This is a genomic window from Pararhizobium capsulatum DSM 1112 (assembly GCF_030814475.1).
In the GTDB taxonomy this organism is placed as follows: Bacteria; Pseudomonadota; Alphaproteobacteria; order Rhizobiales; family Rhizobiaceae; genus Pararhizobium; species Pararhizobium capsulatum.
Genome location: NZ_JAUSVF010000003.1, coordinates 576,716 through 632,624 on the forward strand (window position 1 = coordinate 576,716; position 55,909 = coordinate 632,624).

The window sequence follows — 55,909 nt, forward strand, 5'->3', positions numbered from 1 at the left end:
TGAACGGCGTCAAAAGGGCAATCGCCATCACTCCGATTGAGAGCAGTCCGGGAAACGCAATACCCTCGAACCACGAGCGTCTCGCGGCAGTCGGATCGATGCCAAAAGAGAACATTGTCTGGAAAAGATAGGCGACCAACGTAACGCCCGAAGCAACGTAGAAGGCTCCCAACGCCCAGGGTGTCCAGAGATGATAGAGACCGATGGCACCGATCGAACCGGCCAACATGAAAAGCGGCATCAGAGTGATGCTGAACCAAAGGATGCCGAACGCCCAATTGCCAAGTAGAGCGCTGCGGCCGGGCTTGAACCAGATATCGCTGAAGGCCCGCATGATCTGCAGGTTGCCGCGCCCCCAACGGAGACGCTGTCTCCAAAAGGCCGCGAGGCTGTCGGGTTCCTCAGCCCAAACAATCGCATTGGGGTCTATCAGCACGCGATGGCCTACGAGTTGCGTCTGGAATGTTGTGTAGGTGTCTTCAGCCAGCGTACTGGTATCTATCGCACCACCGATTGCGATTAAATTGGCGCGACTGTGGAGTTGCGCTCCACCAGCCATACAGGCTAGCCCGCCCATAACGTTCTGCGTACGTCGCGCGGCCGCCTGGGCCGCGATGTATTCAAATCCGATGAACCGCGACAGCAGCCGACCGGGATGACTGCCCTCCTTGACATAGGCCGTGACACCGCCGACTTCCGGGTCGGCCAGATGGCGGACCATGCGCCGCAAGGTCATTGCCTCGAAGAGGACATCGGCGTCCATGATCATGACGGCCTCGGCCCAATCCTCGGCAAGGATCACCTGAAGCCCGTGATTCAGTGTGTGTGCCTTTCCCTCGCCACCTCTTTCGCGTCGCAGATAAAAGACAGAACCGGGATACTGCGCCACCTTGGCATTCATGACTTCGGGCGTATAGTCGGTGCTGGCATCGTCCACAATGTAAAGGCGCCAGGAGCCGGGCGGATAGTCGATGCTCATCAAAGCATCAATGCTGGGGCCAAGCACATCCGCTTCATTCCATGCCGGCAGCACGAATGCCACGCGCGGCGTGTCTGGCCCAATCCGGGAATAGTGATTCCACATGCCGTGGAGGCCGACGATCAAAAACTGGGCGAATGATGCGCATGTCGGCACCATTCCCATCAACACCAAGAGCAAAAAAATGACCGCCAGCGTATTCGTCATACGGCGCCCACTATCAGACCGAATAGGCTGTTCGGCAAGTCTTCATTTCGAGATCGACCTGCGGCACACAAAGCTGGGGAAATGCTAAACTCGCGATGGCGTATAAGGTCTGACGAACACTCGTGATACCCTTGCCCAGTCTTTTGACATAACCACTTCGCCGTTCAGCAATGGCCTCTCCCACCATATGTATTTTAAATTGCGACCGGCTTGTCGTTCTCAGCCATCGCCGCACAAACTCGTAAGCAACGAATCCATCCATAATGGCTAAAACTCACCTCCATCGCCGACGATCTTGGCGCTGTTGACTAAGGAAAACAAGACGATAGGCTGGACATGATGATTCGTGACCCTGGATAAGATGGTGCCGTTGAAGCGTGTATTGGAAAAAGTCGGCGACGACTGGATAGCGATTGTGGACCTCGCTGCCATCGTCGCAGGAGTCCCCGGAGAAAAGGTGACCAAGTCAGTCGCGAACGGGACCCGCCTACGCTGCCGACAGCTCGTTGAAGCAGGCTTGGTCGAGTTTGGATACCAGGAGCTAACGTCGGGCGTGGTCTGGAAGCACCGCGGTGAACAACGGGTTCGCCTGGTCGTTAGACGCATCTGTTCGCACGGCTAGCTTCTCACCACCATCGACGAACGGTCCAGGAAAAACTTCCGGTCAGTGGTGATCCATAACATTCAGACGTGCTCGAATTTTGCAGCAGCTACGCTGTAATATAGGCGATGAAGCTATTTTCGGTGGCCGGTTTCGCCTTTCGCTATCCGGAGGCGCGGGCCTCCGCCCTACTTTACACCGACCCTGCTCGGATATGACGGTTTTAACTATTCTCTAAAATGAACCGAAACGTTCCCCTGCTATCGACGCGGGAAAAGGGGAAGGTGACGGGCGGTCGCATACAGTTCCATTTGCTCAATGACACAACGTGCTAGCGGCTGGTTTCCCGGTTGTCATCGGGGATGGCCCAAACGGTGAGGAAAAAAAGCTCCCAATCATCCGCTGTTTACGCATGTTCGTGCGGAAAGTGCCGGGGGAGATTATGGCCGCGAAAGAGAACGAAGTCTTGGCAGGTAGCCTCGCTGTCAACATCGGAATTGCTAAGGCATGTACGCTTCGAAGCGGCCCTCACGATATTTTCTTCGTTCTTGGGCTGATTGGATGCGTCGTATACCGTCGCCTCCCGGCCGTGACAAAAACGACACGTGCACGCGAAAAATGATTCTGGCGTATGGAAGCATTGCGGCCGCTGTGTTTAATCTCGGATATTAGAGTGTTTTAATAAAAGGCCCGGGCATGCACGATTATCGCCTTGACCAAAAAATTACGTTTCTGACAGCAGAAATTCTTCTGTCTCAGAACATAGACTTCAAGCACCCAAGTTTCTTCTCCCGTTTTTTCGACCTCGAAGCCGAGATGAACAAACTCTCCGAGCCAGAGATCAGCAGGCGGTTTGCTATGGTGCAATCGCAATTAGAAGATGCCGACATTGATCGGCTGCTCCGAAATTTCGCGACCAACTTGGAACACCACCAGATCGCCAAGAGGCTGTCGTCGTTGAAAGCTGCATTGGCGGCGCTTCAACCACCCTCCCCTGAACGAACGTTCCTTCGTCGTATTTTCGGTTTTAGGGCATAGACGGGTTTCGCACTGACGCAGAGCCGGGCGCATGCCGTCTTGTCTCAGTACAAAAACTGTCGACGCAGGTGACCCGACACCCATACCCTGAATCAATCGCAGTGATCCTGTGGCTACCAAAACGCCGCTGTCAGCGGTCGCGGCACGCCCCATTCGGAGCCTTGAGGACGCGAGGAAGCAGACCACGGTATAGGGGGGCGCGTCACCCAGCGGATATGCAAGGGGCAACCAGTGGTCGACAAGAGCGACGAGAAAAAATAGGGCCCTCGCCTTAGCGAAGGCCTTGCGATTATATTCTCTCGAAAATTGATGCACCCCAATAAGGGAAGCATATTAGGACTAGCCCAGGTTGGCTAGTACTCCCATTGACGACGGGATGCTGCCGGGATCCCTTCGATGGTGGGTGAGGGCCTGTTCAAAGCTCGTTCACGGACGAGAAAATCTCGTGTTCATGCGCCATTCGTGCACCCTTACAGCGAAAAGGAAGTGAAAGTACGCGACATTTACTTTAGAGTTGCATAATAATGCAACGAAGGGGGTTGCAATGGGTCGGGTACGGGTCGTCGTCGCGAAGTTCCAAGACGTATGGGTAGCGTCGTTTTTTTACGATGGCTGCTCCGAACACCGGGGATTCCTGACGCAAGGAGAGGCTGAGGAATACGCGAGAAAACGCGTACGACGGTCGAAGGCAGTTTCAGGAGGCACCGTTTGATAAGATGGGTGCCCGTTTACGCCATAGCCTCCACCTACGTGTGGCCTTGATCCCACTTGAACTGAGAGCCTGCGCTTCACGATGGTCTTTGTCGGGCATCTATCGCTGCTGCAAACGTCACGCAGAAGTCATGTGCCGCCGCCGCCGCCTCGTTCTCGTCTTTAAACGGACCCAGAACAGTGACGAAGCCTGCAACATCAACAGAAATCGTTTTGGAGTCTGGATCGAAGCTAAAGGCCCCACTCAACGGACCTGTCACGCTCGTTGTCATCGAAAACCTCCGGTTCGATTAGATGGATGGGCGGTGATCGCGCCAACCGAAACAACCAATCCCGCGCTCTTCAGCGGCAAGCGGGATCATCATCTTCACGCTGAGGTGCGATCTGAGAGTGTTGCGGCAGGCAGCAACAGCGCGCTCGTAGCGCTCGTCCCGCTTTAGCGGCCACTCGTATTCTGGAAAATCGAGTGCTTGGTAGACGCCGCTAAACGTCCGCACCAAACCATTTGGTAGCTTTCCTCTGAAAGGAACACTCCATTCGATATCGCGCATAGCCGTTTTCCTCCCGACTGACTGCGTTTCTTGCGAGATGCGGGATACTTTGGAGAGTTGCTAGAAATTTCAAGAGAGGTGGTGGCGCGAAGCAGTTTTCAGCCGGGGATTGTGCAAATTGTGCGGGTCTCCGTCCTAGGCCGGGACGGCAGGGTGAATCAACAAGCCCTCGGTGCCTCCGCCATCCAAGCCTAAACATCGAGGGCTTGCCCGTTTGTAGCTACCAGAAAAGGATAACGCAGGTTGTACGAATTTACCAGTACCCCTCATTTGCACCGGTGGTTAGACGATACGTCTATTGGATGAGTTAACCACCCGATCGCACTGACAGACTTTCCACTATCACCTTGATGGCGATCGATCACAGTCGCGACTGTCAAAGCCAATAGGAATAGATCACGATGCTCATTGCGCTGGTCGTGTATTTCGTCATGGCGTTCATCTTCGTGGTGTTCTCCTCTTTGGAGGGGGTTGAACCGCAGCCCTCTTGGAGGCCGACCAGGGTTCTGGGATTATTCATCGCGATCGTTTGGCCCGGAATTCTTTTACCCTTCTGATAACGCACTTTGCAATGACGCCCGAACACCCGCAGAACGCGGCCCTGAACTCTGCAAAGGCAATGACTGCACGCAACGAATTGCATAGAACCGACCCTGTCGTCGCGAGCGCCAGCCTGCGTCAGAAATCGCCCGGTCGCTTGGGACTTCCGGAACGTTCTCAATATAGGTCGATCCGCGGGGAAGGCAGGTCACGCCTACCCCAGCTCCGTTTTTTTGCGATAGCGTCGGAGCCCTAAGCCTTGAATCGATCGAACGCCGAGAGGCTTTGCATGGGCGGGTTTGCGTCATACCTGTAGATGTCAGTTTGCAGCCAAGCGAGCTCGTCATCGGCAAGATGCTCATCCACCTCGATCCACCAGGATTTCGGGCGACCATCGCTGCCATCCGACCAGCGGTATCCCCTGCCCTTCAGATGTTCCTTGAGATCGAAGGGACTGTGCTCGGCATAGATGCGAACGCGGGATTTCTGGCTTGCACGATAGAGTTCGCTGAACGGCGTGATGGACGAACCTTCAACCTTCTGGTCGAGCACCTCCAGAAGCGCGTGACAATCATCGACGGCACGATGCCCTTCATGAAAATATCCCGCCTGGCCGATGAGATAGCCAAGTTTCGTGCCCTCGAAGCCGCGACCGGCCCAATCGACCTCGGAAACCGAACAGGCCCAGGCTTTGTCGGCAAAGATCGGCGAAAAGGCTTCGCAGAACGGCCTGTCAAACCCGGCATTGTGGGCAATGATCAGGTCCGCAGGTCCGACGAGTGCCTTCACCTGAGCCATATTGATCATCTGGCCCGCGACGTCAGCATCGGTAATTCCGGTCAACCGTGTAATCTCGGCTGGTATCGGACCTGACGGCTCCTGTAGCCCGCCATAAACGGCGTGAACCTCGCCGACCTGGCCAACCGCGTTGAAGCTGAATGCCACAAGCCCGATCTCGATGATTTCGTCCTTTCGGGCATTGAGACCTGTCGTCTCGGTATCGAGAACAATTCCACGCAGCGGAAACGCATCATCGACGTCGGTGACGATACGGCGAGACTCAAGCTTGCTGAGAATGCGATAGCGACCGGTTGCCTGGAGATAGCGAACCATATCGTCTTCCGACATGCCGACCGGCCGGCGCGGTCCGGGACGATTTCCTGTCGGCGCCGGGCGCTGCTCGATCTCAAACATGTCGTACTGGGTGCTCATGCCATTCGTCCCAAACCAGTAGTGTTGAACTCTGCGTCCGCCGTCCTTAGCCGGTTTTCTGCTGCACCGATCCGTTGAGCCGCAGCAACGCCATCAGCATCGGTCCAATGGAAAACTCCCCTCGCCGCGCGCGCGCCGTGAGATCCCGCAGATAGCCGCCGGCCGAGTTGATGTGCCCGGCCCGCTCGAGAATGCAAGCAATCGCGACCGCGGCATTCTCGGCCCCGAGCGCTTCGCAGGCCTCCTCGTAGGCCGACGGGCTGACGCCGAGCATCGATCGAACCACCACGGCAGCGGTGCGCATGTCGCGCCAGTTCTCGATCTTGCCCCCCTGCCCGTAAGCGGACATCTCCGGGCAGGCTCGCAACACCAGTCCCAACGGAAACACCTGCGGCGTCTCCCGCTTCGGCTCGTTGTGTGGCACGGCCGGTTCGCCCTGCTCGTTTTCAGAGCGAGGTTCAAGTTCATAGCTGGATTTGGTTTTTGAATTCTGTATGTGCTGACGGTGTTCGCCATCAATGGTGACGGTTTTTTCTGAAATCAGCTGAAGTTCCAGCAGGTTGATCACTTCTTCATGCAGAAGGTCGAGTTCCTCGGCGCATCCGGACAGTTCCTCACCGGATTTTACCTTCGAAAGACGTCCGGCAGCGGCGATGTAGTGACCTTCAACCATGCCCCAGTCACCGGAAGCCCCCTCCTCCATGGCGGCAGAGATCAGCTTGCGGATATCTCTACGGCGCAATGAAATCCGTTCTTTCAGGATTTTGAGGCGCCGTCGCTCTTCGGCGACATCCTGCGCCATCAGCGCAAGCTCTTCGGCGCGGGCAAGAAGCGGTGCCAGGCTGAAGCCATAGGCGGTTTCGATCGCCCCGTCCCTGCCCTTGCGGGCATAACGCTTGCCGTTCGGGCTGTCGTTTCTATGGATCAGGCCGGCATCGACCAGCAGTGCCAGGTTCTCGCGAAGTGTCGTGCCGGCAATACCGTTGGCGCGTGCTGTCAGCTGCGCATTCGACGGGAACACCACGAGGTTTTCGTCGTCGCTCAGTTCGGTCTCCGGATAAAACGTCAGCAAGGCGTTGAGAACCGCCAGGGCACGGTCCCGCAGGCCCAGAATGGTGCGGGCATCGCAGGCGTCACGGTAGATCTTCCATTTGTCGACCGACCTGCCCTGCTTGGCGCCCGCTGTCTCCAGCTGCCCCCTGATCAAGGCAAGCGTCATCGGCCGCCGCCCGAAGGGCGTCGTCACACTTCCACTCTGCATTTCCTTCACCTCTCAAAAGGCAAAAGAAATCCGCTCACCAAAACGATGCCAAAGACTCTTGACTGTGATTCGGGGAAATGCGATTCTCTAGTTGCTAGACACGAGAAGGGCTTCCACGACGGTAACGTTTGGGGGCCTTTTTCTTTTGCGGTTTAGTCTCCTGTTTTCTCTTGAACGCCGAGGCCGGCGATATATTCGTCGTGCAAAGCTTCGATTCTAGAAGCCATGAAGTCGACGAATCCGGCAGTGACTGCCTTTTCAAATCTCAGCGTTGAGCCGCTCTTTGCATGGCTCAATACCGCCAAGGTAATGCCTTTTGAAACAACGTTTGTTGCGCCCAGTGCCGATCGGGACGATCCTGCGTTATGATCCAGCGCCGCAAGAACCTTTGCAAATCTATGCTCGCTCGGGGCAGCATTCAGGCTGGGAACCAGAGTTGCCTGCGCGCGCCGCACAGCATCGGGGTTTGCCGACCACTTCTCGGCGAACTCGACCCATCGGCGGCGGCCTATGTCCTTTGCCGGCCCGATCCTGACAAGAATATCACCGGGAACCGTGCCCGCGACGCGCAGCATTTCCGAGATATGAGACTTGCCCGTCGATAGGGACGCGGAGATAACGTCCCTGCTGAAGCCAGCATTCTCCTGCGCCAACGCGAACGCGCATTTCTCGATGAACGATAGATCATTGCGGTTTGTATTTTCTTCGCCCTGAAAGACGACCGCCTGCTCGTCAGAGAGATCCCTGATCGTGGCTTTGAACTTTATGGCAAGCGTCCGCGCAGCCGCCAGACGCCTGCGGCCGTAGACGATCTGAAAACACCCGGGACGTTCAGGATGCGGACGAACCAAGCCGGGCACGATCTGTCCGCGCACGCGGATCGATTCGACGATTTCCGCGACGGACGTGGAATGCGCCATGTCTTCAAAACGGTCACTGATCGCGGAGTTGAGGATTAGATCGGGATCCAGTTCAACAACATGCTCGCCGTCCTTCAGAAGCTTGTCGGCAAGTTGTCCGCGTTCCTGAATTTCCCGTATCCCTGCAGCTACCTTTTGCAAATGGGGCGATGCGGTCTTGACTTCGAGACGAGCAGGATCCGGCATCTCGGTCCGGTTTCCCAGCACATTTGCAAACAGACCTTTCGAATCCTTCAAGCTCATTCCCGCCCCCACGATCTCCAGAGCAAATTCTCAATTTCCGAATTTGCCGCATTGATGGATTCCATCGCCCGATCATAGGTTTTCGGCGCGGAAAATCTGGCACGCTGAACCTCGTATAGGCTTTGTTTCCACGTCAGCGCGTCGGCCACTGCGGCAGATTTTATGACCATGTTCAAGAGCAGGTCCTCGCCAAAAACTTGCCGCATGAGGGCCGTCATATTGGCTTGAGGATGATCGTTGGGTTCGAATTTTGTCACAAGAAACTTTGCAAAGTCCCATTGCGCGGATGTCCCCATGTCGCTCAGGATCTGCATGTAGGACGCAGCGAGTTCCAGAAACTTGCCGGTTGAATCCACATCGAGCATGTGTGCCGGAACCGGAATAAGCACACCTGTCGCAGCCGTAAGAGAGGAAAGCGTGAGAAAGTTCAGCGAGGGCGCTGAATCCATCAGGATCACATCGTAGTCGTCTGCCACCTGTTCCAGCGCCTGCGAAACGCGCAGGAGGAAACTGGTGCCGCCGCTCTTTCTCATCTCGAGTGCCACCGATGTTTCGAACTCGGTGAGATCCAAGCCAGCGCAGATCACATCTAGGCCGACAAGGTGGGTTTTGTGAATCAACTGCTTTGTGGGGACTGGATCGTCAAAACGAATGGCCGAGAACAGCGTATCGCCCTCGCGGGCATCGAAGCCCGGCAGGGATCCGTGCAAGCTCGTCAGTGACGCCTGCGGATCGAGATCCAAGGCCAGAACACGGTAGCCTTTCAACGCCAGGAAATGCGCCAGATGGATCGTCGTCGAGGTTTTGCTCGAACCGCCCTTAAAATTCGTCACGGCAATAATCTGGCACTCCTCGCCCTCAATCCGGCGAGGATTTATCCACTTCTTTCTGCCATGTTCAGACAGGTACGTTCTCAGTTCGAGCACTTGCTCAAGCGTATACAAGCGCCGACCATTAGCCGTTACCTCCGGCGTCGGCCCTTTTTCCTTGAGAGAAATCTGCCTGATATAGGCTTCGGTAACGTCAAGAAGTTCGGCAACTTCAGACGATGCAAACTTCCGCATCGTTCGACTGGCATCAGGCGGGAATTGAGCCATACTCAAATTTTTCAGCGCCAATTCCAGCTTTCCGGAAAAGGTCTGCATAAAATCCAGGCTACTCAGTTGGCGACGCATCAAAAAACCTCATTCATCGATCGTTCCGAGTTAGCATGCAGTTTGGTTAACAAACAATCAGCGCTGCCAAGTCTACGGTAAAAATCGATAATTCGGCAAAATGCCGTAGCTTCACAGTAGCTCGATTCGCGTGACGAGTCCAAGGTGCAAGTAGTTCCCCGCGGGGAATGCGGAGGAAACAGTTCCCCGCGGGGAACGGGTTGCTGGTTGCGTGGTTTTGCAAGGCAATAGGGCGGCCCCCTCGGCCGCCATTCCCGTCACCCTGGAGCAGAATAGAATGCGCGAGCATCTTCCGAAAATGCCTTTCGCGCTGCCGTCGACGTATAGAACATATGTCCGCCTCGATAGAGTTTAATCTCCACCCGCCCCGCAACAAGCGCTGGCGGCAGATGATCGAGCACATATTTGCTAAAGCCATAAGGCGTGAGCGCATCACTATATCCGTGCGCCACCATCACTCGAAACTGGGGAATGACCGATAGAAGATCGCGGATGTCCGTCGCCGCGCTGGCGGTAACGCGACTTTCGTCACCCCGCCCACCGCTCCATTTCCATTCATGGTTTACATCCTCATTGAGCAGGATGTAGGTCATATCAGTTCTAAAGCCGAGCTCGTCGCGGGCGTAGGAAGCAAAGGCGGCGCCGTAACCCCGGGTGAAGCCATCAAGGATCGGATCATCATTCTGACTAGTGGCCGTTTCAGGATAGGCATCGACAGCCGAATGCCCCGCATCATAGGGACTAACTACCCTGCCCGCGCCTGCAGACTGCTTTTGATAAATGTCTCCAACAAAGCCGCGTGCTCCCGACACGTACTGTTGCGGAATACCCGTCAGCGCAGAAACACGGGCATAAAGTTCGTCCGACGACGTCCCCTTCAAGGGTGGACCTGCGAGCGAGACGAGATAGTCGGTCATCGCAAAACGCTCGGCGTCATTGACCAGTTTCGGATCAAACGCATTCCTGCGTTCGAGGTAAGCTGCCGCAAGCGACGGAAGCTGCAGCGCTGCAGCTAGAGGATCGTCGTCGGCGCCCCACAAAAACCGGCCCTCGATCATCGGTGAAATCATCACGACACCCGAGACGAGAATCCCCTGCGTATCTTTCAAAGCGGACGCGACTTTGGCCGCTCGAAATCCACCATAGCTCTCACCCGCGAGATATTTCGGAGACGATACGCGCCCGTTCTTCTGCGTATACAAGGCAATGACCTTGGCAAGGCTTTCGGCGTCCTGACGGACCCCATAGAAGGTTTTGCCATCTTCATTGCTGGCCGCGCGGCTCCAGCCGGTTCCGACGGGATCGATGAGGACCAGGTCGGTGAACGCAAGCCAGCTATCCGGATTGTCGCTGAGGAATGGCCGGGTACCATCATCCTGATGCCGTCCAAATTCGAGGATGCGTGGACCAAACAGACCAAGGTGAAGATAGGCTGAAGCCGCACCCGGCCCACCGTTGAACACGAAGGTAAGTGGACGGTTGATCGCGGCGGACCTGGCAACATGGGCGGTATAGAAGACTTTGGCAGCGCGCGCGCCGGACTGACCAAACAGCTCAAGTGTGCCGGCCGTGGTCGTGTAGGGCAGGGCCTCATGATCCGTCTTCAGACTGTGCTCGGTGACCGAATCTGGTGGGATCAGGCTGAAGATTCCACCGGACACGGTTGGTTTCGGCTGCCGGTCACCTGCCTCCTGCGCCCAGAGGGGCGCGACGAGAAGCGCGAAGAACACCGCAGCGATGTTGTTAATATGGGTCGCTCGCACGTTATCACCCCTCTTGGCAAGCTTCGCTCCAAGGAGTGTAATGCAGTCGACCTCGCTTAGCGAACTCAACTCAACTTGATCGCGCCATGGCAAATGAGGGTCGGGATTGACAGTGAACGCTGTCTCCTTCCTTTTGCTCCGACCATAAAGCAGCGCTTGCCGCCAAGTAGACCGGACAAAAATTCCATGAATGTTGCACGCTACGCCGACACCATCGCAGACCTGAGGGTACTGTTAGCCGAACTGGACCGGACGCCGGAACAGTTCCAGACATTCGATGTACGCCTGGAGCTGGCCGCAGCCGGAAGCCTCGTTGTCTACGAAACAAAGCGGCGAAAAGGCCAGACGGACAGTCTCTATTATGGCCGTTCCGCCACCGGCCAGAACCAGCAGATTTCACAGGCAACGGCGTTCTCCGCCATCGACCGGTTTTTCGCGCTCGGGCAATTTGCTGCTTTGACTGGCCAGATGACAACCGGCAGTGCCTCAAAGCCGCAATCGGTGGACGCGCAATATCCGCACTGCGCCGTCAACTTTTCCTATCGCAAGAAAGGCCAACCCGTTGCGCGCTCCATGCTGATGGTTTTCGTCGGATTCAATGATGAAGCCGATGCGTTGCAATTTGTCACAACGTTGGATGACTTATCAATGTTCGTAACGCAGCGACCGCACAATACCGCGAAGGCCCATGAGTGGAAATGAGCGAGGAGACGCTAAAGGTTCAGAGCGTACCGTGTATGCCGGCGTTCTCCCTGTCGCAAAAGCGCACCCCTCGCCACTAGGTCCACAAGATCGCGCGTCGCCGTTGCCCGTGAGGTCCTTGTGATCGCGATGTAATTTTCAGCGCTCAGTCCAACTATGAACCCGGATGGTCCTTCCCGGAACATGCGGGCGATGGCTTTCTCCTGACGGACATTGAACTGGCCGCGGAACCGGTCATAGAAACGTGCCTTGGAAATATGGAATGCGACGCGCTTGAGGGTAGTTTGCTGTGCCTTTAGCACCGTCTCCGCGAAGTACACGAGCCATTCTGTGACATCGAGGATACGTTGATTTTGCTCTAGCTGGTCGTAGTAGGCCCTTCGACTATTCTCGATGGTGTGCGCAAGTGCAATGAGGCTTGGCCGCTCAATATTCTGAGCCAGCGACTTCTCCGCCAGCGCCCGGCCAATTCGGCCGTTGCCATCTTCAAACGGGTGGATGCTCTCAAAATAGAGATGGCCGAGACCAGCGCGTGTCACAGCGGGCAGGGGAGTGGCACAATTCGGCCCCGATCTGTTGAACCATTCGACATAAGCCGTCATTTCACGAGGCACCTGCCTGGATGGTGGAGCTTCGTAGTGAATGATCGGCTTGTCGTGCCGACCGGAAACGAGATGCATGGCATCGTCATGAACCCGGTACCCGCCGATGGTGCCGATGTGGCGGTTTCCACTCATCAACATGTTGTGCCAACGAAACATGGTCGTACGCCTCCGAGGAGGGCCGCCTTGCTAAGAAGTGAGGCGAACTGGATGCTCTGTCTATATGGACGTCAATATAGACAGTGTGAGAACCGTGGATTTAACGATAGAGAAGCGGCCGCAAGTTAGCCGCATGGAGATTGTCGATAGCATTGCGGCCGCCGCGTAAACAGCTCCCGGAACAACGCTTCCGAACGCTCCAAGCCTTCAACGGTCAGGATCAATGACTTCGACTTGTTGACTGGGTCGCCGATCAAGCCCTTCTTGTGAAGCCGATCCGTCGTTGCCCAGTCGAAGCCCTTCCAGGCACAACGCTCGTTATGCAGCGTCAGCCATAACAGCGCCAAAACGGCATCGTCGATCTTGTCCTCATCGATCTCCATCAACCGACGTTAGCACGCGCGGCGCCCAAAATCCTGCGGCCCTGCTCGGATGGATACACATGGTCTCGTGGTCGAGCGGAAGGCTCCAGGAACTATATACATCGATCATTATCTCAGCGATGCCGCGCTCCTGCGGCCTGACAGGGCGAGCGTCGACATCGAGACCGAACTGGCGACGCAGGGAGGACTGCACGCTCAGACGATCGAGCATTTCACCCTCGATCTCCGACGTTTTCACCGCCTCGTCGCTGAGGAGTTCAATGCGCAGAAGGTCACGTTCTTCAGCGCTGAGATGACGGATCGCGCCGATTATCTCGCTGGAGGAAGAAAGGAACCGATTCTCGAACGGTGTGATCTGCACAGGGTCATAGGCGAAGTGCGGCCAGCCTTTTTGTGTCCAATTCCAACTCATGAGTTATAGGAAACCCCCTCTATACCTCACAATACCGCATATAAGTGATTTACAGACATCCAATCTATCCATCAGTCCGTTTCATAAGGCAAGCCCACGGCAGACATTGTAGCGGCCGGAAGCACGGCATCCCATGAAGCGCGCTAATCGCAGATATGGAAAAATAGTGCACGCTGCCGCTGTCCGTAGCGGCAAGGGGTGGGCTGTCCCTAACGGCAGCGTACCCTCGTAGTTTACCGCCGCGATGCGGCGGCGAAATTTGGGCAATTACGCCCGAGACGTTCTTCAACTGGCCAATATCAAAGCTTCTAGCCGGCCCGACCTTGGCGAGACGCCGTACCTTTCCAATTCCTCGCCATTCCCTCAATTGCGAGCTTGGCGTCGGTTGGGAAACTGGCCGATCGAGTTATTTTCTTAACGCGGCTAGCGACGGCAGAGGCGACGGCTCTGGGGAGCACAGTTTGTCGTCCAAGGATTACAAAATCCCCGATTTCTGACTCAAGTTCAATCACCTCCGATAGGCGGTACTTATCGATAGTCATGCGCAGGTTCGGTGCCACACGCCCAAGGCTGCCCGGCCTTAACATCCTAGTATCACATCATATGGGCGTTCAGCGAATTTGCGACGGTTACAAGCCATCCAATGTCATGTGGCAGAAACCAAGGCAATCGCAGCAGGGGAGGGCGAGGCCTGTCTTTGCGTCCCATTTACTGCTATACCTTACGAGCCATTCGAGAACTGGGCATTTAACCGGCATTATCAGTCGTTACGAGGTCAAGACGGGCGGTGCGGTTTCAAGCAGGTATACCAACTTAACCGCTCTCAATCAGGCACCTCTGGCCGCTAGTCCATCGAAGGCGATGGGGATGTCCCTCGAAATCCGACTGGCGAGTTGGCCAAGTTTGGCGATGTGCCCCTTCCGCTCCGGCTGCACAAACATGCGGGCGCACGTTTCTCGCAGGTTAGCGCGCTTGCTCGCTTTTTGCCGTACTCTTCGGCTTCTTCCTGGAAAGCCTGTGCTCATCTGCCGCCGTTGAAAATCGACGCAACCCAGACGCCCCGGAGATTTTTTCACACTCAGCTTATTTCAGTCAGATGATTTATTCCTAAATTTGACATCGATAATGCAACCATAGGGCATGCCGGTAACGCCGACATCCTCCTTTTGGAGTAGAATCCAAAACCTTTCACGAACAGGTGATCATTCGACGGGGAACGCGTCGAGAGCCGCGGGGATCGTGTAGGCGTTTTGAACTCGGACTGCTCTTCATACAGAACGCCCCAGCTGCCGCCTTCACGGCGGGGCTTTTTGCTGTTGAAAATCGGCATGGCTCCGCCCATATCGAAAGTTGCCCAACCAGGCACGAAAGGAGGTTCGCGCGCAAAATGGATGCAGAATTTTTCGCTGGGCACGACCAACCTTTGAGCCCGGCCGATCTGGAAATCTGTCAGTCGGCATTTGATGCTTTGTGCGAGGCGCAAGGGATCGAGAAAACGTCAGCAATGGCGCACGATGCTGCCGCTGCTTCGATTATTCGGCTCTATCGCGGAGGGGTTCGAAACGTAGCGGCCCTGCAAACTCTCGCGACCGGACAGTCATAGCGCTCGTTGCGCCCCCATGGGTTCGCAGTGAGAACCACCCCGCGTCAAGGACGGCAGGGTGGTCGAGGTCCGCTGCATCAACGGCCAACTCAATACTATATGGAACTGAGTTCCGCTTTCTCCATTTCTTCGGTTTTTGGACGGAGAACCCTAAATGATACCCTATGCATGGACGATCGAAGCTAATGGCCGGCAGCCCCTTCAGAGGGTCACGACGATAGAAGAAATGCATGACGTCTTGCGCGTCCTCGACCTCCCCGGCGTCGTACCGCCTGATTGTGTCACATGGGACGCATGGAATGGCGCCCGCGGGCGCTATACGCACGATTGTGGTGGTGATGACGAGTGGTCTGTTAGTTGGACCAGGGTCGGGGGACCAGGGACGTGAAAGACCCTCGTTCGTGAGGCTATTCGCAGTTGGCTCGAGTTAGCACATTGGATGAATTGACCGATAGGGCAGACCGGCACACCTTTTCGTGGGGGAAGACGAGGAGGGATTTCGCTATGCTGATTGCCGTGGCTGCGTATTTCGTCATGGCATTAATCTTTGTGGCATTTCTCTACATGGACCGGCAGGCCCTGCCCCGACCCGGTTGGACGCCGAGCAGAGTACTGGCAATGCTGCTCGCAGTCGTATGGCCCGGAATCCTGTTGGTCCTACTCACCACGCACTTTGTGATGAAGGCCAACAAGGTCCAAGACAATGCGACGATCCCCGAATGGGCAAAAGGAGTGCAAGGCGACTAGCCCAGGTATGCCCCAACGACCCCGGTAATCACCCTGTTTTTAACGGGGCTCCGCAGTTGAATTCACGCGGCCATTTTCAGTTTCTGTGCGGGTGTTATGTCGCCTATGCCTATATTGGGCCGTTCGTGTTGTCGGTCCCCACGTGGACGGCTCCCACTTGCAAGCATTTTTAAAGATATTTTGATCGGATCGCTTGCCTGGGTACCCAATCCGGGCAACTCCGCCAGGTTTTTGCAATTGATCACGGCAAGCCGCTTGAGCCTCGCACCACCCAGGTCCAACTGCTCTAGTTGTGTCTGGTCTTCAACGCGCAGCGCTGATAGCGCGGGCAACCGAGACAGATCACCACCGTTGTTAGGCCCTGCATGCGGATAATTTGCAAAATTTCAAGAGACTTGCTCGACAGGTCGGCACGGGCTCCCAAGATCAACTTTAGCTACTTCAGCGTCGATATGCCGTTCACAAAATTCAGCGCATATTTCTTGGCATAACCGCTTAACCTTAGCGTCCGCAAGCGACGCACGCCTTCCAACCCGTCGATACCCTTTGAGTGGCCGTGGATAAAAAGTCTGTCCAGCAACTCGCAGTCAGCCAAAGGTTAAAGATCAAAGTTCCGCTTGCGGTTTTCAGCGAGCGAAAGCTGCGCCAAGTGGCGAAGTTCTATCGTTCTCAAAAAGTCGGGGCGGTCCAGCTCGAAGATCCCGAAGTCGAGTAACGTAAGATTTGGAGCCGCCAGATCTCCTCCTCATTGTCGATTGCTGGCCGCGCTCAACCGCGACGTCGTTTGCGTCAAGCAACGCTTTTGCTCTCCTCGATTGTCTGGGGGCCCCGCGCCAATCGAGACGACATCGCCCTCGATGCGAATAAGATAGTAGCGCGTGCTTTTGGTGCTCATCCGGCTTATCCATCAGGGCTAGTATCCGATGCGCCTCAACGCGCCGATTGCCCGCATGTTCCGGGACTCCGTTCATGATCAAATTTCATCGAGGTCTCGGAACTTTCATTTAATGCGAGTTATGTCGCCGCGCACAAAACGTGTTGTTATCGAGCGTACGATCATGCCCCAAATTCATTGGCAGAAGCCCGTCAAGGTCGCCTCCCACGAAGGTGAGGAACACATCATACCGGGACCAGCCGAAGCTTTGAGAAGCCTGGATCGCTGGATACGCCGCGAGGGCTGCTTCTACGAACGGGCCAAAGACCGGTGTCATGCCGCTCTTGAACTAGGGCAACCACCCGAAGACGCCCGACGTGCCTTCATCGTAGCAGCTTTGGATATGGATGTTCCATGCGCTCGAAGACGATTGTAAGCCAGGGACAGTCCCCGGCCCGGCCGTGCACACTCGCACCGAAGCAGGCCGTGTCGCAGAAGAATAGAGGCGACGAAGCCCTACATTCCTGTGGCATCCCGTCGCCTTTTTCATTTCGTAAGCGGAGTGGCGGGAACGTGCCCGCTATGATGAACAGGGTTGTCATCTCCTTCGGCTTCGACAGGCTTTTCTTCGTCTGCCGATTGTCCTGTACGAGCCGGAGGAACGCCAGCGTATTCGCTGGCTATGTCAGCCTGCTCCGGCAGAGGCTGAGGTTCAACATCCCCGCTTGACGGCTGAGGTTTTAAACCGGGCCTTGTCAGAAAGGTCTTCATTCGGCGGCTTGTTCATATCCCTTTTCTTCCTACGATACATGGCGGCGGTGCGTGTCCGACCGCTATCCGCGAAATTCCTCATCCCTGATGTCGCGGTCATCATGGTTCAGATCCCAGTCCTTTTCCGGAGGCTTTTGACCCGGAGGCGCTCTGTTCAAAGTGGCATCGTCCGATCCCGTGATGACGCATGGCTCGGCGCTGGCAACGCCGTTGTTGGCGCTATGCTTCAGACCACGCGCGTATTGACCCTTCCCGTCTCCCTCGACGGTTTCGGGCGGTGTGTCCCTTTTGCTTTTGCTCATCACCTATCTCCCTTGGTTTTTCCGAAGTCGGTTGCCTTGTTACGATTAGGGTAGTTGAGGTTTTCTCCTAGGGCGTCGCGATCGGTCTCCGGATTATCGATAGCTGGAAGATATCCGCGTGGGCGCGTCTGCTCGGGCCCTTCCCACCTCGGGGACTGGTCGGTCGTACCTGCGGGGCCGGGTTTGGGTGTTTCCTGTTCCATGGGACATCTCCTTTATGATGGCGGAAAACTATCGGCCGCTGCGGAAGTTCCGCACCGTCGATGATCTCGTATGTCCTCAGTGACAACATTGAACAATCGTGTTGCCGCCGCGTTCATCGTCACCGAGCGGCGAGGAGCGTGCATGTCAGAACAACTCGACCCAAAAACCGATCTTCACGGCGACGATCCGTCCGCGGCATCCCGGCAAGGATTTGCCGACCGCAAGGAGCTCGCCTCTTTCGCCTTCGAGCGCACCCGTATGCCCATGGTCGTGGCAGACGCCAGAGCGCCTGATCAGCCGATCGTGCTGGCAAATTCCTCGTTCCTGGAACTGACGGGCTACACCGCGGACGAGGTCATCGGCCGGAACCGCTTTCTGGAACCAGTTGCACACCAGCCCTCTCCGCGCCGATGACGGGACGGTCGACTACATTTTTGCATCCCAGGTTGATGTCACAGAACGTCGACGGATCGAGGCACTCGAGGCTACAGAACGCCGCCTCCTCAAAGAAGTCGATCATCGCGCCAAAAACGTGATGGCAATCGTCGAAAGCATCGTCCGGCTGAGCAATGCGCAAGATCCGGAGCGATATGCCGCCGCGATACAGATGCGCGTCCAAGCGTTGGCGCGGGTGCACACGATGCTCGCTGAAAGTGGATGGACTGCAGTGAATATTGAGGACGTCGTGCGACAGCAGGTCATACCGTTCGCGGAAGAACGGCTGTCGCTGGAAGGTCCGTCCATCATGCTGCCGCCGCCGCTGGTCCAGCCGCTCGCCTTGGTGCTGCACGAGCTCGTCGTCAACGCCACGCGTCATGGTAGCCTGCTTTTTTCGGAGGGTCAGATAGCAGTGAAATGGATGGCGTTACCGGAAAACCACGGCTTTGAGCTCAGATGGGACGAGGCAGGTCCTCGTCGAGAGTTGGGTGAATGGAAGCCAGGATTCGGCTCGATGCTTATCGCTGCGATGGTGGAAACACAGCTCAAAGGGACGGTTCATAAGACGTGGGCGGAGAGCGGCCTGAAATTGCGGATAGCGGTCCCACTTCACTGACGATCATTGCCGTACCCTCAGCTATTCAGACGGAAAGGTCTGAGCGTCAGGTCCTGTAGAGCAAAGGCCGGCGATGCATCCTTTGCCTCGCCCGCGCGTTATGGCGATCATCATCGAAGATGTTCGAGGTTGCGATGTCCGACGACAAGCTGTCCAAATACAAGGCGAAACGCGACTTCAAGCTGACGAAGGAGCCCAGCGGTGCAGGTAAGCTCAATGCCTCCAATCGCATGCGGTTCGTCATTCAGAAACACGACGCCACACGACTCCATTACGATCTCCGACTTGAGCTCGATGGAGTCTTCAAATCCTGGGCGGTGACGAAAGGACCGTCGCTCGATCCCCACGACAAGCGCTTGGCCGTGGAAGTCGAAGATCATCCCCTCGACTATGGTGACTTCGAGGGCACAATTCCTAAGGGCCAATACGGCGGAGGCACCGTCATGCTCTGGGATCGCGGCCATTGGGAGCCGGAAGGAAAGAAGACCCCGCAACAGGCGCTTGAGGACGGTGATTTCAAATTCACCCTGGAGGGTCAGCGTCTGCATGGCAGCTTCGTCCTTGTTCGGATGAAGCACGACCGCAATGGCGAAAAGCGCACCAACTGGCTGCTGATCAAGCACCAGGATGGTGATGCCGTCGACAGCCATGGTGATGCGATCCTGGAGGATGCCACCTCTGTCGCCTCCGGACGGACCATGGATATCATCGCCTCTGGCAAGGGCCGCAAACCCAGGCCCTTCATGGTTGCCGGCGACGCCGTTGCGGCAGACGCGGTTTGGGACAGCAATCATGGACTCGCCGCTGAAGAACGGAAAGCGAAGGCACCGAAGCGCATTTCGAAAACGTCAGTGAAAGAGCCGACCTCGACAATGCCCGACTTCGTCCATCCGCAGCTCTGCGAAAGTCTCAAACGCCCTCCATCCGCAAACAACTGGATCCATGAGATCAAGTTTGACGGTTACAGGATACAGGCGCGGGTTGTTGATGGCGAGGTCACGCTGAAGACACGCAAGGGACTGGACTGGACGGCTAAGTATCCTGCGATCGCAAAGTCCTTCGCGGCGTTGCCGGACACTGTAATTGACGGCGAGATCTGTGCACTCGACGAACATGGCGCTCCTGATTTTGCAGCACTCCAGGCGGCGCTGTCGGAAGAAAAAACAGACGATCTGGTTTATTTTGCATTCGACCTGCTATTCGAGGGGGACAAGGACTGGCGCGACAGTAAGCTGGTCGACCGAAAGGCGCGTCTACAGTCGATCCTGAGCGATAGTGGCGGCGACGATCCGCGCCTACGGTATGTCGATCATTTCGAAACCGGTGGCGACGCTGTCCTCAAATCAGCCTGCAAGCTGTCGCTCGAGGGCATCATCTCCAAGCAGGCCGACGTGCCGTACCGATCCGGTCGAACGAAGACCTGGGTCAAGTCCAAATGTCGCGCGGGCCATGAGGTCGTCATTGGAGGCTGGTCAACAACAGGCGGCAACTTCCGTTCTTTGCTCGTAGGGGTCAACCGTGGCGACAGCTTCATCTACGTCGGGCGGGTGGGAACGGGCTACAGCGCCGCAAAGGTCGCGACCTTGTTGCCGAAGCTGAAAGAGATTGAGTCAAAGACCTCTCCATTTACCGGAGTTGGCGCGCCGAAGCGCGAGCCCGGCGTTGTCTGGGTCAAGCCGGAGCTTGTCGCTGAGATCGAGTTCGAAGGCTGGACTGCCGATGGCAAGGTGAGACAGGCGGCGTTCAAGGGATTGCGGGAGGACAAACCTGCCTCCGAGGTGGAAGCGGAAAAACCTGCCGAGCCGGAAACGACGGAGCTCCCCGAACCTCAAAAAGACCGCAAGACTTCCAGCCGCCGCTCGTCTGCGAAAATAAATGTCATGGGCGTTATGATCTCAAACCCTGACAAGCCGCTCTGGCCGGATGCAAACGATGGAAAGCCTGCCACCAAGCGGGACCTCGCCGAATATCTGGAAGCTGTCGGTCTCTGGATAATAGATCACATCAAGGGTCGACCATGCTCGATCATCCGTGCACCGGATGGAATCGGCGGCGAGCAGTTCTTTCAACGGCATGCGATGATGGGGACGTCGAACCTCCTTGAGCTTGTCACGGTCTTTGGCGATCGAAAGCCTTACCTTCAGATCGACCGCATCGAAGGGCTTGCCGCGGTCGCTCAGGTCGCTGCCGTCGAGCTTCATCCGTGGAACTGCGAACCCGGCCAACCGGAAGTGGCTGGGAGGCTTGTATTCGACCTCGACCCCGGACCTGATGTTCCGTTTTCCACCGTCGTTGAAGCCGCCAAAGAAATGCGCGACCGCCTTGATGCCCTCGGTCTCGTCAGTTTCTGCAAGACCACAGGCGGGAAGGGTTTGCATGTCGTCACGCCGCTTGAGGTGGCAAAGCGAAGCAAGCTGACGTGGCCGGAAGCCAAGGCCTTCGCGCACGATGTCTGCCTGCAGATGGCCCGTGACGCGCCCGATCGGTATCTCGTGAAGATGGCCAAGAAGCTTCGCAACGGCCGCATCTTCCTCGACTACCTGCGCAATGACCGAATGGCCACGGCGGTTGCGCCCTTATCACCGCGCGCCCGCCCAGGTGCGACTGTGTCGATGCCTCTGACATGGTCTCAGGTCAAATTGGATCTTGATCCGATGCGTTTCACCATCCGCACTGTTCCAGCGCTCCTGAAAAAGACGAAGGCCTGGGAAGATTATTGCGAGGGGCAGCGGTCACTGGAACGGGCGATAAAGCTCCTGGCGAAGTCCAATAAGGCTGCCGCATGATGACGAAAGGATCCGAGCAGAAGAAGATCGGTTACGTCACGTTCGGTATTTCACTCGACACGAGGCCGATGGAAGCCAAGTCAGCAACAGCGCTTCCCTCAGACGAGGGTTGGCAGTACGAGCCCAAATGGGATGGGTTCAGATGTCTTGCTTTTAAAGAAGGGGACAGCGTCGACCTGCGGGCCAAATCCGGCAAGCCGCTAGGACGATACTTCCCAGAGCTGGTTGCTTACCTCGCTGCACTTCCCATCGAGCGGTTCGTGGTCGACGGCGAACTGGTTATCGAGATCGTAGGAAAGCTATCGTTTGAGGCGCTGCAAATGCGCTTGCATCCGGCAGATAGCCGCATTCGAAAGCTATCAGCAGCAACGCCAGCGAAGTTCATACTTTTCGACCTGCTAATGAACCCGCAAGGCGATGACGTTCGAACTGAACCGCTCCTTCAACGACGCGCCGAGCTCGAAGCGCTGGTGGGAAACAAGGTCGACAAGAGTCGGCTCGCGCTATCGCCTTATTCCCACGAGATCGCGCAGGCCAAGCTTTGGCTTTCGGATGCGGGAAGCGGTTCAACGGACGGCGTCGTATGCAAAGGGCTCGACGGACCGTACCTCGCCGGGGAGCGTGCGATGCTGAAGGTGAAGCGTTGCGGACGGCGGACTGTGTCGTCGGAGGGTTTCGGTATGAAACTGACAGCAAACAAGTCGGATCGCTTCTGCTTGGATTGTACAACGATGATGGAAAGCTCGACCACGTGGGGTTCACGTCCGCTATCAGCGATGACCAGCGGGCAGACCTCACGAAAAAACTGGAAGAATTGCGAGAGCCGCCGGGGTTCACGGGGAAGGCTCCGGGAGGCCCAAGTCGGTGGAGCACCGAACGAAGCGCGGAATGGGTGCCGCTGAAGTCGGCGCTCGTGGTTGAAGTCAGGTTTGATCATGTCACAGGCGGCCGTTTTCGGCACGGCACAAAGCTCATGAGATGGAGGCCTGACAAAGCTCCCTCGCAGTGCACCTTCGAACAGATAGATTCGGCTCAGCCCGACGATCTCACATTGTGACCATCGGCTTCGTCTCGCTAGTTTTTAACGCTGTTATTTAGTGGAACAGGATTGCCCTGGACTGGTTGAGCTTGCCGAGAAAACAGGTGGACAGCTGATGGGTGCACGGACCTCCAGTGCACATAGGCAGGGATGGATCAAGTGGTATGGTTGACCGCTCGCCTGAAGCAGTAGCCGAGCGGCGGGCACGTCGCGCCGAACGGAGACGGAAGCAGCGGGACGCGAATGTCGGGCGCGCCGAGAAAATGCATGAAGCTAGGATTGCCGCTCGCGACGGCGAAAAGGATGCCAGCCTCCTGCCATCGTTATCCGGCCGAACTCTTATAGGCTGTTCGGGCTGGTACTATTGGCACTGGAAGGGACATTTCTATCCGGCTGATACCCCGTCAAATGAAATTTTCAATATATACCAGTCGACCTTCGAGACGGTCGAACTTAATGCGCCGTTCTATTCCTGGCCGACCATTGCTGCGGTCAAGACATGGCTTCGGCAGGCCAAGCCGAGCTTTGTCTACACCGTCAAGGTTTGTGAACTCATCACGCACGTCAAGCGCTTCGAAGATACGAAAACCTTGGTCGAAGACTTCGCCTATATTGCCGACCTGCTTTGTCAACAAATGGGGTGCTTCCTGTTTCAGCTGCCACCGAGCGTCCAATACAGTGACGAGACGTTGCACTTAATCCTGTCGCAATTGGATCGCTCACGTCGAAACGTCGTCGAATTCCGGCACCAGAGTTGGTGGAATGAGAATGTCTTCAATGCATTCACCGAGGCGGGAGTAATTTTCTGCTCCTGCAGCGGCCCTCGGTTGCCGGACGAGTTGGTACGGACTGCCGACGATATCTACGTCCGTTTCCATGGAACCAAAGCTTGGTATCGTCATGACTACAGCGACGAGGAACTACTGATTTGGGCAGATCGGATCCGTGCGAGCGGAGCTGAGACGACGTGGGTCTATTTCAACAACGATCGCAACGGCTACTCCATAAAAAATGCAAAGCGACTGGCGGAACTCCTGAGGACGCGTGACCCGTCGACTATTCCATAAAGCGGGCCATCGTGGCCGTCGATGTCTTGCGAAAGCATCTTGATCACTGCAGCCTTTATCGGTCATCAGAGGGGGAACATCTGCTGGCTCATTCAGTTGTGCGACATAATCAACGGAGGTTTCGATATGCGCGCACTTTGCTGGCACGGAAAAGGTGACGTTCGCGTCGATACTGTTCCCGATCCCAAAATCCAACATTCTCGAGATGCCATCATCAAGATAACCTGCTGCGCTATCTGCGGTTCTGACCTGCATCTTCTGGACGGCTATCAGCCAACGATGGAAAGCGGAGACATCCTTGGCCATGAAAACATGGGCGAAGTTATTGAACTGGGTTCAGACGTCACCAACCTGAAAATCGGCGACCGCGTTGTTGTCCCATTTACAATAAGCTGCGGCAATTGCTGGTTTTGCAAACAGGGAATGTATTCCTGCTGTGACACGACAAACCCCAATGCCCAGATCGCACGCAAGGCGATGGGCCATTCACCAGCAGGGCTGTTTGGGTTCAGCCATATGCTCGGTGGATACAGTGGGGGGCAGGCGGAATATTTGCGCGTGCCTATGGCGGATGTCGGCCCGATCAAGGTGCCAGACAGTGTCTCAGACGAGCAGGCACTTTTCCTATCCGACATTTTTCCCACAGGTTACATGGCTGCCGAAAATGCGCAGATTAAAACCGGAGATACGGTAGCAATTTGGGGATGTGGCCCCGTGGGACAGTTTGCAATCCGCTCGGCTCTCATGATGGGTGCAGGACGGGTGATTGCAATCGATGAAGTATCTGAACGCCTGGCGATGGCGGAAGCGGGCGGGGCGGAAACGATTAACTTCTCCGAAACTGATGTCTATGGCGAACTCATGTCGCGTACCGCAGACCGGGGGCCTGATAGTTGCATTGACGCAGTTGGATGTGAGGCATCAGGTCACGGCTCCGCCGATGCTCTTCTGGATAAGGCTAAGGCAGCGCTGTATCTCGCCACCGATCGGGTTCATGTGATCCGCGAGGCGATAATGAGTTGTCGGAAAGGCGGGACGATATCCATTCCGGGCGTCTATGTTGGAATGGGCGATAAAATTCCGATCGGCGCGGCGATGAACAAAGGGCTTACCCTGAAGATGGGACAAACCCATGTGCAAAAATATACAAAACCGCTTCTCGAGAAAATCGAAGCGGGCGAGATCGATCCCAGCTTCGTAGTCACGCACCCAGCGGCGCTGGAAGATGCTCCCCAAATGTACAAGAAATTTCGCGACAAGGAGGATGGTGTGATCAAGGTCGTACTCAGGCCATAGCCGGCATACTGGACGTCGCCAGTAATGATCGTCGCGTCGTCCTAACCCTGGCATAAGGGACTTCATTGACTTCGCCGCGGCAGCGTCACGGGTGTCGAGCTTATTTGCCGCCCTGCAGGATCCCTTCGTCCGCCCGGACGATGATTTCAAGTTCTGCGGTGAACACGGTTCCATCGCGAACTTCCTGAATATATTCGCCATGCAACTGGCTGACCACGCCGCCGATGAATCTTGTACCCATCCCGGCATGGCCTGCGACTTGTCGAAGCCGTCTCCGTCATCGGCGATGACCAGGCAGGCGCGGGACTGCGAAAGCGCCCTGAGCGAGATGGTGATGTTGCCCTTGCGATCGTGCGGGAATGCATATTTCAGGCTGTTGGTCACCACCTCGTTCACAAGCAATGCCAGCGGCGTTGCGTTGTCAGCGGAGACGCTGATATCCTCGATCTTATAATCCACAGTGACGCGGTCTCCGTTCGCACTCCCAACGTGTCGACGATGGCCGGGATGAGATAACGGGTCGACACTCCGGCGAACTGGTAGCGGCTGTAAATCTGTTCATGCACGGCGATCATCGCGGCAATTCTGTCGAACAGCGACTTCTGCGTCTCAGCGGGAAGCTGTTGCATCCGGATGACCGACTGAACCGACTGGAAATTGTTTTTCACCCGGTGGTGGATTTCTCGCAGCAGGAGCTAATTCTGTTCGAGGGCGGCCGAAAGTCGAGACATGAATGGTTGATTTGAAGGGGTTCATGATGACGAATGTCACGATGAGCGCGGCATTGGCAGCAGGAGCGGATGCGAAATTGCTGCTTCAGCATCTCCCGCAACACGAGGACAATTTCACCAAGACCGGGCAGAAGAAGGCGGCCCACCTGTTTCCGGCCGCGGCCTTTTTGATGGAGAACTCTTCCAGCATCATGCCTCAAACGCCGTAAGCAACCGATACCGCCCCTGATGGACGACGCACCTGAATATGCTCATTCGTTGATGCCCGATGATGTCCGGATCGGAAAACTTTCCAATTCTGGTTGTTGACTCTCCGCGGCTCAAATGAGAACATTATGAGAACAAATGACGAGGTAGTTTTCATGGCGACGGCGCAAAAATTCATCATCCTTCAGTTCAAGAAGGTGCGTGGTGGTATCGCGCCGGGCGAGATGAGGCAGGCATCGAGTGCAGCCAGTGCGGAGAAGATTGCGACAGCTATGGCACCACGTCATTCCGGCGTTGCCGCCTATTCCGTCATGGTTGATGAGGAGAGCGGAGATATGACTGACCCGAAGATCCTTTGCCAGTTTGGCGAAATCGCGGACCTCGCCGCGTAAGGGCATCACGCCCACACAGATGACAATTCAAAACCTGCAACTGCTGTGAGAACAGGAGATCGAAGACGTGTGCCCGCAAGTCATGAGCGCCGAAACCCACGAGACCATTTTTGCAGGTCCGGTCGATGAAATCGCGTCCGTGCTGGCCTGGCACGATGGGGATGTGCGCGCCTCGATCCGAACGCTGCTCGGCGATCTGAAACAAGCCCGTGAGCAACTGGCATTCGCCGAACTGATAATGGGAACCGGGTTCAGCCGCGGCTGGAAGCCCAGCACAGGAACCGCAAAGGAGATCGATGATGCGAATTCAGTTCAATCACATGCTGAAAGAGAAACCGATCGAGGTTTACTGGACGCCCATCGAACGGTGTAACCTGATCGAGACGCCGCCTTCACTTCTCCAATCGGCGGGCGGCATCTTCCAGGCCAAGAACCTTGAGGCATATGCCACGAGCATCTTTGAGTTGATCAGTTGCGCGCCCTTTGGGCTCTTTTACCTGCTGCGTGACACCCGCCGGCGCGAATACCTCGGCGTGTACTGCGTAAATGGGGAGGCTTCGCGGCCCGTCTTGATCAAGGAAGATATCGTTGAACGGGCAATGGAGCGACTGGAAGAACATTGCCGGGTCGGAAACTGGCGCGTCGAACTGATTTAGCCTGCAAAGCAGAATTCGGGTCTGCGCTTACTAGCCCCGGCGACTACGCAAAATGGAGCCACCCTGCGTGAGTGCTTGCAGGATGGCTCGAGTCCGGTTTGGGGAACCGGGCGCTCGGCGATGTGGTCCACGCATGCAATGATCGAGGACTACTTGGGGGCACCAATAAGCGCCTCACAAGGTCCCTGACATTTTCAAATTGCGTAACCCTACAATTACAGGGGCACGACACAAACGGTTCCACGGCGTTCTTAAGGTAGTGAACGCTGCGGCCACCAACCCGTGCGAGTGCATGTCAATTCTGTCTTTGGGCCAAGTTCTCGGGTTTTTCTTTCGATCCGGCGAGACAATTGAGCCAACTTGACACCTGTGTGCATCCTGTCAGTTTTCCCTAAAGGACGGGGGGAACTATGGATAGGTTTCTGGAATTCACAGGGATTGGCATTGTCATCGTGACGTTTGGTGCCGCAGTGGCGGTGTTTATGAGCGCAGGACATGCGCCCGGTCCGGGTCTACTGGGAGTGCCTACCTGGGCGCTCCCAACTATTGTGGGAGGCGTGGTCCTTGCAGCCTTCGGCCGGATGCTAGGAGAACTTAAAGCGTTACGTCACGAGGCCGCAAAGCAGACTGGGACGCTGGACAAGATTTCGTCTTATCTTTCGCGCCGCCGCCCCTGAACAGCCTCCCCGAACCAGCTATCGAGGTTCTCAAACCATGACTCACACAACCGAGTTCATCGCGGAACTGATTAGGGCCGTGAATGAAGTTGATCTGCTGGCCACGTTCGAAGTGAGCCGGCGATCCGAGGCATGCGCGAGCAAATCGGCGTAGAGAAAATAGGACTGTGTCACGATGGAAGCAGGGAATTCAGACCACGGCAGCTACACCCACAACGAAGGCGGCGCAGACGAGTAGTCTGTTAGGTGGACGAAGGTTGATGGGGCTAAGGCGTAACCCCTCGGCGAGTAAGCCATCCAAGCCATATCACCGAGGGGCCCCTACTCTGCAGCTGCCGGGTTAGATTAGCAGATGCTGAATGTTTGCCAAGCAACCTCTCAGACGAGCATAGGGAACAAAAAAGGCCCCCGCTGCGCAGCGAGGGCCTTGCGATTATATACTCTCGAAAACTGCGCCACCCGAAAATTGCTGCTCCCCAATGAGGAAGACTATATTAGAACTAGGCCATATTAGCTAGTGCCGAATCCGAAGATGAAGGGTGGTGGGGGCTAGGCCCATTGGCTGAGTTGACCAGAGCTGCCTTCAGGAAGACCATCACGCGACAAAAATGACGGCGAACCCACCGCCGCCGCAAACCTGGGGAGGATTGCGAGATGATTGTTGCACCATTCCTATATGGTTTCGGCACGCTACTGTTTGTGGCTATGCCGTACCTTGAAAATGAGTGGAAGCATGCGTCTTGGACGCTCCCCCGGCTAGCCGTGCTTGCGCTCTGTATTCTCTGGCCCGCGCTAATTTTCGCATTCGTCGTCGCAATCGCGGTAGAGAAGGAAAACAGTAATCCAGGAACGATCCCACGCCGGATGAATTCATGATCACTCTATCGCAGATCGACACTTTTTGTACCGTTGTCGAACGTGGTTCATTCACCCAGGCAGCAAAGCTCCGCGGGGTTACTCCGGGGGCGATTTCAAATCATATCCATGGCCTTGAAACGCGTCTTCAACCCCCCTTATTCAAAAGAGATGGCGGGGCCGTGAAGATAACGCCTGCAGGGAAGACGTTTGCGAAGCACGCCACAGAAATAATGCGACATATTGCCCAAATTGAAATGCGCATTGATGCTCTTAAGCAGTAGGGGAGCAAGTTTCCACGACGAGGATGCTACCGATCCGCCTTATCAGTGCGAATGCCGAGTCGTTCTTTGATATGGAGGTTGGGCATCACGCCTAACTCCTGTGCGCCTCGGTAAACGTGGCGAGTCGCGAAAAATGACCCGCACCATCCCGCGACACCAATGAGGACGGCGATGATAAGTATCTGAATACGCACCTGGCTCCCCTAAGAACAAAGGGGATTGTGACATATTTTAGCTACAGCGCAACAAATGGTGCGGGGCGGACTTGACCCTAGGGTTGCTGATAAATATGTGCGGGGGCGCCTACCGCACCGCAACAAAATTGGGACCTTTGTCAAATGCTAGCCAAAGGATTGGACATGAAGCGCTTTTATCTTGCCATATTGCTTGTCGCAGGGACGTTATTTTGGGGCAATTTGGTGTGGCTGACGATTAGCTAGAATAAGGGGTAGCGGTAGCGAACGCGGGAATTCAGTTCTCACCCTTTAGGCCGCCTCGATCCGCTGCGCAGTTTCCCGGACCAAAGCTGACGCGAACCAGGATCGACGATCCTCGGAAGTAGACCCCCCGGTGCACAAAGTCATCCAAACCTCACACCGAGGGGCCCCAGCCTTGCACGTGCACAATCACTATATGAAGGTTGTGTTTTTTTTCAATTAACCCCTAAAATTTTACGAGCGAGCCCTAAAGAACATTTTCCATAGACCGGTGTCTGAATGCTGCATCCGAGCATGCACTAACTGCGGGCGCTTTTGGTCATTCTAAGCGCCCGCCTTTTGCCTGGGGAGTGCATTTAGCAGCGCTGTGAGGTTCGCAATGCTGATTGCCGTCAGTGCCTATTTCGCCCTCACAATTCTGTTTAGGGGTTGTCTGTATCTGGAAGGGACAACAACTCCAAGGCACGGCTGGTCGTCTGCTAGAATTCTGGCAATACTACTTGCCATCGTTTGGCCGGGGCTACTTTTGGTCACGCTTGTTGCCCACTTTTCAGTGTGGTCCGACCCGACGCAAAACATGACAGCTACACCGCAAAAGCCAGTCGCAGTGCAATCCGCCCACCGGTGAGAATGATTTATTCCCCCGTTATTGGGGCTGTGAAAACGAGAGATGAAACCGCATCTCCATTTGCTGGCCGCGACGCTCATTTGCTGCGCCTGTTTTTGGGCTGCTATTATTTGGCTGTGTCGGGGTTAAGCAGCCACCACGGCGATGGTGCCAACAGATCAGTAGGCCTGCAAGCAACCAAAGGAAGCGCAGCCTATTTTGCATAGATGAGCAGGAGTACTGTGCCAACATAGGAACCAACCCAGCTCAACGCTCCGAATAACATCGCCATGAACAGAAAATGCATCCTCACCTGACTCTCGCCCAAGAGCTTTAACGTTAATGGTAAATTAAGCAACAACTTGCGCCGTTGTCTAGATTTGGAATTATCCATTTCAAATTTACCACCGAGGGGAAAAAATGACCGCAAGACATCCACATCCGATGATTTCCTTTCACCGGCTTAAAACCGCTCGCTTCAAGGTGGAAACCGAAATGGCGGGACTGATTTCGCGGCTTGAACTTCAGGGCTTGGCAAAGCCCGAAATCGGTCTTCACTTAGCCGCCGTGGCCGACGACTGCGCGGCAGAATTGGTGAAGGCCCGCCGGGTCGAGGAATGATAGCGGCGCTTTGCATGACCTGACGAATCTAAGTGCTGACGGGTGGATGCGTTTTCCCGATTGGGCGCTGGATAGACCAGACGTTTTGTTAAATTTCCCCCATTTTATGAATTTCGAGGCAGCAGTGACGACAAGTGACGGCAGGCGGGAGAGCGCCATATTTTTGTACAATCCTGAGCATCGGACAATAACTATTGCGTTGGACAATTTCGTCACGGTGCTAGGTCCATTTAAGGATGAAGAAGCGGCAGCAGCCGCAGCCCACGAGTTCTGTCTGGCATATGACGTCGCCCCTCAGGCCTATTCTAGTCACAAGAACTCCCGTGAACTTCTAAGTGCGGCGGATATCGGGTATAACGTTGAGGCTGCTGGGGATTGAAAATCGGAGCGGACAAATCGATCGACTAACACCTCGCGTCGGCCGCTCCATGTACGAGCCAGTCCTTCCTACACCAGTATATCGCCGATCGATCCCCCATTCCGCATCACCACCCGAAGTTTCCGACCATACTCACCCTCATCCCGTTCGGGCCACGCTGCAGGTGACCAGAATGCGCGTGTTGGCCCCTGCGTTTGCTATTCTGGCGTCTTCCTAGGAGATATCTTTCTCATGATCCCGCTCGTCTTGAGGCAGGGCTGCGTTGGGAGACAAAGAGAGCGATTGCTGCGGAAAGTGCGAGTTTCACACCGACCTCCGAGCGCGCAAAAAGTCGCGCCATGCGATAGCAGGTTCTACGATGGGCTTCGGAAATCCTCCTCACACGAACACGAAGCGTTTGAAAGGCTTGCCGACATTGTGAAAACTTCGCCGAGAACATTTCAGCTTTCGTCGCCAGGCCCGTAGGTGACCTTCGTCCAGACCACCGACCACTCATTCGAGCCGCCCTCGTTGAAGACATATCGGCCATCAGCAGGCGGTTTGTCCCGCCAAGGATCCATCGTCAACCAGGCCGGGAGCGCCAGTCCAGGGAGCTTCAGCATGTGGAGCACGTCATGAAGCTCCGGCAATGTCGTGACCTTCTGGACATCGTCCCGGTCGCCCGATCCTATTGTCCAGGCGTGATGCGTCACGGTGCCACTTCCTCCAGATCGACAACCGCCCCGATCGGCTCCATGGCCTCAACAAACCTCTCTACCACACTGCCGTGTTCGTTCAGGATGTCGAGTATGGCTTCGACGGGGAGGGGGCGCAACTGAACCCGGTAGATTCCAGTTCGCTCGGGAAGGTGTCGGTTCGGATCCTCGCGCAGGAATTTTCGATGACTGCGAGCCTCATCATATGCACGAGCTTCATCCGCCACATAGGACAGAGAACTTCCGTTTCCCAATGTGTAGGCGTAGATCGTGAATCCGTAGGTCATGTGAATTGTCTCACTATGGTGCGCCTGAGTGTCGTCGCGCCATACGATGTCGATCAGGCTGCCGGCGATGATAGCGTATTTAATTTCGGCACGGCATCCGACTTCAGTCCTCTATGGAACCCAGACCTTCGGCGTCTGAATGGGAAAGATGCATTCCAACGGCGTGGACTTTCAACCATCAGGTCACGGGACCTTGGTCTACGAGAACTCAAGGAAAGGTCTCGTGCGCGCCCTAAAGTGACGGCCGCGCGTTGACGATCCAGTCGAGCGTATCCAGAGTATAGGCTTAGCAGAGGCGCTCGTGGGTCTCCGCTCTGACGTCGTTCGGCCGCTTTGCTAGTGATGACCGGACAGCTTTGCTTTCAGGGAGTAAGTCATGGCAACGCGCCGGAAAACCGTCCATCTCCAGCTCTCGATTGTCCTGGGTGCGTTGATCGCAACGGCCCCCTGCTCGGCGAACATCACGGATTTCTCCTTCGGCTTCGCTCTGCAAACCGCGCTTGCGGGAAACGGCAACCACGGAAATGGCGGTGGCAATGGGAACGGCGGTGGCAACGGGAATGGCGGAGAAAACGGCAACAAGAGCGGCAAGAGCGAGACACCGGGAAACTCAGATACTCGCGGGGCCAAGGACAAGAGTGTGACTACCAAAGGCAGCGCTGCATCGCTCTCGGTTCGCCATGACGATGGGATCAGCGAAGTCGTGCGGAACGGCAGATACATCATGAAGGACTCAAAAGGCCGCACCATCGTGAACCGTCGTGCCACCTTAGGAGACGAGATTCGGCTTCGGTTCTTTCTTCACTGAACGGTGCGGCTCAAGTTGATGTTCGCGCGGTCAATTGTTCGAGCTTCGACTGGATGAACGCCAGCGGCTCCTTAATCATGATCGGACCGCCGGGTGTCAGGACCTTTGTGAGCTTGTCGTCGTTCACAGGATAGATGGCCACAAACTGGTCGACATTCACGTACAATTTCTCATCGGTCTCGGATGTCAGCTCCAGCCACATGAGGTGTTCCTTCCGCGGTTCAACGTGGGTCAGCGAGCTTTGTCGACGGAGGGCAGAACCACTGCAACACGCCGATCCGTAGGGCCAGCAAGGCCAGTCGAAAAAACCGCCGCCGTCGCTGTCGCCACGATCACGAACAAGAGGATGATCGGCCCGCCAACAGACGCGGCTGGTTCACGAGAATTATTGTAGGACATGTCGGCCCCTCAAGGATTGAAATAGGCCCGAGGCAACGACTGCAACGTCGCCTCGGGCAGTAATTCAGGCGAATCCGACGAATGACAGGATTGCGCCGATGATCACGACGGCTCCGACGAGCCAGATCAAGCTGTTCATAGTCTGTCTCCTGCGCGCGGTCGGGTTACCCGGCGCTGGCTGGCGTTACTGGATGACCTGCACGACAGTGCGGGTCTGCGGGTCGACGATGACGCGCTGGTCGTTGACGACGGTGTACGAATAGCGCGGATCTTCAGCGATCGGCATCAGGACGACCTCCTGCGGGACAGGCTTGCCGACGACGATCGGCTGCTTGACCACGACGGAATTCTGGACAGGCTGCTGCTGGACATAGGTGACGATGCGTTCCGGCGGCGGGTCGATGGCGGCACCTGCGACGAGGCCGACAGCACCACCGATGGCAGCACCTACCGGACCGCCGACGATCGCACCCGTGACAGCACCGCCTGCCGCACCCGTGACCGCACTGTTGGCGTCATCGGCGAGGGCCGAGCCGCCAAGGGCGAGCGTGACAAAGGCCGATGCGAGAATCAGTTTCGTGTTCATGACAGTCTCCAAATGTTTTTTCACAGGAGCTGAACGTCACGAAATCAAACCTGTTCCCGGCCACGACCTATGCCGTAACCAGGCAGGACTTAAGTCCTCCAAGCCTTCGCGTTGAGCAGCGTCATGGCCGCTTCAGTTCTGTTGCTGATCCCCAGCTTTGCGAAGATGTGGGTCATGTGCTGCTTGATCGTCTTCTCGTGCACGCCAAGCCGGAGTGCTATCCGCTTGTTACTGAGGCCCTCGGCCACGAGGTTCAAGACTTCCTGCTCGCGATTCGTCAGATTGTCGATCGGATTTCCGTGCTTTGCCGTGGCTGCGTGTGATGACATGTCTGACAGCAACCGCGCCGACAACGAAGGCGAGACGTAAGTGTCGCCCGCGTCCACCGATCTGACGATGTCGGCTAGAATCCGTGACCCGACGCCTTTCAGCACATAGCCTTTTGCGCCTTTCGCCAGAGCACTCATCACATCATCGCTCATCTCCGAGACCGTCAGCATGATAATCTTCTGGCCGGGGTTCTCCTGCAGGATGGGCACGATCGCATTCAGCCCGCCGCCGGGCATCGAGATATCCATGAGCAAGATGCCGGGCTTGAGAGTGGCGCTCAGTGCAAGCGCCTCATCAGACGTGGATCCTTCGCCGACGATTCGGAAGCCTGGGATTTCCGAGAGGATACGCATGACACCCTCACGGAAGAGCGGATGATCGTCGACAACGGCTATGGTGATCTCTTTCATCAGGCTGGTTCCATTTCATTCAGGTTCAGGGACATGCGCAGCACGGTTCCCTGGTTCGATGTCTTCAGGTCAAAATGTCCGCCTAAGCTCTCAACCCGTTCGTGCAGGCCCGATAGCCCAAGGCTGGACGGTTTGATATCCGCCGGGTCGAAGCCCGGACCGCTGTCGCCGACGGTTATGGACACGTTCTGCCCGTCGAAGGTCTGGACGACATATTGTCCAACTCCGCCGCCGTGGCGGAACCCGTTGTTGAGCGCCTCCTGCACGAAGCGGAAGACGCAGATCTTTGCCGATAACGACAGCGGCGGCGATGTTGGAGACAGCGAGAGCCTCACCGTTGTGCCCGTGCGCTGCAAATGCGCTTTTAGGGCTCGTTCGATGATCTCCCCCAGGTCGGCTCCTTCGATCTGCGGAAGGACGAGGCCACTGCAGATCGCCCGAATTTCCTGCATGGCGTCATCCAGGCTGGATCGGATGGATGTGAGTTCTCCATCCCGTACCTTCCGCGACGTGCGAGGATTGCTGATCACGTCGCTGTCGACTTTGAGAGCCGCAAGCGCAACAAGCTGTGCCGGCCCATCGTGCAGTTCCGCTCCCAGGCGTCGCAGGTATCGCTCGTTCAAGGCCGTCGTGCGTTGGCTCGCACGCTGGAGTTTCGAACTGAGTTCGCCATTCTGCGTGAGAAGGTTGGACAAGTCCTGAATGCGCTTCTTCAACGCCTCACGCTGACTGTCGATCATCCTGCTCCCTTTAAACACGAGAGCCGAAAGAATGGCGAAGAATGTCATGGTGAACGCCACCACGGCGATCCAGCTTTGCAGCCGGGCATGGTTCAAGCTGTGCTGAAAGTCGGTGGCGATCTCGTAGAACTCAAGAACAGCGACGACATCGCCGGACCAAGGCTGAAGAACTGGATTGTAGACTTCAAGCAGCGGTATGCCACTTTCGCGTTCGCTTTCGCTCCCAACATCGTCGACGTCGTCATACTCGGCGACCATTTTTCCGGTGAGCGCTGTCTGCAGACCGTCGCTGATAGGCAGCTTCTGCCCGATCTGTTGCCTGTTGTTTGAGTACAGGATCGTGCCGTCGGCCCGCCAAAGCTTGAAGGACATCAATCGCTTGCCGAGCGCTCCCTGGCCCAACGTCTCGTCCAAAGCCTGTTTGACGGAGTCGCTCAGGGCCGTGCTGTTCTGCATGTCCGGCAGCAGAGGTGCGATGACGCTGTCGACGTAAAGCGCGGTCGCGGCTCCAGAGTTCCTGGTGACGGCATCTTCGATGAGGCTCGTCAAAAATGCTCCGACGATGATGGTCGCGACCAGTGAGACGAGGCCTCCAACGAGAAGAAACTGCTGAGCCAGCGAGAGCGCTTTCCAGTGATTGCCTTTGAAGACCGCGTGCATGCTTGTCAGAAACTCCCAACGCCGCATTGTTTGCCAGCGAACTGTTTGTCACAACTAAGGCAGGAGGGCGTTTCGTCAACGATTGGGAGTGCGATCACTTACGAATCCAGGACCTCGTTTTTTCAAATGTATGGAGACACGCAGGAGCGAATTTCGCCGCTGAATGCCCGATATGTATTGTTGTCCGGGTTATAGGAGCGATAGCGCGCGAAGCACCACTGTACATGGTTCTCTCCGGAATATTCGATCTCACCTCTGTTGGAAGCTTCCTGCACCACGTCCGCGGTCACAGTGTTCTGAACGGTAGCTGCGAACGGCGGCTCACATTGACGGCGTGCGCCGCTGTATGGCTGAAATGTGTTGTCCGAAGCGCGATAGGACCTATATCGGTCGGCGCACCACTTGGCCACGGCCGTGTTGGGCTGGAAATTTGAGGTCGGGCCGACGCTCTCCGTTTCACCTTCGATCACATCGGGGCGGGCGAACTGCCTCGAAGGTTGGATCACGCTTGCGACGATGTTGTCCACGCCGGAGTTCAGCTCCGCCGATTTCGGCGGTTCAACGACGAGAGCGGGAAGTCGGTCAAAATTCTGCTTGCTGGGATCGACCGACACGGGATGGGATGTCCAGAGCGATGTGATGTCTGTGCTGCCCAGCTTTTTGACTTCACGCTCGGGAAGGTAATTGGGGATTGCCATGACACTCCCGGCGATCGCAGTGAGCGAGAGTGTGATGCCCACCACGGGCAGGATAGGATAGGTCATCGATTGGCTCCTGCGTCCGGATCGTTCCCAAGCCAATCGAGGCAAGGGAGAACGGCCATCCTGGGAAGGCTTCAGCGTGAACTCGCCTGCCTCATTCCGATAGCGTTGTCATTGAGCCACCAAACGCCACTGGGGTACCGGAGTTCCGGCTCACAACGTCGATACTGAGCCCGTTAGTCCTTTGCTGTTGGAAAGCAGGACTTAAGTCCTGAATGGCATCATGTCTGAGAGCGCGCAATCATTGCTTTAGTCTTCGCGATCGAGGTCGCCCGCCACTTGGCGACCTGCGCGCCCGGTGGTCCAGCACGTCCTGCACGAGGTCGGCTGGGCCTTGCCGCAAGCGATGCGGTGTCGCCCTCGGTGCTTGGAATGCGTTGGCTAGGTCCCTGCCTTCTTTTTCTTGGTGCCACCAGAAGTCTTGTCAAAGTAAAGATTGAAAGGTTGCTCGGAGCGTATTTCAAAATATGGACCAAGCGCCCGATCTCACTGTCAGACATCCGTCCGATCGAAAAAATACGCACTCTCGTCGGAAACAACCTCGAAGGTTGCTGGCGACTGCGAGCTCGTTGAAGAAAGCTTCTTTTTGCCCAGGCGGGTATTGCGAATGATTTGATAGCGCCTACGCATTTCGGGCACGTCGATTTCGCCGTCGATCCAAAGCGCGGCAAGCATCATAAAATCTGCGTCTCTGGCAATCGCACGACCTGCGGCAGCTTCTCGTTCAATTAAGCGACCGACAAGTGCACGGCGATTTTCGACAGTCATTATATTTTCCTAGGAATGGGGTTTGGGAAAAAAGACAGTGGCAGTTTCGGATTCGGCCGTTGGCTCGAGCGAGCCACTCCATCGCTGCACGCCTGACAGTTGCAACCCCAACTAGACCAATGCTGTTTCAAACAGGACTTAAGTCACATCCCGCATATCTCAGCGCATGCTAGCGGCTGCCGAAAAGCGTTTCTGAAATGCTCAAGCGGATATACGATGTGAAGAGAGCGTGGGGTTCGGCGTCTCATGTTGAAACTGCATTCGATTAGGCCAATCGCACTAAAGTAGGACTTAAGTCTGCGACAGATCAGGCATAGGTCTAGTGCGCTACTGGCGTGCGCAGCCTGTCGGAACCATTTGATTCCACGTGTGTTCCCTTGCCGAGGATCATTCACCGATCCCGACATGGAGAACCCAATGAAGAAACTTCTCATCGCCACGGCGGCCATCGCCTTTTCCGCAACCTCGGTATTCGCCCAGGCAACAAAGCCTGCTGCTAACCCTGACGGCGACACTCCGGCCGTCGCCACACCCTCGGATCAGAACACGTCCGCACCCGTCGAAGGTGCGAACAGCTTCACCGAAGGCCAAGCCAAGGACCGCATCGTCGAAGCTGGTTATGCAGATGTCACGGAGCTGAAGCTCGATGACAAGGGCGTCTGGCAGGGCAAGGCGACCAAGGACGGTAAGGCCGTAATGGTATCGTTGGACTACCAGGGAAACATCGTCGCCAAGTAAATGCAGGCAAGAACAACAACGAGGAGAAACCCCATGACGAAAACAGTGACAGGCCTTTTTGACACGTATTCAGATGCAAGCTCGGCCGTCGAGCAGCTCAAGGCGGCAGGCATTTCAGACAGCGACATCAGCATCGTCTCCAATAATTCGGACGGACGCTACAACGACGATGACGATGACGCCGCCGAAGGTGCGGGCACAGGCGCTGGCATCGGTGCTGCCGTGGGCGGCGTCGGCGGTCTGCTGACGGGTCTTGGCATTATGGCTATCCCAGGTGTCGGCCCGGTTGTTGCCGCAGGCTGGCTGGCGGCCACGGCTGCCGGCGCAGTCGCTGGTGCTGTCGTCGGTGGTGCCGCGGGAGGTATCGTCGGTGCCCTAACGGATTCGGGCGTCGACGAGCGCGATGCCCATGTTTATGCCGAAGGCGTTCGCCGCGGGGGTACCCTGGTGACCGCAAAGGTTGACGATACCCGTGCCCCGGAGGCCGAAGCAATTCTCCAACGCTCGAACTGGGTCGATCTTCCGGCCCGCCGGAGCGTATATGAAGGTCAGGGCTGGACCTCTTTCGACGACAAGGCCGATCCTTATTCGCAGGCAGAAATCGATGCCGAGCGCGCGCGTTATGCGGGGCGGGCGTCAAGATAGGTGTGACGACTTGCAATACGGACGGAGCCCCGCGCGGGCTCCGCCGCGATTACATCAGCTGTCTAACGAGCATGACTTGGGTAAAACCGATCACTGCATTGGAAGTTGGCGTACTCGCCGCAACTCCACCTTTCAGGCGAGCCCGATCAGCGGAACAAGCGCGATCGCCACCCTGCGAGGGTTGACCCTTGATCAAAACGACCCTGCGCGATCGCTCTCCACTTCAGTCATAGGGCCAACCGCCTGTCTCATCCGAAGGCTAAATCGGAAGGCTTGCTTGAGGCTTGGGATAACGATCTCGAAGTCTGAAAAGCGTGAATCGCGTTCGCTGTTCTGTACCACAGGATGCACTCTATGAATTCGACATCTGAACTATCGCTCTCCCGCAGGGGCACCAACCCGGCACCATCAGCAGGGAAAGCGGAAAGCGTTCTCAAGCAGCTTGGTCCCGGTCTGATCACTGGGGCCGCGGACGATGATCCAAGTGGCATCGCCACCTATTCGCAGGCAGGAGCCCAATTCGGCTTCAACATGCTTTGGACGATGCTTCTGACCTATCCGCTGATGTGCGCCATTCAGCTTATCAGCGCTCGTATAGGACGGGTCACCGGATGTGGGCTCGCAACCAACATGGGCGCGATATGGCCAAGGCCGCTGGTCATTGGGCTCGTGCTTCTTCTGTTCACCGCCAACACCATCAACATCGGTGCCAACCTCGCAGCCATGGGCGCTTCAGCGGAATTGGCGACGGGCGTTCCCAGCCTGCCTGCAACGATGTTCTTTGCCCTGCTGTCGCTTGGTCTGCAGATGTTCATTCCCTACGAGCGCTACGCCCAGTATTTAAAGTGGCTGACGCTAGTGTTGCTCAGCTACGTCGCCGTTCTGTTCGTCGTGGAGATCGACTGGCTGGCGGCTCTCAGGGGATTTGTCTGGCCATCCTTTCCGTTGTCCGGCAACAGCTTCACCGTCGTCGTCGCCATCCTCGGGACAACCATCAGCCCATATCTGTTCTTCTGGCAGTCTAGTCAGGAGGTCGAGGAGATCGACCGCAAGGATGCCGCCGAGCCACTCAAGGAGGCACCGCAACAGGCTCCCAAGGAACTCAAGCGGATACGCCTTGACACCTTCGCTGGGATGGCAGTTTCGAACATCGTCGCCATTGTGATTATGATGAGCACAGCAGCCACGCTTCACGCGCATGGAAAGACCGAGATCGGGTCCGCCGCCGACGTCGCGGAGGCGTTGAAGCCTGTTGCAGGCGAATTCGCCTTCGTGCTGTTCAGCCTCGGCATCATCGGAACCGGCATGCTCTCAATTCCAGTCCTTGCAGGATCGGCGGCCTACGCGTTCGGCGAAAGCCAGGATTGGAAATGCGGCCTCGAGCACAAGCCTTGGGAGGCATACGGCTTCTACGGTGTGATTGCAGCAGCCACACTGCTCGGGCTCGGCATTGAGTTCGCACCGATCGATCCAATTAAGGCATTGTTTTGGAGCGCGGTCATCAACGGCTTCGTCGCCGTGCCGATCATGATGGCTATGATGATGGTGGTGAGCCGGCGCGACCGGATGAAGGAATTCACGGCGTCGCCGACGACGCTGGTGTTTGGCTGGGGGGCGACGGGCGTGATGGCCATTGCAGCGATTGCAATGATTATTTTCTGAACAGGTGTGGGTGCGTCGGTAGGAAAGGGTGCCCGAGGTGAGATGGAGGCACATATGCGTGGACATGCAACGGATTTTTGCAGAGGACACGCCGTGGCATGTGTCTTGAATTGAAAGTGCCTTCCCACAAATGGAAGAGTCTCGCGTCGATGACAGGAGCGCTCGATCTTCATCGATCACCGCAGCGTTCATTCCGTTAGTGACTGCCGCCGCCAAGCGGAGATTGCGGTAGTTCTGTTCTCCGATCCTCTGCTGAGCCACCTTGATACGGACGACTGACTACTGAACATCGCGTCAGAACCGGACGGCAGAAGGATCTCGATCAGAAGAATGTCGGGCCCACGCATTCAGTACGGGTCTCCCCGAAATGAAGCTGACGAGCAGCCTAGCCCACTCGGATGAGCGGTTCGCCGTGCAAACTTCGGTAATTGTAGGGGTTTCAGCGAACCCTCGCTGGGGCACTTCTGCGTTTAGCGTAGTCATCCTTTAATGCTCTCTTGATAGCATACCTCCAAGAGGTGGGGTATGAACGAATTTCTTTGCAGCAGAGCTGGGAGACAGCTCATCCTTGTGTCGGCTGGCGGCCTCGTGGTCTGGCTATGCTGTTTGCTTTTTCGAGGGCCCATTTTGCACGCTGTCGAAGTCGCCAGCGCGGGCAGAACCCATCTCATAATCATCACGCTGATGGTGGCCGGAACCTCAAGCTTCATCTACTCAGGACTTCGTATTCTCGCCATGCGCAGTGAAATGCTTGCCCGTCGAAAGGCTTTTGAGAAAGCAGACTACATCGCGACCCATGACAACCTCACCAAGCTTCCGAACCGTTACAGTTTCGATCGCTATGTTCTCTCCCCCAAGGTGCTGCCAATTGGTAACTCATTGCCGGATGCCGTGCGCGAAATGGCGACCGTGTTTTCTATCGACCTCGACGGCTTTAAAAAAGTGAACGATTTGCTTGGTCACCAAGGTGGCGATGCGCTTTTGAAGGAAGTGGCCCGAAGGATCTGTGCGCTCGCAAACCACGAATGCGTATTCAGGTTCGGCGGCGACGAGTTTGTAGTGATCGCCCAAGACATGCCACCAGAGAAGGAGGCATTGTTCGCTAAGCTTTTGATACATTCAATTTCGCGCGCCATACACATCGGGTCTCATCCAACCGCGGTAGGCGCTAGCGTCGGATACGCTCGGCTGCCTGAACATGGTGCGTCTCTTGAAGAAGTTCGTCATTGCTCCGACATTGCACTTTATGAAGCGAAGGGCAGGGCCCACAACCAGCATTCTCTGTTCCAATGGGAAATGCAGGAAAACGTGACAGCCCGCGCCAAACTCGAGGGTGAGTTGCGAAGCGCTATTGAAGACCGGAGTATCGTGCCCTTTTACCAACCATTGATAGATCTCAAGACCGGCAGCCTCTGCGGTTTCGAGGCTCTTGCCCGCTGGCGCAAGCTCGATGGCACGTTTGTGCCGCCGGATCGCTTTATCCCCGTCGCGGAGGAGACGGGTTTGATTACTACCCTGTTTTCCCAGTTGCTCCAGACAGCGTGCAGAGATGCCGCTGCATGGCCAGAACACCTCACGTTGTCATTCAACGTGTCTCCAATCCAGATCGAAGACCGTCTGCTGGTAAACCGAATCCTTCAAATCATGAAGGACACTGGTTTCGGAGCACCAAGACTGGAAATAGAGATTACAGAAAATGCCTTGATGGGTGATCCCGATTTGGCAGCGGCGACGCTTCAGAAGTTGCATGCCGCCGGAATCCAAGTGGCACTTGATGATTTCGGCACCGGATATTCCAGCCTTTCCCAGCTTGCACGTTTCCAGTTCGACAAGATCAAAATCGACAAAAGCTTCGTGTCCGGATCCGTAGCCAACGAGAAAAATGCAAAGATTATCGGTGCGATCTTGAGCCTCGGTCGCAGCCTCAATCTCAAAACAACCGTCGAAGGAATCGAAGAGAATTCTCAGCTCGGCTACTATCTCGGACAGGGATGTGACTTCGGACAAGGATATCTGTTCGGAAAAGCGATGCCCCAGGAAGAAGTGCCAGCGTTCATTCGCAATCGTACTGAGATCCTAAGGGTGGGATAGTCGCGAGCACCTGACAAAGGCCCATCGGCTTGCCATTGCCTCGCGTATGACGGCGAAAGCCTCGGCGAGCGACGTCGTACTCATATAGTCGCGAGACGTGGTTCATCGACCAAAAACTCAAGTCTGCGTGAAATCTGTTTGCCGAAAAGGCCGCCATCTAAAGACATCGGTTAGCAAGAGAATCCTATCGCGGAGTGGCGTAACCGCCCGATTGCTACCGCGGAGATTTTTCTTTGATGAACAATGCATTGGAAGACGCCGCGAGCAGCCCCTTCTTCTTGAGCTCGCTACGCCAAGCGTAAATCTGCTGGCGCGTTAAATCGTGTCGATTAGCAACCTCGGTGATCGTGGCTCCAGCATCCCCAACCGACAGCACAATTGCAATCTTCTCATCGTCGCGCCATCAACGACGACGTTCATGCCCAAGAATTTCAACGCGCATCGCAATCCCCGCATAAGACACGTCGCTAACGACGTCGTTAAATACGTGTCTTAGGCCATCAGAGCCTTAGGCGGCAGGCGGTGCCAATCGGGCGGTTACGCTGTAGCCGACGTCGGCGTTTTCTAACCGCGACCAATCCAGTTGACCCATCCCTTGCTCTGTCGGAGAATTTTTTCGACTGTATTATCTTTTTTTATTGAAGGCTCGATGGGCTCAGATCAGATTGTTAGCCAATGCCGGGGGCGGCAGAGAGGGGCAATTTGTCGTCCTGGGAGAGAGCACAAATGAACCTATACGAAACCAGCATTCCGCCTAAAGATATCTTCCTTCTGCAGAGCGTCCTCGACGTCTGGTGCAAAGAAAATCACGTCAATCGAAAAGACGCTTCGGAGGAGGCGAAAATCCTCATTAGCGAATACAAAAATGGCACTCGGTCTCAGATCAAGTTGATGGATGCATTGTTCAGACGGCACTAGCTGGTTTGCGATGAATGGCTACTTGTATAAGGGGGCAGTGATCGGGATACAGTCGCCAGATACCTCGACCAAACCTAATTGCCCTTGCTCGAGCAGCGCAGCGAACTCCAAGAAGGGAGACTTCTGTCCACTTTGAAATTATGTCGGCCTCCTAGCGGGTAGCACCGAACACGAAGGCGAGGCCGGCGACGATAGCAATGGCCGAGATCGGTCGATCCCGGATCTTAGTTTCGACATCCTGTAACAGGCTTCGGACTTCGGACTTCGCGAGCGATGTCGCTCCGGCTGCCATTTCCGATGCCGTCTCGGCGAGATGGTTGGCGTCTCGGCGCAGCGCTCGCAGGCGATCGCGACCGTTCGTGACCTCTTCGTCGCAACGGTACTCTGCTTCAGTTGAGCGGAGGGCCTGTTCCACCAGTGGAAATTCTTCGTTCCCTTCAGGCTGCTGGCGCACGCGGTTTGCCTCTTCCGCGTCAATCCTGCCCGTCGACACGGCAGCCTGGGTGGCAGCGACTGGATCCGAAGCGGGAAAAGTATCCTCGATGCCTATCTCGAGATTACCTTCCGACGCGCGTTCGCGTTGGGCTTCCTGCTCGATCTTCAGCGACTGTACTGCGGGGGATTTGTTCGGGTCTTGCATGTGGTTTCTCCTGTTTGGAATCAGAAGTCCGCGAGCGCTCAAAAGTTCCATTGTCGGGCTGGGTAGCCGCTTGGCGGCTTCCCGTCGGTTGTAAAGGCGACCGTGGTTCCATTCCAAAAGCAGATATCGCGGCGCTTCCGCGGACAATGGCCAATTTCTGGTGCGCTGAAAGCCGTGTGATAACGCATTGAGCCATGACTCCTCATGCGAGGTTATTTTGACAACCACGTTGAACCGGAATGAGCATAGGCGACAGCCTTGGAACTATTTTCCTGTCGGTGTGTTCTTTCGCCGCGGGACGCTCACGATCCCGCAAGGAGAACCCAATGAAAAAACTTCTCATCGCCACGGCGGCCATCGCCTTTTCCGCAACCTCGGTATTCGCCCAGGCAACAAAGCCCGCTCCTAACCCTGACGGCGACACTCCGGCCGTCGCCACACCCTCGGATCAGAACGCGACCGCACCCGTCGAAGGTGCGAACAGCTTCACCGAAGGCCAAGCCAAGGACCGCATCGTCGAAGCTGGTTATGCAGATGTCACGGAGCTGAAGCTCGATGACAAGGGCGTCTGGCAGGGCAAGGCGACCAAGGACGGTAAGGCCGTAATGGTATCGTTGGACTACCAGGGAAACATCGTCGCCAAGTAAATGCAGGCAAGAACAACAACGAGGAGAAACCCCATGACGAAAACAGTGACAGGCCTTTTTGACACGTATTCAGATGCAAGCTCGGCCGTCGAGCAGCTCAAGGCGGCAGGCATTTCAGACAGCGACATCAGCATCGTCTCCAATAATTCGGACGGGCGCTACAACGACGATGACGATGACGCCGCCGAAGGTGCGGGCACAGGCGCTGGCATCGGTGCTGCCGTGGGCGGCGTCGGCGGTCTGCTGACGGGTCTTGGCATTATGGCTATCCCAGGTGTCGGCCCGGTTGTTGCCGCAGGCTGGCTGGCGGCCACGGCTGCCGGCGCAGTCGCTGGTGCCGTCGTCGGTGGTGCCGCGGGAGGTATCGTCGGAGCATTGACGGACTCCGGCGTCGACGAGCGCGATGCCCATGTTTATGCCGAAGGCGTTCGCCGCGGGGGTACCCTGGTGACCGCAAAGGTTGACGATACCCGTGCCCCAGAGGCCGAAGCAATTCTCCAACGCTCGAACTGGGTCGATCTTCCGGCCCGCCGGACAGCCTATGAGGGGCAGGGCTGGACCTCTTTCGACGACAAGGCCGATCCTTATTCGCAGGCTGAGATCGATGCCGAGCGCGCACGTTATGCGGGGCGCGCATTGTAAGCCAAACATCTCACCTCTGAAAAACAACGGAGCCAGATCGGCCCCGTTGGTTTGTTAAGCGGCCGTCTCGCCGGAATCTGTTACCGTCAGTTCACGCGCTGCCGGAGTACCGCGTGCCCGACTGCTTTTTTGAAGATGCGAAAAACGGATTGCGACCCCGATCGGAAAGGATGACCGATTGGTCGGGAAGAGACGGTAGCCACTGAAACAGGAGCGCGTCGGCTCTGGATGGAAGCGTTTCCCGAACAATTGCAAGTCCGCAAGCACGCATAGAGAGGGGGTCGGCCGGAATGCCAACGCGGCGCCACAGGCAGTCCATTTCCTCGGAGAGCATTTGATGACGGCGAACCGAGGTGTAAGGATCTGCTCGCTGAAATCGGCGTAAAACCCCGAAAAAGCGGCCTGAAAAACGCCTGTTTCTAGCCGAGATGCCCAAAAGGACAGTACCTCTGTCTTGAATCGTCCGACTAGCGTGCCATTCTTCTTCCTATCACTGCCGCATAAGTGATGACTCACTGGCGGGTGAGTGTTGATGACAGGAATGCTTACGAAAGCTCCGGTGACCGTCGTCGCCGGAGTTTTCTTGTGCCTGATAGGTCAACACTGATTTCTTGAAGACCAATATTTGCACCCTAAGATTGTTTTATCAGCACTTTCTTTCCTTCGGAGGGATAGGAAAGCGCCATTGCGGAAAAGGTCCCCTCGGTGCCACCATGGGACATTTTCTGTTTTAATAACTCGTGCTACCCACATGCCGCTTTATCGATGGGGGCGCGCCGCTTGGCGCGACTGTGATCAGAATCGGGAGGCGAACGCCCCTACCAATGTCGCGTTGGCACTGGGGGATGATCATCCCCCCGTTATTTCGAATCCGAAATGATCGCGCTACTCTCTCTGCCATGGAGCTAAATGTGCGGTCCTGGTTTGCCAGCCGGCGGTCGGCGGTCGGCTTCTTCGTTCGCGCCGAAAGGCTTGACCTCTCGATAAACAGACAGCCAATTGTAGAGGCTTGCCTTTTCTACCCCACCCACCATTCGGGGTAGGCGTTCGTTCAGGTTGGCCGGTTGTCCTTAATCCGTTCCTCAACGGTTCATGAGAATCTTAGAAGAGCCCAATATTGGCCCTGTCAAGAGAACGAAATGAGATTCACCCGTCCCGCAGAGCGGAGCGGCTTCGCAGCGCCCGAACGAAGAGTGACACTTTGGCCAGCCGATACTGTTAGAGCTGCCTCAAAAAGATGTGAGTGATTTCAGTCGGTTGTGATTCCATCGGATTTGCGAAGATTCGAGGAGAGCACGATGGCCTGGACTGAAACCACCCGGCGGAATTATGTCCGTCGGACGCTGCGATATGCAAGCGACGTTACGGATCGCGAATGGGATTTTGTTGCGGCGTTCATGCCCGCGCCACGGCGTTTGGGTCGGCCGCGCAAGACCGATTTGCGGGAGATTGTGAACGCTCTTCTCTATATCGCCTCGACAGGTTGCCAGTGGTGGATGCTGCCCAAGGACTTTCCGCCTTGTTCGACGGTGCAGCGGTATTTCTATGAATGGCGAGCCATGGGCCTTTGGTCACGGATCAACCATCACCTCGTCATGGAGGCGCGGGAACTGGAGGGAATGAAGCCTCACCGACGGCCGGTGCCATCGATAGCCAAAGCGTCAAAACCACTGAAAGCGGCGGTATCCGAGGCTTTGATGCTGGCAAGACGGCGACAAACTGCGTTTGCGCTGAGATCAAGGGTCGCAAGCGCCACATCATTGTCGATACACTCGGGCTGATGGTCGGCCTCATGGTGCATAGTGCCGATATTCAGGACCGCGACGGCGCTCCCGATCTCCTGAAATCCATCAGGAACCGATGGCCATGGCTGCTTCATGTCTTCGCCGATGGCGGCTATGCGGGCGACAAGCTGAAAAAGCGGCTGCAGAAAATCGGGAAATGGAACCCTGGGTGCCGACAAGGCCTATGACACAAAGGACTTCGTCAAAGATTTGCGGTCGATGAAGGTGACGCCCCATGTGGCGCAGAACGTCAATGGTCGCCACTCCGCCATTGACGGGCGCACGACGCGCCATTCCGGCTATGGGGTCAGCTTGCGTATCCGCAAGCGCATCGGAGGCGTTCGGCTGGATCAAGACTGTCGCGGGGCAGGACAAGACGAAGTTCCGTGGTCGCGACCGCGTCGGATGGGCCTTCACCTTCGCGGCTGCCGCCTATGATCTGGTGCGGTTACCGAAACTGATGGCGGTGTCGTCATGAGCGCGGCCTCGAACTGCCGCCTGATTGGCCGCTGGCGGATCGTCGAGGCCGATCTATGGGATCGGGATTATCTCGACCTGGTTGAACCCGCCACGATCACCATCGGAGCCAATGGACATGGAGAAATCGCCTTCGGTGCGATGCAAGCGGGCCTCCAACTCGGCTACAGCACGTCCATGGTCTCCTTCACTTGGGCCGGATGCGACGAAATGGACGAGGTCTCGGGTGACGGTCATGCCGAATTACTCGACGATGGCGCAATCGAGATCGCGTTCGCTTATCACAATGGCGACGAGGCCATCCTGAAGGCCAAGTCAGAGACTTCTTCAACAGCCTGCTAGGGCCGACCTGGCGCTAGCGGAGGGGCGACGGAAAGCCTTCGTAACAGTGATCGGGGTTTATGGCTCCGAGAGTGCCAATGAAGCCGTGCAACGACCAACGCGGAGCGATCGATCCACCTCGGCTCGGCGGGTCACGGACCTTCTGAAGGGACGTGATCTACGTCGCGGCATCTTGAAGACCCTGCGAGACGCGGAGTCGCCAATTTTTGCCACGGAAGTTTCCCAGCGTAACCTTTCTCGCGAACGTCTTGCGACTGCCGCAGAAGGGCTCCTGACGGTCGGCGGAGACTGTTGGAAATCGCCCATTAGGCAGATCAGAGTCTCGCCCGGCATAGCGTAGGGTTGGCGGGTTTGGCAAATGCCATCAAGAGCGTACGACACATCGCTGCGTCAAACATGCAGTTCTACAAGATTGATCCGCAGTTCCCTTACCGCCAACTCTGGGCGCTTGGGTCTAGAGCCGACAAGACAGATTATGCCTGCACTTTCCAGCACACCTAAGCTTCGGGAGACATTTGGTTGCGGTCGGTCGGCTAACCGCGACAGACTTGCAACGCTATCGGGTTTATGGCGATGAATAAGTGCAAGAAGCCGACAGTTTTCTGGGGTCAAAGCACGCAGTACTTGTTCTGGTCCGGGCGTTTTACGATTACGGTCCACCAGACATTCCCCCGCCTGAGCCGTCGCCGCCGTCGTGGTCGTCGGTATTTTCTTCAAGGAGCGATCGCTCGAGAGAGTGCACAGCTTCGATGAAAGCTGGAAGAGCCACGGCCACTCTGTCGAGGTTGTCACGCACCTTATCTGGCTTTAGATCGAAACCATAACGATGTCGGACAAGGTGCCGAAAGCCCTTCAACTCGCTGAGCGATTCATAGAGTTCCTGATCAGAACTGCGGGTCGGATTCCAGAGATTTCGGTCACCATTTGGTCAAGGAGGTCTTGATGCATCGTTGCCCCCCCGGGGACCGCATCGTCGACATCTCTCGCTAGGCTTAGGAGGATGTCTTCGATGCCATTGTAGATATTGTGTACCCCGAGGGATATCGCAGAGGTCGCCCCCCAGTCGCCGGCAAGAAACTCATCATAATGGCTGCTCGAATATTTTTGAAGCTCCGACAATTCCGTCTTCGCCCGCTCCAATTTCGGCGACAGTCGTGCAAAGGCTGGATGCCTAAACAATGTCATGCAACATCTCCTTCAGCCGCTCTTCAGTGAGGTCGGCCTCAAAAATAAGATCGTAGGGAAGGTTAGTGCCGCGCAAGTGCTCGGCTACCAAACGCTCAACCATGGCCCGACGGTGCGGGGCGTCGCTTCCATGAACGAGAAGGTCAATATCCGAGTGCGCCTTGAAGGAGTTCTTGGCCAGTGACCCTACAATGGACATTTGCACACCAACGCGATGGGCTTCCTTGACGATACGGGCGGCACATACGTCCGCTTGCATAAGCCGCTGTGCCGCTCGCTGTTTGGCCAAGGCGTTCAATTTGTTCATCGCGCTGATCTTTCGACTTTCAAAATCAAAGCCTGTGTCGATGCAATCCACCAGCTTTTATATATCATCACAAGATATATTCAACGCTGTCAAATCGAAACGAAGCGCCTACTTCGATTCAAGTTAACGAGGTTTCTCGAATTATGCGGAATTACGTAGCAAATACCGCAAGGTTAGAGTTCGCATTAGAGTTCAATGTATGGTGGCGCGTTAACCATATCTCTTCACCTCGATCGACTCTCGCCAACCAGCCTGGTATCTGGGCGTCATGGTTACGAGAGCGACACGAATAGGCTGACGATTTCACCCCGCCCCAAAGCGCGGCCGTCAGCATCATGTGTTTCGTGTCCCGAGGTGACCATGTCTTCCCCCAAGCTCCCGATCCTGTACCCCAACGCCTACGACCCCTTCGAAGACGAGGCCAGGAGGTTGGAAATACGAGCGTTGCCTTTGGCCTGATCCCAAGGACGAGTTCGGCCAGCATTTCCTGCTGACGAAGAAGGCCCGCAACGTCGATCCGGCGGCCGTGTGGGGTCTCGGCGAGGAAGAGGCCTACGAGCTTTTCTACTCGTTCCGCTGGTCCGCAAACGGTGGGCAGCCGTTCTGCCCGAAGTGCGGAAACCTTTCCCCTTACAGCATCAGACGCCGCCGATTTCGCTGTTCGGAGGAGCGCATGTGTGTCTTGTCGATCCGCGAACACAATGACGATGCGCCGAACCGGACCATTACGCGCGTCGTATCCGACGAGAACCCGAAGGCAGCCTGGGCGGCCGTGCGTGACCATGTCCAGCCACGCTCGTTGCTGACTGCCGACGAACACGGTTCCTATGACGACCTTGTCGGCTTGGCGATCCTCCAGCGGGTGAACCACAGCAAGGCCTACCAGACCGAGGACGGGACCGACACAAACCGGATCGAGAGCTTCTTTGCCCGCGCCGAGCGCTCTTATGTCGGCATTCATCACCGTTTCTCGGTGAAATACCTAGACTGGTACATGGCGATGGTCGCGTGGAAGGAAGACACCCGTTACATGGGCCTTCGTTGGCAGCTCGCTGACGTGCTGCGAACAGTCACCCACCGAACGACATCGGAGAACCTGTGCGGCTACTGGCAGGGTGCGGCAGACCGCATCGACGAGCAGGTGTGGGACGAGGACACCAAGGTCGAGAAACAGCGGTATCTGCGGTAGCCGCAAATTCAGGTGGACGCTTGTTCGGCCGATAGGCACCCTTGGGTACAGACATGGATGCCTGACACATGACCGCACGACCGATCAATCCGCCGCCCTTGCTACCCCTGGCCAAAAAGCCAGCCTCGTAAAGCCGATGGAGGCCTCAATGGTCATCGAAACCCTCATCTGAGAATTGGCTATCTGGCGATCTCCCAGAGACGCCGCCGTCCGTCAGGAGCACCCGACGACCGAACAAGTCCAGCCTGCTCCATTCTTTCGAGCAGACCAGAGAACCTTCCAGCCAAGTTTGGGCCAATCCCGTCGATCTCCGCCCCAAAGCTCTCGCGTTCGGCAAACTGTTTCGACAGATCGCCGGCAAGGATTGGCTCCTCCGCATCTCTAAGAAGTTCGAGAACACCGCGGCGGACATCACGACCCCTGAGCAGGTCTGTCACGCGGCGGCCAGGGGTCGATCGATCCCTCTTCTTGGGCTGTTGATCACGCTCATTGATCGCAAGGGGATCGAAGACCTTGATCACGGTCGTGAACGCCGCCTTTTGGCCTTCCAGGATGAGAGCCTCAGCCCTAATCGCCTCTAGCCGCGCTTCCAGTTCGGCCAGCTTGGCTTTCAATTCCTCGACGACCGACACCATACAATCCAACTCCATCGACAGAGCTGGAGGTAACAAATTTTGCGGTCGGAATCTTGTGGCATTTGCTACCTAATTCCGGAGATAAAAGCCCCGAACCCCTCGGGGGCCCAACGAAGGAGTCTACCTGGGAGTATCCCTTCGCGATCTATCGCGTGGACAAAACCTTCAATTTAATGCGGAACATGCGCTGAGATTTCCCGTTGTTGCTCTTGTTCAAGGCAAAATCATCTCAACGGAGGAACACCATGATAAAATCACTTGTTTTGGCAGGATCTGCATTTTTGGCGCTTTCGACAACGTCCTTAGCGCAGGATTTGCCAATGACCTGCGACACCACCAACCTGGCAAATCTCGAAGCCGATGTAATAAAGGCTCCGAGCGACGCTCAGAAGTCAGCCGCTAAAGCGGCCATCGGTACCGCCACCGTCGCTATGCAGGCAGGCAACATAGACGCCTGTGTTGCAGCGATGCAAAAAGCCCGACTGGCAATCGATGGCTGATAATCCAGGTTTATGCTTCAGGACCCCGCGACTCTGGTTGCGGGCTCCTAAAACGGCTTTGGTATATGGGAAGCGGCGTGATCAGCAATCTCGCCATCAGCGGCTACGCTGTTTATTCTCTCCTAGGCTCTTCTTGAGCGCGGCCATGATGTCAACCGGCTGTGCCTTGATCCCCGAGAAGTATTCTTCTTCAGGACGAACTTCATCACCATACCGCAAGGTCGATAGTACAATGCCCGCGTCACGTGGTTCAAGCATCACCGCACGTTCCCGCTGACCGATTTCCGCTTTGCGCCATTTCGGCCGTTGAGACAACTCGGGCGGAGGCCTGTAAGCAGTCTATCTGCTTATTACTTCCGCAAAGCGCCGATACTGTTGAAAAACTAACCGTTGTCGGCATTGGGATGTCATGATTCAATCGTCGCATTGATTTGCGGGGGATTGAGTGATGATGGGATGCCAGACAGCTCCAGCGCAGCTCTTCTACGACTTCTGCCTTGATGATCACGTTCCTGCCGACCACATGCTGCGCGGGATCGACCGCCATCTCGAACTCGACAGCGTACGAGCGCACTTGAAGCCTTTCTACAGCGCCACGGGTCGCCCCTCGATTGATCCCGAGCTTATGATGCGAATGCTGATCATCGGCTATTCCATGGGCATTCGCTCGGAGCGACGGCTTTGCGAAGAGGTCCACCTCAATCTCGCCTATCGCTGGTTCTGCCGCCTCGGTCTGGACGGCAAGGTCCCTGATCACTCAAGCTTCTCGAAGAACCGCCATGGCCGGTTCCGGCAAAGCGACATCCTGCGGCATATGTTCGAAACGGTAGTGGAGCGCTGCCTCTCTCAAGGGTTGGTTGGTACGGAAGGATTTGCAGTCGATGCCAGCTTGATCGCGGCGGATGCAAACAAGCAGCGCTCGGTACCAGGATCGGAATGGGAAGCCAAAGAAGATGCGGGACGCTCGGTACAGGAATATCTGGCTGTTCTCGATGATGCTGCTTTCGGCGCTGCCTCGCCGGTCACGCCGAAGTTCATCTCCTCGTCTGATCCGGCCGCCCAATGGACCGGTGCCCACAAAGGCCACGCCTTCTTCGCCTATGCGACCAACTATCTGATCGATACAGACCACGGCGTCATTCTGGATGTGGAGGCGACACGGGCGATCCGCCAGGCGGAGGTCGGTGCATCCCGCACAATGCTCGGCAGGACCGAGAACCGCTTCGGCTTGCGGCCCGATTACCTCGCGGCCGACAGTGCCTACGGTTCTGCCGACAACCTCGCCTGGTTGGTCAACGAGAAGGAGATCGCGCCGCACATTCCGGTCTTCGACAAGTCGAAGCGGACGGATGGCACCTTCTCGCGTTCCGACTTCACCTGGGAAGCCGAGAAGGAGCAATACCTTTGCCCTGCCGGAAAGGAGCTGAAACAATTCCAACGCACTTACGACCCACCCAGATCGGGGATCACGGCCGAGGGAACCCGGCTTTATCGTGCCAGCAAGAAGGACTGTGATCAGTGTGAACTGAAGCCTCGATGCTGCCCGAACATGCCTATGCGCAAAGTACCGCGCGATCTCAACGAGGATGCACGCGATGTCGCCCGAGCGATTGCCAAGACACCGGAGTATGAGCAGTCACGGCATCGTCGAAAGAAGGTCGAAATGCTCTTCGCTCACCTCAAGCGCATACTACGGATGGCACGTTTAAGGCTTCGAGGGCCGTGTGGTGCGAGAGACGAATTCCTGCTTGCCGCAACCGCACAGAACCTGAGGAGGCTGGCCAAACTCAGGCCTCAGATGCCGCCATGCGGTGCCATCGCCGCTTGAGGGCGGCATCGACCGATACCCTGCGCTAAGGCGTGGGCAGATCGCAGCATAGTGCACCGCCCAAAAGACCGAAAAGGGCGTGTGAGCGGATAATCCGTCGAGTTTTTCAACGATATCCGCCAAGAGCGGCCATTGCGCGTATCTGCATTTGTCGCAATTATGTCGGTCATGGATTGGGAGGGCAAACACTAATGAACGACACTACCCTGAACTTTTACCGAGCAAATTCGGAGGAATATGCGGCTGACGGAAGTGCGCCCAATCCAAGGTTATTCACGTTCCTGAGCCAGTGCAAACCGAATGGTAGGGTGCTGGAATTAGGCACAGGTGGTGGCGTCGACGCAGCCGCTATCATCGAGAATGGCTTCAAGCTGGATGCTACAGACGGATCATCGGAACTTGCTGCCATTGCTTCGCTTCGCATTAGGCAACCTGTCAAGACGATGTTATTTAGCGAGTTGGATGCCAATGGTGTTTATGACGGGGTTTACGCCTGTGCTTCTCTGACCCATGCGCCGCGACATGAACTCGGTCAGGTCATCAGCAGAATTTACCGTGCGATGACTGAGAATGCTGTTGTTTGGGCGAGCTTCAAGGCTGGCGACGAGGAGGGCTTAGATGCGCTCGGACGCTATTATAACTATTTTGAGCAAAGTCAGTTGATATCGCTTTGGCAAGCATCAGCACCTTGGAAGAAGATTGAAATCGAGGCTTGGACAGGTGGCGCATACGACCGGAAGCCGACTGAGTGGCTTGCTATCACAGCGATGAAATGAAGGCCGCTTCGGGCCGGAATGCGTCATGGGAGCTTCGCGCCTTAGGAGACGTTGTGGTGTGCTGCCTAACGCATTCCCGGTCGGTACCGGAAAGCATCGACGAACGCCGCGAAGGCTGGCGAGGGATTTCGGCGGCTTGGATAATACAGGCGATCTGGAAGGTCGGGCACCACTCCGAGAGCCCCTGTCTCGCCCGACCTCGACAACCAGGAAGTTCGTGCTGTAACGTCCAATACCATGGATGGTGACATATGGGATGGCGAAACAGCTAGGTCTTACGATTCGCCCGGCATCGGAATGTTTTCGACGAGCGTGTTGGGACCCACAGTTGATCGACTTGTTGAACTTGCGGAAGGTGGGCCGGTTCTCGAATTCGCCATCGGAACTGGCCGGGTGGCTGTTCCGCTCAGAGAGCGGGGTATTTCCGTCGTCGGGATCGAAAATCTCCCGCCATGATTGCTCAAATGCGTACAAAAGCCAGCGAAGAAAACATCCCTGTCACACTTGGTGACATGGCCAAGACCGTCGTTCCCGGAAGCTTTTCGCTAGTCTATCTTGTATACAACACAATTTCGAACTTGCTGACTCAAGCGGAGCAAGTCCGCTGCTTTTGTAACGCAGCGCTCCATCTTCGATCTGGCGGTCGTTTCGTTGTGGAGCCGTGGGTGCCCGAGCTTCGCAAGTTGACACCGGGCGAACAAGCAGTGGTCTGGCATTCGGAACCTGGCTATATTGGCCTCGACACCTACGATGTGGTGCTTCAGCAGGTCATTTGTAAGCGGTTAGCCGACCCCGCTCGACTCGAAGTTCCACGGCATCAGAGCGTCGATATCCTGCGCGGGCCATCCGTTGGCCATGCGAACTAAGGTCTGTGTCAGCCAGGCGAGCGGATCGACGTTGTTCATTTTAGCTGTCTGCAAAAGCGTGGCGATCGTGGCCCATGTGTTGCCACCGCCTTCGCTTCCGGCAAATAGACTATTCTTCCGTGTGATCGTTTGGGGACGGATTGCGCGCTCGACGATATTGGAGTCAATCTCGATGCGGCCGTCACCGAGAAAGCGTTCCAGAGATTGTCGGCGGGTCATTGCATAGCGGATCGCTTCCGCGGTCTTGGACTTGCCAGAAACTTTCGCGAGCTCCTTTTCCCAGATGTCAAAAAGGTTGGCGACAATGGCCGCAGACCGCTCTTGTCGTGCGGCAGCACGGATGTTGGCATCCTTTCCCCGGATCTCGTCCTCGACCTTCCACAACTCGCTCATCGCCTTCACCGAGGCTGTCGCGGCGTGATTGATACCCCCCACATGGAGTTCGTAGAATTTGCGCCTGACATGCGCCCAGCACCCTGCCAACGTGATGGTTTCGTTGCTGCCGGCCTTGACCTGCTCTTTGACCATGCTCGTATAGGCGCCGT

Annotated in this window: 54 protein-coding genes and 10 pseudogenes (2 of these 64 cut by a window edge); 31 read left to right on the forward strand and 33 right to left on the reverse strand. The window is 56.3% G+C overall.

Going from position 1 to position 55,909, the window contains the following annotated elements; all coding sequences use genetic code 11:
• Positions 1–1,138: the 5' portion of a glycosyltransferase family 2 protein gene (locus QO002_RS27910; RefSeq protein ID WP_307236106.1), read on the reverse strand. The gene continues 311 nt to the left of window position 1, outside the view; only the first 1,138 of its 1,449 coding nucleotides appear in the window; the start codon lies at positions 1,136–1,138; its stop codon lies beyond the left edge, outside the window.
• Positions 1,139–2,483: 1,345 nt separating this feature from the next.
• Here QO002_RS27910 and QO002_RS27915 point away from each other — a divergent pair.
• Positions 2,484–2,825, forward strand: a complete 342-nt coding sequence (locus QO002_RS27915; RefSeq protein WP_307236108.1) for a hypothetical protein — start codon at positions 2,484–2,486, stop codon at positions 2,823–2,825.
• A gap of 788 nt (positions 2,826–3,613) precedes the next feature.
• On the opposite strand, the gene QO002_RS27920 is transcribed toward QO002_RS27915, so the two are convergent.
• Positions 3,614–3,808 carry a hypothetical protein gene (locus QO002_RS27920; RefSeq protein ID WP_307236111.1) on the reverse strand — a complete coding sequence of 65 codons (195 nt, stop codon included), beginning with the start codon at positions 3,806–3,808 and terminating at the stop codon, positions 3,614–3,616.
• An 18-nt stretch (positions 3,809–3,826) separates the two neighbouring features.
• Complete coding sequence (locus tag QO002_RS27925; RefSeq protein ID WP_307236113.1) at positions 3,827–4,087, reverse strand: DUF982 domain-containing protein; 261 nt, start codon at positions 4,085–4,087, stop codon at positions 3,827–3,829.
• Between the two features lie 401 nt (positions 4,088–4,488).
• On the opposite strand from QO002_RS27925, the gene QO002_RS27930 reads away from it, so the two are divergent.
• Positions 4,489–4,644 carry a hypothetical protein gene (locus QO002_RS27930; RefSeq protein ID WP_307236115.1) on the forward strand — a complete coding sequence of 52 codons (156 nt, stop codon included), beginning with the start codon at positions 4,489–4,491 and terminating at the stop codon, positions 4,642–4,644.
• A 235-nt stretch (positions 4,645–4,879) separates the two neighbouring features.
• Here the strand turns inward: QO002_RS27930 and QO002_RS27935 are convergent, their stop codons facing one another.
• The 5 genes from QO002_RS27935 to QO002_RS27955 all read right to left on the reverse strand — a co-directional run bounded on the left by QO002_RS27935 (position 4,880) and on the right by QO002_RS27955 (position 11,201).
• Positions 4,880–5,839 carry a 3'-5' exonuclease gene (locus QO002_RS27935; RefSeq protein WP_307236118.1) on the reverse strand — a complete coding sequence of 320 codons (960 nt, stop codon included), beginning with the start codon at positions 5,837–5,839 and terminating at the stop codon, positions 4,880–4,882.
• Positions 5,840–5,885: 46 nt separating this feature from the next.
• Entirely contained in the window at positions 5,886–7,100 is a 1,215-nt protein-coding gene (gene repC, locus QO002_RS27940; protein WP_307236121.1) for a plasmid replication protein RepC, read from the reverse strand.
• 152 nt (positions 7,101–7,252) lie between these two features.
• On the reverse strand, positions 7,253–8,263 hold the full coding sequence (repB, locus tag QO002_RS27945) for a plasmid partitioning protein RepB (RefSeq protein WP_307236123.1): 1,011 nt from the start codon (positions 8,261–8,263) through the stop codon (positions 7,253–7,255).
• Positions 8,260–9,438 carry a plasmid partitioning protein RepA gene (gene repA, locus QO002_RS27950; RefSeq protein WP_307236126.1) on the reverse strand — a complete coding sequence of 393 codons (1,179 nt, stop codon included), beginning with the start codon at positions 9,436–9,438 and terminating at the stop codon, positions 8,260–8,262. Before repA ends, repB begins: the two co-directional genes overlap by 4 nt.
• 257 nt (positions 9,439–9,695) lie before the next feature.
• Positions 9,696–11,201, reverse strand: a complete 1,506-nt coding sequence (locus tag QO002_RS27955; protein WP_442417773.1) for a S10 family peptidase — start codon at positions 11,199–11,201, stop codon at positions 9,696–9,698.
• 75 nt (positions 11,202–11,276) lie between these two features.
• On the opposite strand from QO002_RS27955, the gene QO002_RS27960 reads away from it, so the two are divergent.
• Positions 11,277–11,903 (forward strand): hypothetical protein, encoded by a 627-nt coding sequence (locus QO002_RS27960; protein WP_307236130.1) that lies wholly within the window; start codon positions 11,277–11,279, stop codon positions 11,901–11,903.
• Between the two features lie 11 nt (positions 11,904–11,914).
• On the opposite strand, the pseudogene QO002_RS27965 reads toward QO002_RS27960, so the two are convergent.
• The 3 genes and pseudogenes from QO002_RS27965 to QO002_RS27975 form a co-directional block, all read right to left on the reverse strand.
• Positions 11,915–12,667: pseudogene (locus tag QO002_RS27965) on the reverse strand (Fic family protein); the annotation flags it as partial.
• A gap of 122 nt (positions 12,668–12,789) precedes the next feature.
• Positions 12,790–13,047, reverse strand: a complete 258-nt coding sequence (locus tag QO002_RS27970; RefSeq protein ID WP_307236132.1) for a DUF6429 family protein — start codon at positions 13,045–13,047, stop codon at positions 12,790–12,792.
• 58 nt (positions 13,048–13,105) lie between these two features.
• A pseudogene (locus tag QO002_RS27975) lies at positions 13,106–13,459 on the reverse strand (DUF4172 domain-containing protein); the annotation flags it as partial.
• Between the two features lie 2,107 nt (positions 13,460–15,566).
• On the opposite strand from QO002_RS27975, the gene QO002_RS27980 reads away from it, so the two are divergent.
• Positions 15,567–15,809 carry a hypothetical protein gene (locus tag QO002_RS27980; RefSeq protein WP_307236134.1) on the forward strand — a complete coding sequence of 81 codons (243 nt, stop codon included), beginning with the start codon at positions 15,567–15,569 and terminating at the stop codon, positions 15,807–15,809.
• Positions 15,810–16,867: 1,058 nt separating this feature from the next.
• Positions 16,868–17,119 (forward strand): DUF982 domain-containing protein, encoded by a 252-nt coding sequence (locus QO002_RS31015; RefSeq protein WP_370878615.1) that lies wholly within the window; start codon positions 16,868–16,870, stop codon positions 17,117–17,119.
• 397 nt (positions 17,120–17,516) lie between these two features.
• Here QO002_RS31015 and QO002_RS27985 read toward each other — a convergent pair whose 3' ends face one another.
• Together QO002_RS27985 and QO002_RS27990 are read right to left on the reverse strand one after the other, a co-directional pair.
• On the reverse strand, positions 17,517–17,756 hold the full coding sequence (locus tag QO002_RS27985) for a hypothetical protein (protein WP_307236136.1): 240 nt from the start codon (positions 17,754–17,756) through the stop codon (positions 17,517–17,519).
• Positions 17,756–17,959 carry a hypothetical protein gene (locus QO002_RS27990; protein ID WP_307236138.1) on the reverse strand — a complete coding sequence of 68 codons (204 nt, stop codon included), beginning with the start codon at positions 17,957–17,959 and terminating at the stop codon, positions 17,756–17,758. Before QO002_RS27990 ends, QO002_RS27985 begins: the two co-directional genes overlap by 1 nt.
• Positions 17,960–18,101: 142 nt before the next feature.
• Here QO002_RS27990 and QO002_RS27995 point away from each other — a divergent pair.
• The 5 genes and pseudogenes from QO002_RS27995 to QO002_RS28015 all read left to right on the forward strand — a co-directional run bounded on the left by QO002_RS27995 (position 18,102) and on the right by QO002_RS28015 (position 25,202).
• A pseudogene (locus QO002_RS27995) lies at positions 18,102–19,014 on the forward strand (HWE histidine kinase domain-containing protein).
• Positions 19,015–19,148: 134 nt separating this feature from the next.
• Entirely contained in the window at positions 19,149–21,800 is a 2,652-nt protein-coding gene (ligD, locus tag QO002_RS28000; protein WP_307236140.1) for a DNA ligase D, read from the forward strand.
• Positions 21,800–22,857: pseudogene (locus tag QO002_RS28005) on the forward strand (ATP-dependent DNA ligase). Before ligD ends, QO002_RS28005 begins: the two are co-directional and overlap by 1 nt.
• A gap of 146 nt (positions 22,858–23,003) precedes the next feature.
• A complete protein-coding gene (locus tag QO002_RS28010; protein WP_307236143.1) occupies positions 23,004–23,906 on the forward strand; it encodes a DUF72 domain-containing protein in 903 nt (300 codons plus the stop codon).
• Positions 23,907–24,032: 126 nt separating this feature from the next.
• Positions 24,033–25,202, forward strand: coding sequence for a zinc-dependent alcohol dehydrogenase (locus tag QO002_RS28015; RefSeq protein WP_307236289.1), 1,170 nt, complete (start codon positions 24,033–24,035; stop codon positions 25,200–25,202).
• Positions 25,203–25,302: 100 nt separating this feature from the next.
• On the opposite strand, the gene QO002_RS28020 is transcribed toward QO002_RS28015, so the two are convergent.
• From QO002_RS28020 to QO002_RS31025, 3 genes and pseudogenes are all read right to left on the reverse strand, one after another.
• A complete protein-coding gene (locus QO002_RS28020) occupies positions 25,303–25,443 on the reverse strand; it encodes a hypothetical protein (protein WP_307236145.1) in 141 nt (46 codons plus the stop codon).
• Positions 25,437–25,661 (reverse strand): annotated as a pseudogene (locus QO002_RS31020) (ATP-binding protein); the annotation flags it as partial. The pseudogene QO002_RS31020 and the gene QO002_RS28020, both read right to left, overlap by 7 nt.
• Complete coding sequence (locus tag QO002_RS31025) at positions 25,595–25,894, reverse strand: histidine kinase dimerization/phosphoacceptor domain -containing protein (protein WP_370878616.1); 300 nt, start codon at positions 25,892–25,894, stop codon at positions 25,595–25,597. The pseudogene QO002_RS31020 and the gene QO002_RS31025, both read right to left, overlap by 67 nt.
• A 41-nt stretch (positions 25,895–25,935) precedes the next feature.
• Here QO002_RS31025 and QO002_RS28025 point away from each other — a divergent pair, with 41 nt between their 5' ends.
• The 7 genes from QO002_RS28025 to QO002_RS28055 all read left to right on the forward strand — a co-directional run bounded on the left by QO002_RS28025 (position 25,936) and on the right by QO002_RS28055 (position 31,048).
• Complete coding sequence (locus tag QO002_RS28025) at positions 25,936–26,142, forward strand: hypothetical protein (RefSeq protein WP_307236147.1); 207 nt, start codon at positions 25,936–25,938, stop codon at positions 26,140–26,142.
• A 153-nt stretch (positions 26,143–26,295) separates the two neighbouring features.
• Positions 26,296–26,532 carry a hypothetical protein gene (locus tag QO002_RS28030; RefSeq protein ID WP_307236291.1) on the forward strand — a complete coding sequence of 79 codons (237 nt, stop codon included), beginning with the start codon at positions 26,296–26,298 and terminating at the stop codon, positions 26,530–26,532.
• 82 nt (positions 26,533–26,614) lie between these two features.
• Entirely contained in the window at positions 26,615–26,905 is a 291-nt protein-coding gene (locus QO002_RS28035) for a hypothetical protein (RefSeq protein ID WP_307236149.1), read from the forward strand.
• On the forward strand, positions 26,832–27,188 hold the full coding sequence (locus QO002_RS28040; RefSeq protein ID WP_307236151.1) for a hypothetical protein: 357 nt from the start codon (positions 26,832–26,834) through the stop codon (positions 27,186–27,188). Before QO002_RS28035 ends, QO002_RS28040 begins: the two co-directional genes overlap by 74 nt.
• A gap of 1,549 nt (positions 27,189–28,737) precedes the next feature.
• Positions 28,738–29,004 carry a LysR family transcriptional regulator gene (locus QO002_RS28045; RefSeq protein WP_307236153.1) on the forward strand — a complete coding sequence of 89 codons (267 nt, stop codon included), beginning with the start codon at positions 28,738–28,740 and terminating at the stop codon, positions 29,002–29,004.
• Positions 29,005–30,468: 1,464 nt separating this feature from the next.
• Complete coding sequence (locus QO002_RS28050) at positions 30,469–30,669, forward strand: hypothetical protein (protein ID WP_307236155.1); 201 nt, start codon at positions 30,469–30,471, stop codon at positions 30,667–30,669.
• Between the two features lie 46 nt (positions 30,670–30,715).
• Entirely contained in the window at positions 30,716–31,048 is a 333-nt protein-coding gene (locus QO002_RS28055) for a hypothetical protein (protein ID WP_307236157.1), read from the forward strand.
• Between the two features lie 68 nt (positions 31,049–31,116).
• Here the strand turns inward: QO002_RS28055 and QO002_RS28060 are convergent.
• The 3 genes and pseudogenes from QO002_RS28060 to QO002_RS28070 all read right to left on the reverse strand — a co-directional run.
• A pseudogene (locus tag QO002_RS28060) lies at positions 31,117–31,206 on the reverse strand (thermonuclease family protein); the annotation flags it as partial.
• 282 nt (positions 31,207–31,488) lie between these two features.
• Complete coding sequence (locus QO002_RS28065; protein WP_307236159.1) at positions 31,489–31,740, reverse strand: hypothetical protein; 252 nt, start codon at positions 31,738–31,740, stop codon at positions 31,489–31,491.
• A complete protein-coding gene (locus tag QO002_RS28070) occupies positions 31,737–32,030 on the reverse strand; it encodes a hypothetical protein (RefSeq protein WP_307236162.1) in 294 nt (97 codons plus the stop codon). Before QO002_RS28070 ends, QO002_RS28065 begins: the two co-directional genes overlap by 4 nt.
• Before the next feature lie 376 nt (positions 32,031–32,406).
• On the opposite strand from QO002_RS28070, the gene QO002_RS28075 reads away from it, so the two are divergent.
• A complete protein-coding gene (locus QO002_RS28075; protein ID WP_307236164.1) occupies positions 32,407–32,838 on the forward strand; it encodes a hypothetical protein in 432 nt (143 codons plus the stop codon).
• A gap of 10 nt (positions 32,839–32,848) precedes the next feature.
• Here QO002_RS28075 and QO002_RS28080 read toward each other — a convergent pair whose 3' ends face one another.
• From QO002_RS28080 to QO002_RS28105, 6 genes are all read right to left on the reverse strand, one after another.
• Positions 32,849–33,040, reverse strand: coding sequence for a hypothetical protein (locus QO002_RS28080; protein WP_307236166.1), 192 nt, complete (start codon positions 33,038–33,040; stop codon positions 32,849–32,851).
• Between the two features lie 381 nt (positions 33,041–33,421).
• Positions 33,422–33,823 (reverse strand): DUF1236 domain-containing protein, encoded by a 402-nt coding sequence (locus tag QO002_RS28085; protein WP_307236168.1) that lies wholly within the window; start codon positions 33,821–33,823, stop codon positions 33,422–33,424.
• 89 nt (positions 33,824–33,912) lie between these two features.
• On the reverse strand, positions 33,913–34,566 hold the full coding sequence (locus QO002_RS28090; RefSeq protein WP_307236293.1) for a LuxR C-terminal-related transcriptional regulator: 654 nt from the start codon (positions 34,564–34,566) through the stop codon (positions 33,913–33,915).
• Complete coding sequence (locus QO002_RS28095; RefSeq protein WP_307236170.1) at positions 34,563–35,963, reverse strand: sensor histidine kinase; 1,401 nt, start codon at positions 35,961–35,963, stop codon at positions 34,563–34,565. The genes QO002_RS28090 and QO002_RS28095 overlap by 4 nt, the downstream gene beginning before the upstream one ends.
• Positions 35,964–36,085: 122 nt before the next feature.
• Positions 36,086–36,727, reverse strand: coding sequence for a BA14K family protein (locus tag QO002_RS28100; protein ID WP_307236172.1), 642 nt, complete (start codon positions 36,725–36,727; stop codon positions 36,086–36,088).
• Positions 36,728–37,216: 489 nt separating this feature from the next.
• Entirely contained in the window at positions 37,217–37,492 is a 276-nt protein-coding gene (locus QO002_RS28105; RefSeq protein WP_307236174.1) for a hypothetical protein, read from the reverse strand.
• A gap of 417 nt (positions 37,493–37,909) precedes the next feature.
• On the opposite strand from QO002_RS28105, the gene QO002_RS28110 reads away from it, so the two are divergent.
• The 4 genes from QO002_RS28110 to QO002_RS28130 all read left to right on the forward strand — a co-directional run bounded on the left by QO002_RS28110 (position 37,910) and on the right by QO002_RS28130 (position 42,628).
• Complete coding sequence (locus tag QO002_RS28110) at positions 37,910–38,230, forward strand: PepSY domain-containing protein (protein WP_307236176.1); 321 nt, start codon at positions 37,910–37,912, stop codon at positions 38,228–38,230.
• A gap of 33 nt (positions 38,231–38,263) precedes the next feature.
• Positions 38,264–38,875, forward strand: a complete 612-nt coding sequence (locus QO002_RS28115) for a general stress protein (RefSeq protein WP_307236178.1) — start codon at positions 38,264–38,266, stop codon at positions 38,873–38,875.
• A gap of 354 nt (positions 38,876–39,229) precedes the next feature.
• Entirely contained in the window at positions 39,230–40,537 is a 1,308-nt protein-coding gene (locus QO002_RS28120) for an Nramp family divalent metal transporter (protein ID WP_307236180.1), read from the forward strand.
• A 525-nt stretch (positions 40,538–41,062) separates the two neighbouring features.
• Entirely contained in the window at positions 41,063–42,628 is a 1,566-nt protein-coding gene (locus tag QO002_RS28130) for a putative bifunctional diguanylate cyclase/phosphodiesterase (RefSeq protein WP_307236182.1), read from the forward strand.
• A 214-nt stretch (positions 42,629–42,842) separates the two neighbouring features.
• Here the strand turns inward: QO002_RS28130 and QO002_RS28135 are convergent.
• Both QO002_RS28135 and QO002_RS28140 read right to left on the reverse strand, forming a co-directional pair.
• Positions 42,843–43,019 (reverse strand): annotated as a pseudogene (locus QO002_RS28135) (transposase); the annotation flags it as partial.
• A 678-nt stretch (positions 43,020–43,697) separates the two neighbouring features.
• Positions 43,698–44,186: a hypothetical protein gene (locus tag QO002_RS28140; RefSeq protein ID WP_307236184.1), complete on the reverse strand. Its 489-nt coding sequence runs from the start codon at positions 44,184–44,186 to the stop codon at positions 43,698–43,700.
• A gap of 326 nt (positions 44,187–44,512) precedes the next feature.
• Between QO002_RS28140 and QO002_RS28145 the strand changes: the two genes are divergently transcribed.
• From QO002_RS28145 to QO002_RS28165, 5 genes and pseudogenes are all read left to right on the forward strand, one after another.
• Entirely contained in the window at positions 44,513–44,833 is a 321-nt protein-coding gene (locus tag QO002_RS28145; RefSeq protein WP_307236186.1) for a PepSY domain-containing protein, read from the forward strand.
• A 33-nt stretch (positions 44,834–44,866) separates the two neighbouring features.
• Positions 44,867–45,475 (forward strand): general stress protein, encoded by a 609-nt coding sequence (locus QO002_RS28150; RefSeq protein ID WP_307236188.1) that lies wholly within the window; start codon positions 44,867–44,869, stop codon positions 45,473–45,475.
• A gap of 1,298 nt (positions 45,476–46,773) precedes the next feature.
• Positions 46,774–47,420: pseudogene (locus tag QO002_RS28155) on the forward strand (IS5 family transposase); the annotation flags it as partial.
• 1 nt (position 47,421) lies between these two features.
• Positions 47,422–47,737, forward strand: a pseudogene (locus QO002_RS28160) (transposase); the annotation flags it as partial.
• On the forward strand, positions 47,734–48,078 hold the full coding sequence (locus QO002_RS28165) for a hypothetical protein (protein WP_307233836.1): 345 nt from the start codon (positions 47,734–47,736) through the stop codon (positions 48,076–48,078). The pseudogene QO002_RS28160 and the gene QO002_RS28165, both read left to right, overlap by 4 nt.
• A gap of 390 nt (positions 48,079–48,468) precedes the next feature.
• Here the strand turns inward: QO002_RS28165 and QO002_RS31030 are convergent, their stop codons facing one another.
• The 3 genes and pseudogenes from QO002_RS31030 to QO002_RS28170 all read right to left on the reverse strand — a co-directional run bounded on the left by QO002_RS31030 (position 48,469) and on the right by QO002_RS28170 (position 49,621).
• Positions 48,469–48,738: an HVO_A0114 family putative DNA-binding protein gene (locus QO002_RS31030; protein WP_370878609.1), complete on the reverse strand. Its 270-nt coding sequence runs from the start codon at positions 48,736–48,738 to the stop codon at positions 48,469–48,471.
• Positions 48,728–49,263, reverse strand: a pseudogene (locus tag QO002_RS31035) (ribonuclease toxin HepT-like protein). Before QO002_RS31035 ends, QO002_RS31030 begins: the two are co-directional and overlap by 11 nt.
• Positions 49,250–49,621 carry a nucleotidyltransferase domain-containing protein gene (locus tag QO002_RS28170; protein WP_307236190.1) on the reverse strand — a complete coding sequence of 124 codons (372 nt, stop codon included), beginning with the start codon at positions 49,619–49,621 and terminating at the stop codon, positions 49,250–49,252. Before QO002_RS28170 ends, QO002_RS31035 begins: the two are co-directional and overlap by 14 nt.
• Before the next feature lie 475 nt (positions 49,622–50,096).
• Here QO002_RS28170 and QO002_RS28175 point away from each other — a divergent pair, with 475 nt between their 5' ends.
• Positions 50,097–50,759 (forward strand): transposase, encoded by a 663-nt coding sequence (locus tag QO002_RS28175; protein ID WP_307236192.1) that lies wholly within the window; start codon positions 50,097–50,099, stop codon positions 50,757–50,759.
• A 179-nt stretch (positions 50,760–50,938) separates the two neighbouring features.
• Here QO002_RS28175 and QO002_RS28180 read toward each other — a convergent pair whose 3' ends face one another.
• Positions 50,939–51,394 carry a hypothetical protein gene (locus QO002_RS28180; protein ID WP_307236194.1) on the reverse strand — a complete coding sequence of 152 codons (456 nt, stop codon included), beginning with the start codon at positions 51,392–51,394 and terminating at the stop codon, positions 50,939–50,941.
• 245 nt (positions 51,395–51,639) lie between these two features.
• On the opposite strand from QO002_RS28180, the gene QO002_RS28185 reads away from it, so the two are divergent.
• Positions 51,640–51,894, forward strand: a complete 255-nt coding sequence (locus QO002_RS28185) for a hypothetical protein (RefSeq protein WP_307236197.1) — start codon at positions 51,640–51,642, stop codon at positions 51,892–51,894.
• Between the two features lie 96 nt (positions 51,895–51,990).
• Here QO002_RS28185 and QO002_RS28190 read toward each other — a convergent pair whose 3' ends face one another.
• Positions 51,991–52,152, reverse strand: coding sequence for a hypothetical protein (locus tag QO002_RS28190; RefSeq protein ID WP_307236199.1), 162 nt, complete (start codon positions 52,150–52,152; stop codon positions 51,991–51,993).
• 190 nt (positions 52,153–52,342) lie between these two features.
• On the opposite strand from QO002_RS28190, the gene QO002_RS28195 reads away from it, so the two are divergent.
• Together QO002_RS28195 and QO002_RS28200 are read left to right on the forward strand one after the other, a co-directional pair.
• On the forward strand, positions 52,343–53,722 hold the full coding sequence (locus tag QO002_RS28195) for a transposase (protein WP_307227588.1): 1,380 nt from the start codon (positions 52,343–52,345) through the stop codon (positions 53,720–53,722).
• Positions 53,723–53,913: 191 nt separating this feature from the next.
• Entirely contained in the window at positions 53,914–54,498 is a 585-nt protein-coding gene (locus QO002_RS28200) for a class I SAM-dependent methyltransferase (protein ID WP_307236202.1), read from the forward strand.
• A gap of 782 nt (positions 54,499–55,280) precedes the next feature.
• On the opposite strand, the gene tnpC is transcribed toward QO002_RS28200, so the two are convergent.
• A protein-coding gene (tnpC, locus tag QO002_RS28210) for an IS66 family transposase (protein ID WP_307236204.1) crosses the window boundary here: on the reverse strand, positions 55,281–55,909 show its 3' end. 970 nt of this gene lie beyond the right edge of the window; 629 of the gene's 1,599 nt are visible here — the last part of the coding sequence; the start codon falls outside the window, past its right edge; it ends in the stop codon at positions 55,281–55,283.

What these genes read in the sequence shown, in the direction of transcription:
- QO002_RS27915 (WP_307236108.1), top strand. Translation starts at nt 2,484, where the DNA reads ATGCACGATTATCGCCTTGACCAAAAAATTACGTTTCTGACAGCAGAA.
- QO002_RS27920 (WP_307236111.1), bottom strand. Translation starts at nt 3,808, where the DNA reads ATGACAACGAGCGTGACAGGTCCGTTGAGTGGGGCCTTTAGCTTCGAT.
- QO002_RS27925 (WP_307236113.1), bottom strand. Translation starts at nt 4,087, where the DNA reads ATGCGCGATATCGAATGGAGTGTTCCTTTCAGAGGAAAGCTACCAAAT.
- QO002_RS27930 (WP_307236115.1), top strand. Translation starts at nt 4,489, where the DNA reads ATGCTCATTGCGCTGGTCGTGTATTTCGTCATGGCGTTCATCTTCGTG.
- QO002_RS27935 (WP_307236118.1), bottom strand. Translation starts at nt 5,839, where the DNA reads ATGAGCACCCAGTACGACATGTTTGAGATCGAGCAGCGCCCGGCGCCG.
- repC (WP_307236121.1), bottom strand. Translation starts at nt 7,100, where the DNA reads ATGCAGAGTGGAAGTGTGACGACGCCCTTCGGGCGGCGGCCGATGACG.
- repB (WP_307236123.1), bottom strand. Translation starts at nt 8,263, where the DNA reads ATGAGCTTGAAGGATTCGAAAGGTCTGTTTGCAAATGTGCTGGGAAAC.
- repA (WP_307236126.1), bottom strand. Translation starts at nt 9,438, where the DNA reads ATGCGTCGCCAACTGAGTAGCCTGGATTTTATGCAGACCTTTTCCGGA.
- QO002_RS27970 (WP_307236132.1), bottom strand. Translation starts at nt 13,047, where the DNA reads ATGGAGATCGATGAGGACAAGATCGACGATGCCGTTTTGGCGCTGTTA.
- QO002_RS27980 (WP_307236134.1), top strand. Translation starts at nt 15,567, where the DNA reads ATGCTGATTGCCGTGGCTGCGTATTTCGTCATGGCATTAATCTTTGTG.
- QO002_RS31015 (WP_370878615.1), top strand. Translation starts at nt 16,868, where the DNA reads ATGCCCCAAATTCATTGGCAGAAGCCCGTCAAGGTCGCCTCCCACGAA.
- QO002_RS27985 (WP_307236136.1), bottom strand. Translation starts at nt 17,756, where the DNA reads ATGAGCAAAAGCAAAAGGGACACACCGCCCGAAACCGTCGAGGGAGAC.
- QO002_RS27990 (WP_307236138.1), bottom strand. Translation starts at nt 17,959, where the DNA reads ATGGAACAGGAAACACCCAAACCCGGCCCCGCAGGTACGACCGACCAG.
- ligD (WP_307236140.1), top strand. Translation starts at nt 19,149, where the DNA reads ATGTCCGACGACAAGCTGTCCAAATACAAGGCGAAACGCGACTTCAAG.
- QO002_RS28010 (WP_307236143.1), top strand. Translation starts at nt 23,004, where the DNA reads ATGGTTGACCGCTCGCCTGAAGCAGTAGCCGAGCGGCGGGCACGTCGC.
- QO002_RS28015 (WP_307236289.1), top strand. Translation starts at nt 24,033, where the DNA reads ATGCGCGCACTTTGCTGGCACGGAAAAGGTGACGTTCGCGTCGATACT.
- QO002_RS28020 (WP_307236145.1), bottom strand. Translation starts at nt 25,443, where the DNA reads ATGGGTACAAGATTCATCGGCGGCGTGGTCAGCCAGTTGCATGGCGAA.
- QO002_RS28025 (WP_307236147.1), top strand. Translation starts at nt 25,936, where the DNA reads ATGGTTGATTTGAAGGGGTTCATGATGACGAATGTCACGATGAGCGCG.
- QO002_RS28030 (WP_307236291.1), top strand. Translation starts at nt 26,296, where the DNA reads ATGGCGACGGCGCAAAAATTCATCATCCTTCAGTTCAAGAAGGTGCGT.
- QO002_RS28035 (WP_307236149.1), top strand. Translation starts at nt 26,615, where the DNA reads ATGAGCGCCGAAACCCACGAGACCATTTTTGCAGGTCCGGTCGATGAA.
- QO002_RS28040 (WP_307236151.1), top strand. Translation starts at nt 26,832, where the DNA reads ATGCGAATTCAGTTCAATCACATGCTGAAAGAGAAACCGATCGAGGTT.
- QO002_RS28045 (WP_307236153.1), top strand. Translation starts at nt 28,738, where the DNA reads ATGATCACTCTATCGCAGATCGACACTTTTTGTACCGTTGTCGAACGT.
- QO002_RS28050 (WP_307236155.1), top strand. Translation starts at nt 30,469, where the DNA reads ATGACCGCAAGACATCCACATCCGATGATTTCCTTTCACCGGCTTAAA.
- QO002_RS28055 (WP_307236157.1), top strand. Translation starts at nt 30,716, where the DNA reads ATGCGTTTTCCCGATTGGGCGCTGGATAGACCAGACGTTTTGTTAAAT.
- QO002_RS28070 (WP_307236162.1), bottom strand. Translation starts at nt 32,030, where the DNA reads ATGACCTACGGATTCACGATCTACGCCTACACATTGGGAAACGGAAGT.
- QO002_RS28075 (WP_307236164.1), top strand. Translation starts at nt 32,407, where the DNA reads ATGGCAACGCGCCGGAAAACCGTCCATCTCCAGCTCTCGATTGTCCTG.
- QO002_RS28080 (WP_307236166.1), bottom strand. Translation starts at nt 33,040, where the DNA reads ATGTGGCTGGAGCTGACATCCGAGACCGATGAGAAATTGTACGTGAAT.
- QO002_RS28085 (WP_307236168.1), bottom strand. Translation starts at nt 33,823, where the DNA reads ATGAACACGAAACTGATTCTCGCATCGGCCTTTGTCACGCTCGCCCTT.
- QO002_RS28095 (WP_307236170.1), bottom strand. Translation starts at nt 35,963, where the DNA reads ATGCACGCGGTCTTCAAAGGCAATCACTGGAAAGCGCTCTCGCTGGCT.
- QO002_RS28100 (WP_307236172.1), bottom strand. Translation starts at nt 36,727, where the DNA reads ATGACCTATCCTATCCTGCCCGTGGTGGGCATCACACTCTCGCTCACT.
- QO002_RS28105 (WP_307236174.1), bottom strand. Translation starts at nt 37,492, where the DNA reads ATGACTGTCGAAAATCGCCGTGCACTTGTCGGTCGCTTAATTGAACGA.
- QO002_RS28110 (WP_307236176.1), top strand. Translation starts at nt 37,910, where the DNA reads ATGAAGAAACTTCTCATCGCCACGGCGGCCATCGCCTTTTCCGCAACC.
- QO002_RS28115 (WP_307236178.1), top strand. Translation starts at nt 38,264, where the DNA reads ATGACGAAAACAGTGACAGGCCTTTTTGACACGTATTCAGATGCAAGC.
- QO002_RS28120 (WP_307236180.1), top strand. Translation starts at nt 39,230, where the DNA reads ATGAATTCGACATCTGAACTATCGCTCTCCCGCAGGGGCACCAACCCG.
- QO002_RS28130 (WP_307236182.1), top strand. Translation starts at nt 41,063, where the DNA reads ATGAACGAATTTCTTTGCAGCAGAGCTGGGAGACAGCTCATCCTTGTG.
- QO002_RS28140 (WP_307236184.1), bottom strand. Translation starts at nt 44,186, where the DNA reads ATGCAAGACCCGAACAAATCCCCCGCAGTACAGTCGCTGAAGATCGAG.
- QO002_RS28145 (WP_307236186.1), top strand. Translation starts at nt 44,513, where the DNA reads ATGAAAAAACTTCTCATCGCCACGGCGGCCATCGCCTTTTCCGCAACC.
- QO002_RS28150 (WP_307236188.1), top strand. Translation starts at nt 44,867, where the DNA reads ATGACGAAAACAGTGACAGGCCTTTTTGACACGTATTCAGATGCAAGC.
- QO002_RS28165 (WP_307233836.1), top strand. Translation starts at nt 47,734, where the DNA reads ATGAGCGCGGCCTCGAACTGCCGCCTGATTGGCCGCTGGCGGATCGTC.
- QO002_RS28180 (WP_307236194.1), bottom strand. Translation starts at nt 51,394, where the DNA reads ATGGTGTCGGTCGTCGAGGAATTGAAAGCCAAGCTGGCCGAACTGGAA.
- QO002_RS28185 (WP_307236197.1), top strand. Translation starts at nt 51,640, where the DNA reads ATGATAAAATCACTTGTTTTGGCAGGATCTGCATTTTTGGCGCTTTCG.
- QO002_RS28190 (WP_307236199.1), bottom strand. Translation starts at nt 52,152, where the DNA reads ATGCTTGAACCACGTGACGCGGGCATTGTACTATCGACCTTGCGGTAT.
- QO002_RS28195 (WP_307227588.1), top strand. Translation starts at nt 52,343, where the DNA reads ATGATGGGATGCCAGACAGCTCCAGCGCAGCTCTTCTACGACTTCTGC.
- QO002_RS28200 (WP_307236202.1), top strand. Translation starts at nt 53,914, where the DNA reads ATGAACGACACTACCCTGAACTTTTACCGAGCAAATTCGGAGGAATAT.